Consider the following 56,211-nt stretch of genomic DNA (forward strand, 5'->3'; position numbering starts at 1 on the left):
GAGCCTCATCGGCGCCGTCCACCAGAACCGAGCGACGGTACTTCGGGCACCATACAACGTGGTACTTGCACGAGAAAACGACGTTACTATTGGATCGGTAGTTACTGGACACAAAATCAGTATACAGCAAGATACTAAATACTGCCATAGCAAATACCGGCCGCTCACCCCATGGCTAAAGCGAGGGGCTTGCGCGGCTTATTTGGTCAATGATGCACTTGGCCTGAATCAGCCCGTTTTGGCAGGTCATGACTGGGGTGCGCGATCGACGGCAAATGCCTGTGGCTTGCGCTCAGAGGTGGCGTCCCACTTGATCATGATATCTGTCGTGGGATACCTGGTCCGCAGCCGGCTGGTTTACTGAAGAAGAGTTTGATGAAACAGCGCGAGCATTCAACAACCCTGATTGGGCCGAAGTAGTTTTTCCTCAGCGTGAAGCAGGGGTTCAAGTTGGCCGCGAAATCGTCAACTTTTGTGCAGCCTAGCGCTTCTTGTGTCTCAAGATCAGGGTGAGTCGTCCAACGCCATTTCAAGGATACGAGCGACATGCAGCGCGTGCACACTGGCGCCATCCTGAATTTGGTGACGGCAACTTGTGCCGTCAGCGATGACAAGGGCGCCCGCGGTTTTGGTTCGGATAGCGGGCAATAGCGACAGTTCGGCCATCGCCATTGAAGCTTGGTAGTGCTCGGCTTCATAACCGAAACTGCCCGCCATCCCACAACACGAGGATTCAATGGTGTTGACTGACAAACCCGGTATCCAACTCAGCACGGTTTGCACCGGCGTCAAGGCATCAAACGCCTTCTGATGACAATGACCGTGCAACAGCGCTTGAGTAGTTGAAGCGATGGGTTTGAGCTTCAGGGTCAATTGCCCGGCGCTTTTTTCACGCACCAAAAACTCTTCAAGTAGAAAGGCATGGTCTGCCAGCCGCTTTGCTTCGTCACCGTAACCGTATTGCAAGAACTCGTCGCGTAGTGACAGCAGGCAAGAAGGCTCAAGCCCAACGATGGCGATGCCTTGGTCTACAAACGTCTTGAAGGTGTTGAGCAGTCGCCTTGCCTCGTGCTTGGCTTCTTCGACTAACCCAGCGGCGAGAAAGGTTCGTCCGCAACAGACGGGTCGCGCGTCACCGGTTGTTGGTAGATGAACACGATAGCCTGCCGCTTGAAGAACCTTAAGAGCCGCTTTTGCGTTGGCCGGTTCGAGATGGTTATTGAACGTGTCGACGAACAGCACGACCTCACGGGTGGGCTGAGCCGAAGGGTTTGCCCCCCCTGGACTGGCCTGGACAAGCGCGCTGGCGGTTGAGAGAAATGATTGTTTAAAGACGGGCAGCGATCGCTCTGTGGCTAAGCCAAAATAGCGTTTGATCTGAGGGGTAATGATAGGCAACTTGTCGGCCAGCTTCAGCAAGCCCGAGAAGCGTGACGCAACGTGGGCGTAGCGCGGCAGGTAAGCCACCAACTTGTCTCTCAATGGGATGCCGTGCTGATCGGCCCAGGCGGCCCTGGCCTCGATTTTCATCTTGGCCATGTCGACACCGGTAGGACAATCACGTTTGCAACCCTTGCATGACACGCATAGATCGAGAGTTTCTTTCACCACTGGGTCTGCAAGGCCTTGACTACCTAGTTGTCCAGTTAGCGCTAAACGTAAGGTGTTGGCTCGTCCCCGAGTGACGTGTTGCTCGTCGCGCGTCACGCGATAGCTGGGACACATCGTCCCCGCATCGAATTTTCGACAGTGACCATTGTTATTGCACATCTCAACGGCTTTCGCTAATCCATGGCTAGGATCCTCACCGGTGCCTGGTGCTGACTCAACACCGGTCAGCGCATCACGCTGTACATCCCAGTTCGACCAATCCAGTTTGGGGTAAACCGGCAAGGCGCGATGACCGGGCTTAAACCGAAAATTACTCGTGTCATCCATTTTGGGTGGATGAATCATTTTGTCAGGGCTCAAACGATGACCTGGATCAAATAAGGTTTTGATTTCGGCAAATGCTTGATTGATCTTTGGCCCATACTGCCAAGCCACCCATTCGCCTCGGCAAAGACCATCGCCATGCTCACCGGAATAAGCGCCTTTATATTCGCGGACCATCGCAGCCGCCTCTTGTGCGATTTCGCGCATTTTCACCGCCCCGTCGCGGCGCATGTCCAGGATCGGACGCACATGAAGCGTTCCGACGCTGGCATGTGCATACCAAGTGCCCTCGGTGCCATGTCGATGAAACACCTCGGTAAGCCGACTGGTGTAATCGGCTAAATGTTCGAGCGGGACAGCACAGTCTTCAATGAAAGAAACGGGTTTGCCATCGCCCTTCATGCTCATCATAATATTGAGCCCAGCTTTTCTAACATCCCATAATGCTTTTTGAGCACTTGCGTCAGTGATGGCAACGACTGAGTCGGGCAACCCGAGATCGCCCATCAATTCGATCAATCGATTGAGCAAAACAAGTTGCTCATCTTTGTTTTCGCCCGCGAACTCAACGAGCAGAATTGCCTGCGGTTCGCCGGTCAGCGCTCGATCGATAACCGGCTTAAACGCGGGATTGCCGCGCGCCAAATCGATCATGGTGCGATCGACCAGTTCGACAGCACAAGGCTTTAATTTGACGATGTGTTGAGTCATCGCCATCGCTTGGTAAAACGTCGGGAAATTCACGACACCCAGTGCTTTATGTGTTGGCAACGGTGCCAGCTTCAACGTGATCTGACGGCTAAAAGCCAGTGTCCCTTCAGATCCGACCAAAAGATGTGCGAGGTTGGCATATCCATCATCGGTGTACGCCAGTGGGTTCTGGCAATCAAAGAGATCAATGTTGTAGCCAGCCACCCGTCGCAGCACTTTCGGCATCCGTTCGCGAATTTCCTGCGCTTCTCGTTGAGCGATTGCTTTGAGGTCGTGCAGCAAGGTCGTTAACCGAGAGCCAACGGGTGGGTGCTTCAACGAACCGAAGTAAGCCTCCGAGCCATCGGCAAGAATGGCATCGATGCCTAGCACGTTGTGAACCATATTGCCATATTCAATCGAGCGAGAGCCACATGAATTGTTGCCCGTCATCCCACCGATGGTGCACTGTGCCGCTGTTGAAACATCTACCGGAAACCACAGCCCGTAGGGTTTTAGCCAGGCATTCAAGTGATCAAGCACAACGCCTGGCTCGACCGTGATGGTTCTTGCGTGCTCGTCAAAATCAACGATCTGGTTGAGCCACTTGCTGGTGTCGATCACCAGTGCCTGACCGACGGTCTGCCCACATTGACTCGTGCCTGCGCCACGAGCAAGCAAGGGCACGCTTTCCAGGCGCGCGATATCTAGCACCATCCGCAAATCATCCTGATCTCTTGGGATGACGACCCCAAGCGGCTCTATTTGGTAGATCGAGGCATCGGTCGAGTAACGCCCACGACTGGCTCGATCAAACCTGACGTCACCTCGCATTTCAGTGCTGAGGCGTTTGGCGAGTGGCGAATCAAACTGATGGGGGTTCGATGGCTGTACGAAGTGCAGTGGTTTCGCAACAGTCGGCAGGCTAGCGTGTGGCATTTGAAATCTCAGTGGATCAAAGCAGTTTGACAGTCACCGGCGCAAACCCAGGGATTTTGCCGATCGCCAAGCCTAAGTGATTGACGATAAAGACCCCGGTATAAGAGCCCGTGGTGACGATCATATCGGGCGTTACGGTAATGCCACGACTTGCACAATGATTGACAAGCCAAGGCAAGGTGCGACGTGGGTCGCCTGAGGGATTGGCGACCGCCGCTTTAATGACACTTTCACCGTTGAACTCAAAACTGAGCGCCGGCGAGAGAAAGTCGTAGTCAGCATCATAGGGAATGGATTCCCCCACGATCAGGGCGCCGTGGCTTTGCAGATCAGCCAATTGTGTCATCGGCTGCTCGTTGGGCCACTGCGATAAGCGGCTTGAGACGATCTCAATGGTGGCGCACATCGTCCCTATGCTCTGCATGACCGTTGCATCGTCATAGGGTATCGAAGAGGGCTCGAAGCTTCTGTTAAAACGAAAGGCGATTTCCAGTTCGAGGGCCAGCGGTGTAAAGCCTTTGCGTGACAGTTCTGCCCCGGTTTTGTGGATGCCGGTCAGGGGAAGGGGGGCGCCGACTACCGGTGCTGTTGGCGTCTTGCCACCGACCTTCCAGCCCCCAATCTGAGCATGCATAAGCCGCATGGTTTCGTGTTGAACTTCGAACGCAGCTGCGGGATGCGGAGGTACCATTTCAGTGGGGATCGCATCCAAGGTCATGTGATTCTCACGGGCGTAATGCAAACGTGCGCTTAAAGTGTGCAGATTGGTGTGCATATTGTTTTTCTCAGGTATTGAGATGATCTGAAAGTTTGCAGCGAACGACGAGGTAAAACGACTTAAGCTAATAATCCGCCTGGGTGGGCGCAGAGGTAATCCATGGCTGCAGGCAATCCACTGCCGGTTAGTTTGACCCCCGCCAGCTGCATACCCATTTCACAACCCGCCAGCGTCGCCATGAGCGTCAAGTCGTTGCAGTCGCCCAAGTGCCCAATGCGAAACATCTTGCCTTTGACCTTCCCCAGTCCCGTCCCCAAGGATAGATCGAAACGCTCGTAGATGATCTTTCTTACCGCATCGGCATCGATCCCCTCTGGCATCATGACGCCGGTCAGCACTGGGCTGTAGAGTGCGGTATCAGCACATTGAATGTTGAGCCCCCAAGCGTCAACGGCCAGTCGGCAGGCTTGCGCTAAACGCTGATGTCGGTGAAAGACTTGATCCAAGCCCTGCTCAAGCAACATATCTAGACACTCAGAGAGTGCGTAGAGCAAATTCGTGTTGGGGGTTGATGGCCAATAGCCTGTCTTGTTCACTTCAATGATTTCTTTCCAGCCCCAGTAGCTTTTTGGCAGCGTCGAGGTTGCACTCACCGCGAGAGCCTTGGGTGAGACCGCGTTAAAACTGATCCCGGGTGGCAACATCAATCCCTTCTGAGATCCTGAAATCGACACGTCGACGCCCCATTCATCGTGCCGGTAGTCTGCACAAGCCAGCCCTGATATCGTATCCACCATGAGCAGGGCAGGGTGCCCTACGGCATCGATGGCTTGACGCACGGCCAGAATATCCGAAGTAACACCCGTCGACGTCTCATTGTGAACGACACAGACTGCTTTGATCTGATGCGCCGTGTCGGCTCTCAATCGGGCTTCGATCATGTGCGACTGCACGCCGTGACGCCAACCTTCTGCGCCCGGCATCGCTAAAAACTCTGAGTGCAAACCCAGGTTGTCGGCGAGCTTTTTCCAGAGTGTCGCAAAGTGACCCGTTTCGAACATGATCACGTGATCGCCAGCGTTTAACGTATTGACAAGTGCCGCCTCCCAGGCACCCGTACCAGAGGCCGGATAGATGATCACGGGTTGTTCTGTCTTGAATATCTTTTTTATGTCACTGAGGACTTTAAAGCCGAGAATGGCAAATTCGGGGCCGCGATGATCAATGGTCGGGTAGCTCATAGCCCGCAACACCCGATCAGGCGTTGGGCTTGGCCCTGGGATCTGTAAAAAATGTCTACCTGCGGGGTGCTGGTCAAGTTTGATCAAAGCCGATCTCCCAAAATACAGTTGTTCTCGTTGAAAGCCAATGTACCAGATTGCGTCGCCTACCCCAAGACGCAAGTTAGCCGTCGCTTGGCCGCGCCGTCTGCTATCGTCACAGTCTATCCCCTATCGACGATCGACGAGGCTGTTTTGCTGATTTCCCGGGCATTTACGATCCTGATGGTTTACCGGATCGCCATCACCCTCAGTTACCAGATATTTACTGTCTCGGTTGGTTGGCATATTTTCGAATTGACGCGAGATGTCATGTCGCTTGGCCTCATTGGCTTGGCAGAGGTCATCCCCTATTTTTGTTGCGCCTTATTTGCTGGGCACGCCGTTGATGTGTTGCCCAAAAGAAATATTGGTGTCGTTGGTTGCGGTATCTATGCTGTCATGGGAGGGCTCATGCTTTGGGTGGCGACGGGCGACTTTCAACACGCTTGGCTGCAGCCCGCCTGGCTGATGTACTTTTCGATCGGGTTAGCGGGTATCGCCCGAGCCGTGGTGAGGCCAATCTATCAAGTCTTGTTCGCTCAGTCACTTGAGCGCGATGAGTTTTCGCGCGGCTCGGCGATAGGCACCGCACTCTTTCAAATTGCACAGATCGGCGGGCCCGCGTTAGGTGGGGTGTTGATTGCGTGGCTGGGTTTGGTCAGTGCCTACGGCGCTGTGCTTATTTTTGCGTTGCTTGGTGTCGCATCGTTACTCGCGTTTCCTTACAAAGAGGAAGCCGGCAAGTCAACCGCTGACACCATTTGGATGAGCATCGTTGAGGGGGTCAAGTTCGTTTTTAGCCGGCAAGTGATGTTGGCGGCAATGGCCCTTGATATGTTTGCCGTTCTCTTTGGCGGTGCCGTGTCAATGCTGCCAGCCTTTATTTCAGAGATATTGTCGGGTCACCCAGAGAGCTTGGGATTGTTGCGTGCTGCGCCCGCTGTCGGTTCGACCTTGGTGGGTGTCTGGCTTGCGCGGCGTCCGCTCGATCAATACGCGGGTCTTTGGTTGCTCGGCGCTGTGGCCGGATTTGGTCTGAGTGCGATCGCCTTCGGGGTGTCGACCAGCTTTGCGATGGCGGCCTTGTGCTTATTGATGATGGGCGTCTTTGATGGGATCTCAGTGGTGGTTCGTAGCACGATTCTGCAACTGATGACGCCCGATCAGATGCGGGGTCGAGTGTCTGCGATCAACGGGATTTTTATCGGTTCGTCTAACGAAATAGGCGCACTTGAATCTGGCATTGCCGCAAGCATGCTGGGGTTAAGTGCCTCGATTGTGTTTGGCGGGGTGGTGACTCTTTTTGTCGTGATGGTCAGTTGGTTGATGGCCCCCAAGTTACGCCATTTGAATATGCGAGATTTGCAGCGTGACCCTCAGCGCGATTAAAGCCAGCGCTTGAACCTTATGGCCCGTTGTCAGCTTTACCAAAAGTCTGTTCATCGGTGAAGGGAGCTGGTGGCGCTGGTGTTTTGATGCCTTCCCAACCACCCCCTAATGCTTTAACCAGATTGACGTTGGCGACAAATTGCCCGCCATGAATCTGCCATTTGGTTCTGAGGGCGGTTAGCTGATTTTGTTGGATCAAAGCTAATTGAAAAGCGTTGTCCAAACCTTCAGCGTAGCGAACCGCGCTGATCCGGTAGGCCTTGTTTAGGTTGACGACGGCTGCGTCTTGCTTTGTCCGAGCAGCATCTAGCTGCTGTAGTGTGCCCATCGCATCTTGCGTCTCTTGTATGCCAGTCAAGATCGTTTGCCGGTACGTGGCCAACGTCGCCCGGTAACCTGCTTTCGTAAAATTGTAGTTGGCCAGAATAGCGCCCCCATCAAAGATTGATTGAGTGGCCGTCAGGCCAATCGACCATATCAGCGAGGGTACTGACAACAAGCTGGCGAGTGACGTCGACTGGTAGCCGTAAGTGGTGGGCGATAGCGTCAATGAAGGATAAAAAGCGGCTTGAGAAACACCAATCTGTGCGTTGGCAGCGGCCATTGCTCTTTCTGCCGAGGCGATGTCGGGCCGGCGCTCGAGTAACTTTGAAGGAACGCCGGTCGGAAAGCTCGGCATGGTGCTGGGCAAGTGACCCTCTGCGATCGTGAGGCTGCTCGCTGGCACGCCCATTAACGTGGCAATTAAATCGACTTGCAGGTTACGAGTTCCTCGCAAAATATCGATTTGTGCACCACTTGACTCGACCAGGGATTCTTGTTGTGCCAGATCTGAACGGTTGAGCGCACCGGCTTCATAGCGCTTCTGATAAAGTGCAAAGAGTTTTTTCTGTAACGTCAGAAGCGTCTCCATCACCCGAAGTTCTTCATCGTTCTGACGCATCAACAAATACGCTGAGGCGAGCTGGGCAGTCACCAGCAGTTTGACGTTGGCGGTGTCAGCAGTGGCTTGTTCAGAGGTATATTTTGCTGCCTCGACACTGCGCCGGATTTGACCCAGCCAGTCAAGCTGATAGGATAACGTCAGCGCGGGTTGAAAGTTATTCTGGATGGTGCTGTATTGCACTGAATCGTAGTTCGATGACGCCCTGTCAGCGGAATAGGCAACTCTTGCTGCTTGACCACCAATCGCGAGGCTAGGATATAGCGCAGCTGTTTTCGCATCGACCTGCGTCATCGCTTGGTCAAGACGGGCTAATGCCACCTTGAGCGTCTGGTTTTGTTCGAGCGCTTTTGCTTCAAAGTCATTGAGAATGGGATCGTTAAACGCGGTCCACCAATCCCCTTTGGGCATATCATCACTGGGGGTTGCAGGTTTCCACACATCAGCTCTCACCCCTGGCAAGGTCTTCCAGTTATCTGGCAACTGCGTCAAAGGGCGTTCGTAATCCGGGCCGATAGCAGTGCAACCCGCACAGAGCAGTGCGACGAAGCCGAAAACTATCTGATGTTTCATTTGCCTGCTTTAGCGTTTTTAGGTGACGGGGTTTCGATTTCAACCTTCTGGCCAACCGCGATGGAGTCTGGAGGGTTGATAATCACTTGATCTTCTTTGGTGACCCCAGCTTTGACTTGAATCAACGCACCATAATCCACGCCAAGTTTGACAGCTTGCCGGATGACTTTGCCATCCTTTACCGTGGCAATCTGAGGCCCAGAAGGCGTGAACAACAGGGCGTTGGTCGGGATCACCAGTACATTGCCGGGATCAAGGTTGATGACCACCTCGACGTATGTACCTGGCATTAACTGCCGTTTGTCATTGGCGACTTCGATGTCCACTTGCAAGGTACGTGTGCTCGTGTCAATGGCACCCGCCGTGCGGGCCACACGCCCCTTAATAGGCACATCGGGAGCATTCGATTTGAAAAGATCGATCTCGTCGCCTACTTTGATGTCGCCAGCACGGTCTTGTGGCAAGAAAACGTACATGTGCAACTTGTCTACCCGTGCCATCGAAAACAGTGGCAATGATGAGGCACCGCCGTTACCTGCATTGACCAAGTCGCCCTGGTTAACGTTACGTTTAGTGATAATGCCATCAAAAGGCGCTACGACCTGTGCAAAGCCGACTTGCTCTTTCAAGCGGTTTAGCACAGCTTCGGTCTGATGATAGGCACCGGTTTTTTCATCCAGTTCTTGTTGAGAGACGGCGTCCTGGGCGCGTAACTTGGTCCAGCGGGTATAGGCTGCTTTGGCTAGGTTGAAGTTCGCCTGCGCCTCTTCGAGTTGTTTTTCAACTTCGGGGATATCCAAAATTGCTAACGATTCGCCTTGCTTGACGGATTCGCCAATATCCTTGAACCATTTTTTTACATAGCCTGTCGCTCGCGCATAAATCTGAGCTTCGGTAATACCCTGCAGTGTGCTTGGGAATTTGAGTTTGAGAAACTCAGATCCTATTTTTGCAGCGGATTCCGCGTGAACGACACGCACATGTAGGATGGCGTTTTCTTCAGATCTGGCGGCTAACACGTTTTTTAAAGCCAGACGATCAAACAAGGTTTTGCCTAGCCCTAAGCCCATCAATAACAGAATGATCAATAACGCCCAGCGAGCCCGAGCCATGACGCTGTTTCGTCGACGAATTTGCTCACGTCGATCTTGGCCGTGACCGCGTGATTTGGCTGGTGTTTGTGACTTATCCGTCATGTCAGAGCATTCCTCTTTGCAGCCCGTTGTTCAGTCCAGCGATGTAGCGAGCCAAACAATACTGGTACAAATAATACGGTTGAAACTGTGCCGAAAAGTAGACCACCAATCACCGCTCGGCCAAGTGGTGCATTTTGTTCAGATCCTTCGCCCAAACCCAAGGCCATCGGTATCATCCCTAGGATCATGGCTAGCGCCGTCATCAAGACGGGACGCAACCGGGTGGCGCCCGCATCAAGTGCTGCCGTCATGGCTGTTGCGCCCTCTTGTATCCTCTGACGTGCAAATGACACCACGAGAATACTATTGGCGGTCGCCACGCCCATGGTCATGATGGCCCCGGTCAACGCAGGCACACTCAGGTTGGTTTTCGTCAAAATCAGCATCCACGCGATACCGGCCAGGGCAGCAATCAAACCGGCAATGATAATAAAGGGATCGAGCCAAGACTGAAAGTTCACGACGATCAGTAAGTAAACCAGCACGATCGCACCAATCAGACCAACGCCTAAGCCAACGTATGAATTCAACATCGTATCGACCTGGCCGCGCAAGTTGATTCTGCTACCACGCGGCAGATCAGCTTGGGATGCATCAATGATTTGCTGAATCTCAGTTGCAACCCCCGCTAAATCTCTACCTCTGACATTTGCATAAATATCGATCGAGGGCAAGATGTTGAAACGCGTCAAGATCCCGAATTCTGTCCCAGGGTCAGCTTTGACCAGATTCCCTAAGATTTGATTGGGTCGTGCGTTCGCCGATGACCCGGTAGCCGCCGCAGCCGCGCTGGCTGCGCTTGATGAGCCGACCGGCAGTCGAAGCAGATCATCGAGTGACTCAAGTTTCACTTCAGGTGCACGGGTCTGAACGTTATAGCTGATGCTGTTGAACGGGTTTAACCAGAAATTGGGTGACGTTTGCGCACTGCCTGACAACGGCAGCAACAAATTCTGCGCGACGTCAGAGGGGTTTAAGCCAAGGCCCTGCAGTCTCGCGCGATCCATGGTCAGCTTAATGGTGGGTGCGTCCAGTCGTTGATGGACGTGTACGTCGGCAGCGCCTCTGATGGCGGCTATCTTTGCATTGAGTTTGCCGGCCAAAATCTGGTTGGCCGGGTAGTTAGGGCCGAGAATCTGTACATCGATCGCGGCGGGGATCCCGAAGTTCAGAATCTGCGTCACGATATCGGCAGGCTGAAAGAAAAACTCAATACCCGGAAAGTTCTTCCTGAGCGCTGGGAGCAAGGCTTCGATGTAGTCGTCGGTGGGCTGGTGGTCACCCTTGAGAGAAATCAAAATATCCCCATCAAGGGATCCGATGGTGCCTGAGTTGCTATAAGACAAATTAATACCGCTGTTTGGAACCCCCAAATTATCAAGAATGGTATCCAATTCGTGTGCTGGGATGACCTCGCGGATAACTTTTTCAACCTGATCAGCGATTTCGGCTGTTCTCTCGATCCGCGTACCCGTCGGCGCACGCATATGCAATTTGAGTTGTCCAGTATCGACGGCGGGGAATAAATCTCGACCAAGCAGCCCGTAGATGCCAAGCGATAAGACACAGAAAGTCAGAAAGCCGAACATGAAGGCTTTGCGGTTAATCAGTATCTGACTCAACAGCAAGACATAGCTTCGACGCATATTTTCAAAATGATGATTGAAGCCTTGATGAATGACATCAATCCAGCGCGAGACAAGCCCAGGTTTGGCGATTGGCCCCAACATCAGTAGCGCAAGGGTTGGTACCAAGGTTCGCGACAAAATGTAGGAGGCCAGCATCGCGAAGATGACCGCTTCAGCGAGCGGTACGAACAGAAACTTGGCGACACCACCCAAGAAAAACATCGGCACGAAAACGATACAGATACACAGCGTGGAAACAAATGCGGGGATTGCAATTTCACCGGCGCCGTCCAGAATCGCTTCATAGAGCGGCTTGCCCATGTGTAGATGCCGTTCGATGTTCTCAATCGTCACCGTGGCATCGTCAACCAAGATGCCCACCGCAAGCGACAAACCGCCCAAAGTCATCACGTTGATGGTCTCGCCCAGCAAATGCAAAATAATCAGCGAGGTGAAAATGGAGAGCGGGATGGACACAGCAATAATGGCCGTCGTTCGCCAATTGCCAAGAAATAACAGCAGCATGACGGCGGTTAATCCCGCGGCAATCAAGGCCTCATGAATGACGCTTGAAATCGCAGCATTGACGAAAATGGATTGATCAAATAACAGCTTGACGTCGATGCCGTCAGGTAACAGGGCACCCAGACTCGGTAATCGCGCTTTAATTTGATTGACAACGTCAAGCGTTGACGCACCCCCGTTTTTTAAGGCCGAGATTAATAACGCTCTTTCGCCATTCTGGCGCACGATATTTGTTTGAGGGCTATAGCCATCACGCACGTGAGCGACTTCGCGCAAATAGGTGGTTGCACCGTTGACCGTTCGGACCGGGATGGAATTCAAGCCGTCAAAACTGTTTGGGGACGAGTTGATGGCAATGTTGAACTCGGTGTCACCAATTTTGGCCGTCCCGGAGGGCAGTATCAGGTTCTGCGTGTTGATCGCATTGATCACATCTGAAGACGTCATGCCTTTGGCGAGCAAGGCTTGTGGATCAAGATCAACCGAAACCACTCGCGGCTTTCCGCCATAGGGATAAGGGACCGCAACGCCGGGGATAGTGATCAGTTGTGGTCTGACTGCGTTCAGCGCTGAGTCAAACAGTTCTTTTTCGGAGAGCGTCTGGCTAGACATTCCCAACTGCACCACTGGGATACTGGAGGCCGTGTACTTAATAATCAGGGGGGGGACAGTGCCGGTTGGAAGGGCTCGCAACACGGACTGAGAAACCGCAACGACTTGAGCAATCGCGGTCGATATATTGACCCGAGGCTGAAAAAATATCTTGATAATTGAGATGCCCGACAGCGATTGTGACTCTATGTGCTCAATATCGTTGACGGTGGTGGTTAAGATGCGCTCGTGGTTCTGCGTAATGCGGTTGCCCATTTGCTCAGCTGACAAACCGTTATACGTCCAAATCACGCTGATGACTGGGATATCGATATCCGGCAGTGCATCAACGGGTGTTCGCATCAGCGAGAGCGGCGTGGCAAGCAGTATAAGAATTGCCATCACGATGAACGTGTAGGGTCTATCGAGTGCAGTCCTAACAATCCACATGCTTGGGTAACCTGGCTTGAGTCAAAAAGTCGCTGACAATCGGTTCAATGTTTAATTGGTCGTCTGCGTCGTGCAGCCAACAAACCTTGTACAACAGAAACTTTCCGTAACGTAGTTATTTTCATCAAATGAAAAACAATTGCAGTATAAATGTTTCACTCGACGAATACGGGGTAAAAACCTCGATAAGAACTACATTGAGTTACAAAACCCACAGATTTTGTAACGTTTTGCTAGAAAGGGCTGCTGAATATCGGCATTCATTCGTTTTGATGGAAAACGTCGGCTGAGCGCGACAGGTTGACGCGGGATGAAAACGACGTGCATTAAACTCGTCCGGTGAGGCGTCATGTGAGAGAGTCCCCCCCATCATGAAAAACGAGAAACTATTAGCTTTTGTGCACAGTTTTAGTGCGTTACTGGAAAGCCATCCCGCTGAACCCGACCTTTTGCGGGACGGTGGCAACTTGCTGCGGCAGTTGGTGGCGCAAGACGACTGGTTACCGGCTCAATTCGCGACGCCTGACCCGAGTTTTTATCAGCAGTACTTGCTCTATGCCGATCCTTTGGATAGTTTTTCCATGGTCAGCTTCGTTTGGGGACCGGGCCAGAAAACCCCAGTGCACGATCACCTGACATGGGGCTTGATCGGTATGTTGCGAGGACGCGAGCTTGACACGCCTTTCTACCGTCAACCAGACGGTAGTCTGCAACCCGGAGCACCGAAAACCTTGCTGCCTGGTCAGGTCGCTCACGTCTCGCCTGCCACGCACGATGTCCACCAAGTCGCGAATTATTATGCGGATCAGACTTCTGTCAGTATTCATGTGTACGGTGGCAATATTGGCCGTATCAGTCGCCATGTGTTTGATCCCGCGACAGGCACCTCAAAAACCTTTATTTCGGGCTACGGTAATGATGTTGTGCCCAATCTCTGGAGATAGTTGAAAATGTCACTTTTGCATGCCGACATGCCAATGGCCGTACATTTCGATTTTGTTCGGTCGAAATTGCTGGCGCGAGAAGAAATTGCGTTTCTTGACGTAAGAGAAGAGCATCCGCATGCACTCGGGCACCCGCTTTTTGCGGCCAACTTACCTTTGGCACGCATTGAGGCAGACGCTTTCTCTAAATTGCCCCGTCGCGATGTCACCATTGTCACGTTTGACGAGGGGGGTGAGGATACGACCGCGCAACGGGCGGCAATGTGCCTCATTGGGTTGGGCTACTCAAACGTGCATGTGTTTGACCAAGGATTGATCGGCTGGCGCCAAGCCGGTGGGGAAGTCTTCATCGATGTCAATGTACCCAGTAAATCGTTCGGCGAGTTGGTTGAATCAGAAGTGCATACGCCGTCTCTGTCGGCACAAGAAGTCAAAGCATTGATCGATCAGCAGGCCGATGTTGTCATTGTTGATGCACGCCGGTTTGATGAGTATCAGACCATGAGCATCCCGAATGCGATTAGTTGCCCAGGGGCTGAATTGGTCTTGCGCGTACCTGCACTGGCGCCCAATCCTCAGACCCGAGTTATTGTTAATTGCGCTGGCCGCACGCGCAGCATCATTGGCACACAGTCCTTAATCAATGCTGGCATTCCGAACCCAGTGAGTGCATTGCGAAACGGGACAATCGGTTGGGTGTTAGCCGATCAGACCTTGGATAAGGGGGCCGCTAAGCGCTTTACGCAGGTGTCTGTTGAGTCGCAAACTTCCTCTTCTCACCAGGCCAGGCATGTGGCAGATCGCGCCGGGGTCAAGCGTACGACGCTGCAAGAGGTGACGCAGTGGCAGTTACAGCAAACCCGCAGCACCTATTGTTTCGATACAAGAACCCCGGAGGAGTTTGCCGCGGCGCATCTCGACGGCTTTAGATCAACACCGGGCGGGCAACTGGTGCAAGAGACCGAGATGGTTGCCCCGGTTCGAGGTGGGCGGATTGTGCTGTGCGATACGGATGGTGTGCGTGCCAATATGACGGCATCGTGGCTAGCGCAAATGGCGTGGGATGTTTACGTGCTCGATGGGCTTGACGCTACGGCAATGCAAGCGACAGGCCCTTGGGTGGCAACGACCCCCGCGTTGCCTGCTGTCAAACTAGTACAGGTTGGCGACTTAGCTGATGCAATGCATGATGCAGATGACATCGTGATCGTCGATATGGGCAAACAAGCCGCCTTTATCAAAGGCCATATCCCCGGCGCATGGCATCTGTTGCGATCACGCATCGGTGATGATGCAACGCATTTGCCCGCGGCGAAACGCTACGTCTTGGTCTGTGCCGATGGCGTTGTGTCTGCTTTTGCAGCAGCTGAACTTGAGCGTGAACTTCAAGCCAATGTCGAAGTGCTCGAAGGTGGGGTGGCTGCTTGGATAGACGCGGGCTTTCCACTCGATTCAGGCGCCGACCAACGCCTCTCACCAACCCTGGATAGGTACAAGCGACCTTACGAAGGGACCGATAATCGTAAAGAGGCGATGCAGGCTTATCTTGATTGGGAGTTCGGCCTGATCGAGCAACTCAGACGAGACGGTACCCACCATTTCTGGGTGCTTCGGCCGACGGCCTGAATGGGCTCAGGTTGTTAATTCAGGACGGCGCTGTCTCGCGCTTGCTGGATTAAGGTTTTCGCATCTTCAGGCAACAAGAAACCTTCTTTCATTGCTCGCGCAGCAGCCTGAGTTACCGCCGTGACATAGCCGTCATGATCTCGATATCGAGCCTGTAAGGATTTGCGTGGATCGTGGTTGGCTAGCCGTGCTTGTTCTGTCTCTGCAAACGGGATCATGCCCCCAACGTAGTTGCAGATCTGACCTTTGTGAAACGGTTTAGCACCGTCGGCCGTGACATTCCAGCCAAGATAGGTACCCAGCGGGGCATCGAGTAGCACCACGGGGACGCCGCCTAACTCGTTGCCATCGGCATCGACTTTCGGTGCGTACATGGGCAAAATTTGTTTGATATGCGGCGGGACATTGGTCGCAATGCCCTTGGCATCTATCGCGTCGAACGTGGGGCCGAACACGTAATCGATCACTGGCATGATGAAGTCTTTTTCAGGGATCGTTGGTCTCAGACCCGGTAAGGTCGGAAAGCCAATCGCAGACTTTTCTGCCAGTGCCAGAGTTCCTGAAGTCGCCCCCGGGGCGGCTGCCAACGTCGGGTAGCGACTGGCCGGCGGTTCAATGCCTTTCATCACCCAGTTTCGAAAGTGCAGACGAATGGCGTTGACGGTTTCTCGGTGCGGTACCGGATTGGCGGGCAACACACCAACACCGAAATTGTTGCCGGGGCACTGGGCACCGTCGGTTGGCAATCCAACGTCTGGCAGACTGCTATTGAAGCCGCCGGCCCCGCCACCGTGGGTGCTACTGGCAATGTAATAGCGCCTTACGTTGGCGGGCAGTGGCAAATCGGCTTTTGCGTCAGTGCCTATCCATTCGGGTGTGAGTTTTAAGGCCCAGACTTCGGCTGAACCGAAGTGTTCAACAATCTTTGGGCAGGTGTCGGTCGCGGTGCAACGATCCAGAATCCCCGCAGCAGGCAAGTGCCGAACGGGATCGTCCTTTGGCAACCACCATTGAGGTCCTTCGCTGCCCGCTTGGTAGAGCTCAAGCACCCCGTCCGGTTGTGCCCACCGCGTATTCAGCGAGATACGTCGTCCAGCAATGATCGGCCAGGCGCCATCGTGAACTCGGTTGCCTTGTTCGTCTTGATTAAATCCCAGATGCAGCCAGCCGCGGACAAAGTTACCTGACTGAGAGACGCCTCTGGTGATGCTATGAGTCACGATGCGAGCAAGCGGGTTGACGGTGCCGGCTTCGTCGTGCTGCGCGGTTTTGAAGAATTGACCTACGTCGCGAAAAGCGGCAAAACCAATGCCGAGAACGTAAGCATCTGCCGAGGTAAACACCACTTGATACAGTCTCTGCGGATCAAACCCCTGCTTTAAGCAAATCTGCGTCGGATCTGGTTGTCCAGGGAAGGGATGTGCCGCGTCGCATTTTGCCCAGGCCCAGTCAGCAGAGGCAATCTCGCGTTCGTCGCTCACGTCGCCCTGGGTCGTCTCGCCCGCCCGCGAGGTCAATTGCGCTTTCTTGGTGTCTAACGAGACGGGTTTGTAGGGCACGGGATTGGTCTGCACAATGAGTGGCTGCGATGCCTTTCCCGAACGATTGACAATGCGGCCCATGATAAGACCTGTCACCGCAGTGCCATCAGGGTGCTTTGCGACGGGGACGCGCAAAAATTGCATACCTGCCGCGGTTGCTGTGGGCCGCACGGTCGTTGCCCCCGCGTTATCGCCCTGCCACGCACTGGCGAGATAAATGTCACCTGCCGCTTGCTCTTCTGGGGCAAACGCATAAACACGACCGCGATTGGGGACTTCATGCCACATCAGACCGCTGGACTGTTGATTGTCAACGGGTTTGTAGATAACGAAAGAGGCTTCATAGCGGACTTTGCCGTCAGCATCTTTAGCTAGCTCAATATCTTGAATGATGGCATTTTGGGCCAGACTGGGGTCAAGCTCGCCGAATGCGCGGCCGGCCACCATTTGATAAGGGATCTTGCTGTCTTTGTTGAGCGAGGTAACGGGCAGAGGCAAGGTCTCATCGATCACAATTTTGGTGACGCGCGCTTGAACGTGCGCGCTGTAGAGAGTCAAACCGAGCGTACTGATAGCTAGCAGATTGAACACCAGCGTCCCAAGCGCTCGGCGGTGTAAGGGCAGTGCATGAACAGACGAGGGATGAATGACTGAGCGGCTATCCTGTTTCATGGGTGTCTCTGCCTCTAAGTACGGATTGGTTGTTATTTTGTCGGTAATGTCTGTAGAAAAGCGGCGAGTTCGTTCTCCCACCACTTTGCCTGACCGGTAGTGCCATGACCAGAGGTTTTTGCACTGGCGGGGATCAGATGTAGTTTGACACTTCGCAAACGTTTGAGTTGGTCGGCAAGCCCTAGCTCGGGGGGATTGCGTTCGTCATCGGCGGAGTTGATCACGAGGATCGGCGCCGTAATTTTTTCGAGATCGGCAGACGGGTTGTAGTCGCGCGACGAATCCCATTGATACAGCAGATCATTGGCATCCCCCGTGAACGGGGCTCGCATCCGATCCTCAATCAATTTGTCTGCCGCCGCACGGGTTGATGCGATTGAATAGAGCCCCTGATTGCCGCCGCTGGTGGCAAATTGAAAATAAATACTGGCAAATTTTGCGCTTGGTGGCTGCGTTGTATAGTTGCCGTTCAACCAAAGGGGATCTTGTCGGATCGAATCGGTGAGCATTCGTCTCAAGATCCAGTTACGACCCGACATCTCGATGGGTAGTGATGCCATTGGCGCCAAAGCATCCATGAAGTTCGGATATTTGATCCCCCAGAGCCACGTTTGCATGCCCCCCATCGAGTTGCCCATCACCAGGCGCAAGTGCTTGATGCCAAGACCTTCAGTGATGAGCCGATATTGACCGAGCACCATGTCGTCATAGTTGTAGAGCGGGAACTTTGCCCGCAATCCATCAGAGGGCTTGGTTGATTTACCTGTGCCAATCGCATCGGGCATGATGACGAAGTATTTGCTGGCGTCCAGTGCCTGCCTTGGTCCAAAAAGCTCGTCAGCGAAACCGGCTTTGATCAGCCCCGATCCTGACCCTGCCGTGCCATGTAGAAACAAGACAGGTATCCCTTGCGGGTCACCGATTGTCGTGTAGGCCAGCTTGATATTTTCGAGTGTTTCACCGCCATGAAACGTGAATGATTTAGCGACCCAGATTGCCTCTTTGGGTGTGGGGTAGGCCGTCACCCTGTCAGCTGCCTGAGCACTCATGATGGATAGGGATAGAAGGGCTAAACCAGCGCGGAGTTTCGTCATCAGTGACATGGCGGTTAGGTCTCACTTGTGTGTTGATCGATGTTAAAACAGACCGGTGATCCGACCATTGTCATCGACGTCGATCGCGTTTGCGGCGGGGGTGACAGGCAAGCCTGGCATCGTCATGATGTCGCCACAGACCATGACAACGAACTCTGCACCAGCGGATAAGCGAACTTCTCTGATGTTAACGACGTGATCGCTTGGGGCACCACGCAACGTTGCATCGGTCGAGAACGAATATTGCGTCTTCGCCACGCAAACCGGCAAATGCCCATATCCGCTTTGTTCGAGCTGTTCGATTTGAGCACGGACTTTGGTATCGGCAGAAATATCAGCTGCCCCGTAGGTCTTTGTGGCAATGGCCTTGACTTTATCCCACAGCGAATCACTGTCTTGATACAGAAACTTGAACTGATTAGGCTGCTCACACAAATCGACCACCACACGAGCGAGATCTGCAGCGCCAGCGCCGCCCTCAGCCCAGTGCCGAGCAAGTACCACATTGACGCCATCGGCAGCCAGAGTGGCTGTCAATCGATTCACTTCTGCATCGGTATCTTCGGTGCGATGATTGATGGCGACAACACAAGGTAGACCGAAATTCTCTCTGATGTTATGCACATGTCGTGTCAGATTGACCAAGCCCGCATCGAGCGCAACGAGATCTTCTTTGGACGTATCTTTGACAGCGACACCACCGTGATATTTCAAGGCTCTCAGCGTGGCGACAATCACAACAGCCGAGGGGGTGAGCCCCGATTTGCGGCACTTAATATCAAAAAACTTTTCAGCCCCCAAATCTGCACCAAAACCCGCCTCTGTGACCACGTAGTCAGCAAGCTTCAAGGCAGTGGTCGTGGCCAAAACGCTGTTGCATCCGTGGGCAATATTGGCAAAAGGACCACCATGTACCAAGGCGAGGTTATTTTCAAGTGTCTGGACAACATTCGGGGCCAGCGCATCTTTGAGCAAGGCTGTCATGGCGCCTTGCGCCTTTAAGTCTTTGGCGAGAATGGGTTTCTTATCGGTGGTGTAACCCACGACAATTCTGCTGAGCCTGTCTTTCAAGTCTGCAAGGCCAGTGGCGAGACAGAAAATGGCCATCACCTCTGAGGCAACCACAATGTCAAAGTGATCTTCTCTCGGGTAACCGTTAGCCGGCCCGCCAAGACCCACGACCATTTGACGAAGTGCTCGATCATTAATATCCATCACTCTTCGCCAAGTGATCCGACGAAGATCGAAGCCCAAGGCATTGCCATGGTGGATATGGTTATCGATCAGCGCAGCGAGCAAGTTGTTCGCGAGGGCGATAGCATTGAAATCGCCCGTAAAGTGGAGGTTGATGTCCTCCATCGGGATTACTTGAGCCATGCCACCTCCGGCAGCACCGCCTTTCATGCCAAATACCGGACCAAGCGATGGTTCGCGCAGACAAATAATGCTGTTTTTGCCGATGTGATTTAAGCCATCCCCTAAACCGACCGTGGTGGTTGTTTTGCCTTCACCCGCTGGCGTGGGTGATATCGCCGTCACTAAAATCAGTTTGCCATTCGGACGATCGGCGAGAGAATTGATGTACTCGAGCGAGATCTTCGCCTTGAAGCGGCCATAAGGTTCTAGTTGATCTTCAGGTATGCCCGCTTGTTGGTGAGCTAGTTCAATGATGGGCTTTTTGATTGCTTTTTGTGCAATTTCGATATCGCTGAGCATGGGATGTCTCGACTAACTAAGTAATTGGTTATGGCTCGAATGATACCTGTTAGCGGTCATGTACTTTTTTTGGGCCAGAGAATCATTTGAGTGCAACGAAACAAGGCAATTTTTTTGCCACTTTGTTCGTCACTGACGACGGCATCCCAGACGTGCGTGTTGTTACCCAAGTGCTGAGCCGTCGCCACGCAGGTTGCTGCCCCCTCGCGGAGGGTCCCCAGGTGGTTGCTTTTTAGCTCGATGGTGGTGAATGATTGGGCGCCCTCTGGTAGGTGCGCCATGGTCGCAAATCCACAGGTCGTATCCGCGAGAGCGACGACACTGGCAGCGTGCAAATAGCCATTAGGCGCCATATGCAAGGGTTGAATCGGCATTCTGCCATTTGCTTGCCCTTGGGCCAGAGCGATGATCTGTATCCCCATCATGCCGGGCAAATTGCCAGCAGCTCGTTGTGTGAATTTTTCAAGCGTTTGATCGGCTCTGAGTTTGCTCATCTGGGATCCTAGTCAGTCACTGTTCATGTTTGGCAGAAATAGTAATACCAAAAGCATGCACAGGTGACTGACACAGTGCCAAAGAAGCGGGATTCAACGTTCAGTGATGAGTGGCCAGATATTTAGCACGCATAGGTTTGAGTACAAAGAAGGCAAGGATAGCTGCAGTTGCGTCAAGCACGATCATGACGGTGAACACGGGCACCCAACTACCACTCGAGCCGTAAATCATCGCTGCAATGGGGCCACCTAGGATGGATCCAATCCCCTGTGCCATGTAGAGAAACCCGTAATTGGTGGTTGCATGCTTGACGCCGAACGTATCGGTCAGTGTTGAGGGGAACAGCGAAAAGATTTCGCCCCAACCGAAGAAAACAACGCCTGAGAGCAACACAAACAGTACGGGATCCTGACGAAAATTCAACCACGCAAACATCGCCAAGGCTTCCAGGCCGAAGGCAATAAACATGGTGTTTTCACGTCCGATACGATCAGAGATAAATCCAAACAGGGGTCGGGTCAGGCCGTTGGTGAATCGATCAATGGTGAGCGCCAACGGTAACGCTGCCATCCCCCACACCATGGCATTGGCCACGCCGAAGTCTTTGGCAAAAGCACCCATCTGCGAGATCACCATCAACCCAGAGGTTGACATCATCGTCATCATGCCAAACATCAACCAAAAAACAGGTGTTTTGAGCATGGTCATTGGTTTGACAGACTCGACTTGAGTGGCTGCGTCAGTGGTCGGCAACTGAACCTGAGCCACGAAGGTTGGCATGCGTAAGCCTTGCGCTGCGAGCATGCCAACGATACCCATCAAGGCCCCGTAGGTCATCAACGTCTGCTGATAACCATATTGAGCGAGACTGGCCGAAATCGGGAAAGTCGTCATGATCGCACCCATGCCGTACCCTGCCGCAACCATGCCGACTGCGAAGCCTCTTGAGGTCGGAAACCAGCGCACCATCAGGCCCACCACACCCACGTAGACGATGCCTGTGCCCAGTCCGCCCAATAGGCCGTAAGTCAGGTAAAGACCCCACACGGTCGATACCTGCGCGGATAGTATCCAGCTGATACCGGTGAGAAGTGCACCTAAAGTCAGTAGCGCACGCGCGCCGAATCGATCGACCAGGTAGCCCTGGAAGGGCGAGAAGAACGTCTGTAACACGATCAATATTGAAAACGTCACCTGAAGCGCAGCGAGTTCGACTTTTAGCTCGGCTAGAAATGGTTTGGTAAACAGTGCCCAGACATATTGCGGACTGGAAATGGCCATCATACAAATCAAGCCCAGCAGCAGCTGGATCCATTTTGAGTTCAATAGACTCGGCGCGGCCTGAACGGGTGTAGGTACGGTTGTGCTAGCAGTCATGATCGATCCTTTAGAGCCTCAGTGAAGAGGCTCTCTGGCAAGCAATAACTATGCCATCGCAGACTAGTCTGGATTTCAAAAGGGTTTTCCTGCCAAAACGGCGCTGTTGCATTGTGCGTAAACGTTGTTGAGTCATCCGCAGGTACGACTGACGGCTGCCGTTCACCGACCGAGCGTTCGAATTGGAGCGTAAAAAACGCGAATTTGTGGTTTATACGTAACGAAAAAGTAACGACACCCCTTGACTTAGTTGAAAACGCTAAAGTCGCAGCTATATAAAGGGTAAGCCAGCGCTAAAATCGAGATCGTCAGTTTGGATTTCATTCAACGCACCGCTTGCTATCGCCCAACACATGGACTCACCTTTAGAGAAAGACGCCTCAGCTGTCACGTTTGGTGCTTTGCTTGTGCGGCATAGGACTGAGTTGGGCTTGAGTTTGCAGGATGTGTCAAACCGCCTGCTTTTGTCGACCAATCAAGTACGCGGGCTAGAGGCTGATAATCGCCAGGCTTTTTACAACGACTGGTTCTATGTGCAGGCGACCAAGAAATATGCCAGCTTTTTAAATCTGCCGCTACCCGCAGAAATTGTCGCCAGTCTCGATCAGGCGGCGCTCACCAATAAGCAAGCAACAGGCCGTATCGGGTTAGAACAACATCCTCAGAATCGCCAGGCTCTCGGTAAGTTTCAACTCCATGAGTCGAGTGACCGCAGGCTAAGCACGATGATTGCGGCGAGTTTTGTGGTGGTCGGCGTGATTGTCGGGTTTGTGACGTTTAACGAACTCAGAACGAAAGACGCAGACTTAGCGCAAAACGAGACGGTAGAAAACATTCAGCAGGTTGACAAGACGGCTGTGGCGTCAACCGCGGCGAGCGACAAGAACACGGATCTTGCCGATGCCCAACCAAGTGCGGCAGAGTCGACTCGCCCAGAATTAACCCCAACCAGCGAAACGACCGCAAGCCAAACCGTGGCTTCTCACCAAAATCTGGCGACGCAGGCGCTCAATGACGTCGTGCAGGCACCCGCACACACGGTTTCAGAATTAACGTTGACGTTCACGGGGGATTGCTGGGTTCAGGCAACCTCGACCGATGGTAACCGCATCGAGAAAATCTATAAGCAAGGTGACACGCTGCAACTGAACTTGACTAACCTCAAGTCACTGGTGTTAGGTAACGCGACAGCGACTTCCATGTCGGCTGGGCCAGTTGACGTCCCGTTAACGGATTTCACTATCCGAGGCGGGGTGGTGGCTCGTATTCTGGCGACTGACCTGCTCACGCATATCGACCGAACCAATTAATCGCGGGTTGCTTGAGTCAAAGCAAAGCTCACCAGCGCTTGTTGCACCGCCTCGTTTTCGCCTGCAGCTTCTCCTACCCGGATACAAACGCCCTCATGATGTTTGCCGGCTTCTGCAAGCAACAGTGGCAGATCTTTGCGCAAGTGCCCACCCACCGCCAAGAATAGCGGAATGACCTCAATGTGCGTGGCACCGGCGCGCGCCATGTCGCCAATCGCCTCAGCCAGCGAGGGTTGCATGTTTTCAAGAAAAGCCAGCGTACTAAGCCCAGCGTGCCGCGCTTTTAAATCCGCGAGCATCGATTCAAACGGTCTTCGCCAGTTGGGATCTCTAGATCCATGTGCGAACAAGACGAGGGCTTTGACTGGTGATTGGTTTGTCATGTCGCCATGTTAGCTCAGGGTGTTGAATGCTTGTTGAATCACCTGAATTTGCTTGAGCAAGGTCAAGGGGGCGGTATTGGACTTTGCCAGCAATGCCCCATAGTGACGAACCGTCTCATTTAGTGCAATTGAATCAAGGGCGCCGGTATCTTCTTCAATGATCACAGGCTCGGTGTCAAGACAAACAGTCGAACGGTTCAGCTTGATGTGCAGGCTGGGTAATCGTCGTGGACTGGCGACAGGCTCACCCTCGTGCCCCCGCATCAAGATGACGTTAGCAGGATGCAGGGTAAAAAATTCGTCGAGAATCGTCGGATAAGCCGGATGCGTGTAATTGCAAAGTTGTAAGGTCAGGGTATCAAAGGGATTGAGCAACTTGGCCAGAATATGGCCGCTGTTACGCAGACCAATGGTCTGCCGGACATCGAGCAGTTGGGACAAGGCAGGGCACAACACAGACAGCGGACAGTAAACCAGTCGCGATTTATCCAGATGCAGGCTGATGTCAGCGTGGGTGTTTGCAATGGGCCATTGCAGCGCTTTGAATACGTCGTCAGACCCGGTACGGGCGGCTTCTTCATGCGCGCCGTGAACGAGAACGGTGTAGCCGAGGTCAGCCAGCATTTTCGCCAGCAAAGGCGTCAACAACATGGTTTTTCTGGCACCGTTGTAGGAGGGCAGCAAAATGGTGGGCTTGTCGCACGACAAACGAGGCATCAGGTCAAGGGTTGCGTCATAGAAACCCGCCAGTTCGTTGGCAGTTTCACCTTTGATTCGCATGGCGAGGCAAAACGCACCTATTTCAAGATCGGAGACAGTCTTAGTCAAGATTCGAGCAAAAAGGTCTCGGGACTGCTCTCTGGTCAAATCGCTCGCGCCTTTGCTGCCACGACCAATTTGTTTGAGATATGCACTAATGCTCATGTATTGCCATCATTTGCTTGATTTCGGGGATGCATGATCCGCAGGCAGTACCACAGGCAAGTTCGCTTTGTAAGGCGGCCATCACCTGCTTGGGGTCCGTCATTTGGATCTTCTGTAGACATTCTACGATGCTACTCTGCGCCACGTTTAAGCAGTTGCAAATTACCCGTCCACGAGCCTTTAACACCATGGGTGGCGCGTCACTCGGGGCCAACAGTAATCGACCTAAGGACGATACTTCTGTTGATTGCTCTAAAAATCCCATTAACCAGTTTGCTGAGGCGATATCTTTCAACCCCCCGCAGGCAAATACCTTATTAATTTGCCGACCCTTCTGCGAGTGCAAGATATGCACTTGCCTTCTGATGCCTCGTCGCTGATCTTTGTAACTCAGGGCAGACTCTCGCTCGGTGCAAGCGCTGAGATTGAACAGATCCAACACTGTGTGGATCAGTTCGTCTTCAAAAGAGGTCGTCGCTGCCATCGTGAGATGAACACCGGTCCGACGGTGCTCATCGTCGCGGCCAAATAGCACGCAACTTGCATAGGTGACCTCAGGCAATAGCGTGCGAACCCTGCTCTGCACCGTCAAAGCGAGATCCTCATCGAACCAAGCAAACGCACGCAAATGCCAAGGTAGGTTGGCCTTGGTCATCTTCACGGCAGAAAACTTCAATTCGGGCTGCTCGGATACAGGGTCATACGCTGAGTTGGTCAAACCGTTGACGCCTAAACTCATTGACTTGCCAGCATGCCCTGCGACGTATTCGGGACCCCAATGCATAGCAATGAATGCCTGAGACGGACGCACACTTTGAGAAATTGACACAGGTAATACTTGAACCCCGCGGGCAGAGGTTACGTAAACCAGTTCATCTTCCCTCAAGTCCAGTCGCTGTGCATCCGCGGCGTTGATTTCAACGGTTGGTTTGGGCGCGTGGGCGAACAACCTAGCAATGGTGCCGGTGCGACTCATGCCGTGCCATTGGTCTCTTAAGCGCCCTGTCGTGAGGGCGATGGGATAGCGCGCAGTCGTGGATTCAGCTGTCGCTTTAAAGTCTTCGACCATAAACCGCGCTTTGCCGTTGACCGTGGGGAAGCGACCATCTTCGTATAAGCGAGATGTTCCCGTGGTGGCTCCCTCTGGATAGGGCCACTGGGCGGGGCCCTCTGTCGCTAGTATTTGGTAGCTTAAGCCGCTGATGTCGAGATCTCGTCCCTTGGTCAATGCCCGATGCTCTAACCAGATCGCCTCTGTGGTCTCATAGTCAAACATGGATGCTTGGCGCTTGCGACGCGCCCGCGAGAGCTTTTTCTCGAGAAGTCGCGCAATATCCACGGCTATCTGCCAATCGTTTTTACACTCACCAAACGCCGGTAAGACTGCGTTGACGCGAGAAATCCGTCGTTCAGAATTGGTGACTGTCCCGTCTTTTTCAGCCCAGGTGGTTGCTGGTAATAAAACATCGGCGTACGCTGCGGTTGCCGTACCGGCATAAGCCTCTTGCAGCACAACGAATTCAGCAGCCTCTAGCGCTTGATGGACTAACGTCTGATCGGGGAGCGATTGTGCTGGATTCGTACAAACAATCCAAATGGCTTTTAACCGGCCTGAGCGAAGTGCCTCAAACATGGGAACCGCGGTCAGGCCAGGTGTCGGCGAAACCTCAGTGACGCCCCAGAAATCCGCGACTTCTTGCCGGTGGGTGGGGTTGTTCAAGTCACGATGGGCAGCGAGCTGATTAGCCAATCCACCAACCTCTCGCCCTCCCATGGCATTGGGTTGACCAGTCAGTGAAAACGGCCCCGCACCGGCTTTGCCAATTTGCCCGGTTGCCAGGTGCAGGTTGATTAAAGCGCTGTTTTTTGCTGTGCCCGAGGTAGATTGGTTAAGACCTTGGCAATACAAGGAGAGTGTCGCGGTTGAGGTGGCGAACAGTCTTGCTGCTTCAAAGAGGTCCGCTTCCGAGATACCGCAAAGCTGCGCGACGGTTTTGGGTGGATAGTTTTTGACCAGCGCTTTTAAATCACTGAATCCCTCGGTGTGTGCCTCGATATACTCCTGATCAAGCCATCCTTCCCAGAGCATCAGGTGCAACATGCCATGGTAAAGCGCCATGTCCGTGCCGGGTAAAATCTGCAAAAACAGATCGGCCGCTTGAGCGGTATCTGTTCGCCGTGGATCCACCACGACGATTTTCAGATCTGGATTTTTCTCTTTCGCTGCTTCGATTCGTCGAAATAAGATCGGATGGGCGTAGGCGGCATTAGAGCCCGTGATGAACAAGACAGTTGCATGATCGATGTCTTCGTAGGTGCAAGGAGGCGCATCTGCGCCGAGGCTGCGTTTATACCCAGCCACAGCACTTGACATGCACAGGCGCGAATTGGTGTCGATGTTATTCGTGCCAATCAGGCCTTTAGCCAACTTGTTAAAGATGTAATAGTCTTCCGTCAGGATTTGACCTGACACGTAGAAGGCAACGGCGTCTGGGCCATGCTCATGAATGATTTCAGCAAAGCGGCTCGCGACGAGTTCATTCGCTTGATCCCACTGGATTGCGCTGCGTGGTGATGATTTACTCTGTCGCCACTCGGGATGTCGCGCGCGCGTTTGTTCATAAACATGGGGTTGTGCTGTCAGGTGAAGCGTGGCCCCTTTGCTGCAAAGGCGACCCCAATTAGCAGGGTGATCAGGATCACCTTCGACGTGCTTGATTCTCAGTTTTCCAGCGATACTTTCGGTTTCGACCAGCATGCCGCAACCGACCCCACAATAGCAACAGGTCGTTTTGACGAGCGAGTTCCTTGTCTCGTCGGCTGGCATTAATCGCTCGCGAGTTCTGCGCGTGAGAGGAAGATATCTCCTGACTCGCAGCGCGTCGCGTACGAGCGAGTACAACCCTGATCCGGGGCGTGGGCGCAACCGTCTGAGAGCTTAATGTTCCAGGCGTGCAAGGGGCAAGTCACCGTGTGGCCGTGAACGATGCCCTGCGACAGTGGTCCACCTTTGTGGGGGCAGCGATCGAGCAGCGCGAACACCACGTCATCCAAGGATCGAAAAATGGCGATAGGGCCAGCTGCAGCACCTTCAATCACGCGTGCGCCCGCGACGGGGATGTCGTCCCGCTTCACCACGAATACCCAGTCTGTTGTTTCCATTGCCATCAACCCGTTATGCCTTCGGTGTAGAGATTTATGTCGTCGTGAGTGTGATCGGCTTGAACTGCCGAGCGTCGACACCTGCTCGCTCAAAGTCTTGCCAAGGATCGGGTGCGTCTTTCAACGCAAAGAGCAGGCGGTCATACAGATCTGCACGGGCTTTGGCATCTCCGAGTATGCGAGCCTTGATGTAATCAAGACCGACGCGTTGTACATAGTGAACCGTCCGCTCAAGGTACCAGCCTTCTTCGCGATACAGTTGGATAAAAGCCCCTGAATATTCTCGAACTTCTTCATCGGTTTTTACTTTGCAGAGAAATTCGGCAACCTCGGTCTTGATGCCCCCATTTCCCGCGACATAGATCTCCCAACCCGAGTCAACCCCGATGACGCCGACATCCTTGATCCCTGCCTCGGCGCAGTTTCTGGGGCAGCCTGAGACGGCGAGTTTCACTTTGTGGGGAGAGTACATCCCGAATAGCATGCGTTCGAGAGAGACCCCCATGTTCATCGACAGCTGGGTGCCAAAGCGGCAGTGCTCAGAGCCGACGCAGGTCTTGACGGTTCGGATTGATTTGCCATAGGCATGCCCAGAAGGCATCCCCAAGTCTTTCCAGACCGCCGGCAGATCCTCCTTTTTGATGCCAAGCAAGTCGATTCGTTGCCCCCCTGTGACCTTGACAGTCGGGACGTTGTACTTGTCCGCAACGTCGGCAATGCGCCTTAACTCGCTCGCGTTGGTGAGACCGCCCCACATGCGTGGGACAACCGAATACGTGCCATCTTTTTGAATGTTGGCGTGGGCGCGTTCATTGATGAAGCGCGATTGTGGATCGTCGATTGCTTCATGTGGCCAGGTTGAAATCAGGTAGTAGTTCAGCGCCGGCCGGCAGCTCGCACAACCTGACGGGGTACGCCAGCCGAGATTTTCTCTAATCTGTTGTTGCGTTAAATATTTGTGAGTCCGAATGGCGACGCGAACATCTTCGTGCGAACTATCGGTACAAGCGCACATGGCTTTCTTGGCGGGTGTTTCAGAGTAATTGGTCCCCAGGCAGTTCATCAGAATTTGTTCGACCAAGCCTGTACAAGAGCCGCAGGAGGCACTGGCTTTCGTGCATTTGCGCACTTCGTCAAGCGTGAAGAGACCTTCGTCCTTGATGGCTTTGACGATCCGACCTTTGCTTACACCATTACAGCCGCAGACCTCATCACTATCAGCCATGGCGGCCGCTTTGTTATGGCCTTCGTGGCCCACGTCGCCGATATTCGTTTCACCGAAAATTAATGAGTCTCTGATGCTCGCAATGTTTTTTTCTTCACGCAAAAGTTTGAAGTACCAGGTACTGTCTGCGGTATCCCCGTAGACACAAGCGCCAACGAGTTTGTCGTCTTTAATGACCAGCTTCTTGTAGACATTTGAACCGGGGTCGGCAAGCGTGATTTCGTCACATCCCTCGCCACCCATAAAATTGCCTGCCGAGAACAAATCGATACCCGTGACCTTTAATTTGGTCGACGTAAATGAGCCGACATAGCGTGCAATCCCATACTCGGCGAGATGATTTGCGCAAACTTTCGCTTGCTCGAAGAGGGGGGCGACGAGCCCATAAACAGAGCCCCGATGGTTCACGCATTCGCCGACGGCATACACCAGTGGATCGAAAGTTTGCATCGTGTCGTTGACGATAATGCCGCGCGAGCAATGGATACGAGCCGACTCCGCCAGCGCGGTATTGGGTTTAATACCTGCCGCCATGACGACTAGATCAGCCCTGATCACGTGACCATCCTTGAGCCTGACACTGGCGACCCGGGTGCCCTCAGCATTTGGTAATAAGGCTTCTGTCTGAGCTTTGAGTTGAAACGCGATCCCGCGACTCTCCAGGCTGGTTTGCAATAAGTTAGCCGCGACTGAGTCAAGCTGTCTTTCCATGAGCCACGGGGCTAAATGCACGACCGTCACCTTCATGCCCCTCGTTCTCAGGCCGTTGGCTGCTTCGAGCCCTAAGAGCCCGCCGCCAATGACGACCGCGTGCTCATGGTGTTGAGCGGCCGTGATCATTTCGTTGGTGTCCTTGATATCTCGATAGGCGATCACGCCCGGTAAGTCTTTGCCCGGCACTGGCAAAATGAAGGGCAACGAGCCGGTGGCAAGTAGCAGCCGGTCATAGGTCTCGACCGTACCGTCGTCGGCAATCACCGTGCGAGCTTTTCGGTCAATTTTGACGACCTGTTTACCCAGATGCAGTCGAATTTGGTTCGCTGAGTACCAATCCAAGTCATTGAGAATGATTTGCTCAAGCCGTTGTTCACCCGCGAGAACCGGTGAGAGCAAGATACGGTTGTAGTTTGGGTAAGGTTCGGCACCAAACACGGTGATTTCGTAGAGATCAGGTGCAATTTTCAACAGTTCTTCGAGCGTCCGTACCCCCGCCATGCCGTTGCCAATGAGGACTAGTTTCATTTTCTTCATCGTCATCTGCCTTATGCCGCGGCAAGCGCGGGGTTACCTTGTTTGCGATACAAGAAATCAATCACTGCCGTGCGGTAGGCTTGATAATTGACGTCGTTGGCCAGTTCAACTCTGTCGCGAGGCCGGTCGAGTTCAATCCTCAATATCTCGCCAATGGTTGCTGCAGGCCCATTGGTCATCATGACGATTCGATCCGACAGCAAGACCGCTTCGTCAACATCGTGGGTAACCATGACAGCAGTACTTTGTTTGGCGGCCATGATGCGCATCAGTTCATCTTGAAGATTTGCTCGAGTCAGTGCATCGAGAGCCCCAAAGGGTTCGTCGAGCAAGAGCACCTGCGGCTCCATGGCTAAAGCTCGGGCAATGCCAACGCGTTGCTTCATCCCTCCGGAAACTTCATGAGGCAACTTATGTTGCGCATGTGTCAAACCAACCAGCGCCATGGCCTCAGCAGTTCGATCTTGCAATTGAGCTTTCGACTCGGATACTGCAAACACCCGCTCAACGCCCAGGTAAACATTGTCGAAACAAGTCAACCACGGCAGCAATGAATGATTTTGAAACACCACGGCCCGGCTCGGGCCTGGCCCCGCAATTTCGCGACCGGCACAAATCAAGCGGCCCTGTGTGGGCATTGTGAGGCCTGCGATCAAATTGAGCAGGGTCGATTTGCCACATCCGGAGTGCCCGATCAGGGTAATGAATTCGCCTTTTTTCACCGTCAAGTCGATGTCTTTAAGTGCGACGAAGGGACCTTTTTTTGTCTTGAAAGTCTGCTGTACTGATTCGATCAGCAAGTAGCGGTCTAGATGAGCAGTCGACATCGTTTTGAATCCTGAGGTTACTCGTAGGAAAAGCGCTTGGCGATGGAAATCAGGCAGTACTCGAGCAACAGGCCTACGATACCGATCACGAAGATGGCGATAATGATGTTCTCTACTTTGAGGTTATTCCATTCATCCCACAACCAGAATCCCACGCCAACACCGCCCGTGAGCATCTCGGCTGCGACGATTACCAGCCAAGCGGTACCAATCGATAAGCGCACACCCGTCAACATGTACGGTAGGGTGGCGGGTAGCAAAATCTTGGTGAAAACTTTCCACTCCGACAGATTCAATACCCGGGCAATATTCATGTAATCAGCGGGAATTCGCTCGACCCCAATGGCGGTGTTAATGATCATGGGCCAAATTGAGCAAATGAAAATGCACCAGATCGCCGCTGGATTGGCTGACTTAAACAGCAACAAGCCAATCGGCAACCAAGCCAATGGGGAAACGGGACGCAACAGGCTGATAATCGGTGAGGTCATTGCACCAAATACCTTGAAACGGCCGATGGCAAAACCCGTCGGGATGCCGATCAAGGCGGCAAACCCAAAGCCCAAAGCGACTCGTCGCAAAGACGATAAGATATTCCAACCAATGCCTTGATCGTTTGGCCCGTTCGAGTAAAAAGGATGCGAGAACAGTTCGACCGCTGCGTTAAAGGTGAAGCCAGGCGAAGGGATCTCAGCAATGGCACCGTGGATCATTTGCCAGATCGCGAGAAACAGCAAAAAGCCAAGACTGCCTAACAGGGCCGGGGCAACAGGCTCAAGTACAGAAAGCAGTTTGTCACGAATCGCAAGGCGTCGAACCTCACGCGCCATCAGTGTGGTGCGTTCGTCCTCCTCGTCGATAGACAGGACTTCGTGAGGTTTGGTCTGGGCCAGCATCTTTCGGTCAGCCTTTGATACTGAAACTGTCTGCATAGGCAACCGGATCTTTGCCAGACCACACTTTGCCATCCATCAACGTCGAGGTGCGCATGTCAGAGGCGGGCACAGCAACGCCGGCGGCACGGGCGGCATCTTTGTAAATGTCGACGCGATTGATTTTTGATGCAACCGCGAGATAGTCGGGATGCTCTTTGAGCAGACCCCAGCGCTTGTGTTGCGTTAAAAACCACATGCCATCCGAGAGATAGGGGAAATTGACGTGCCCGTCGTTGAAGAACTTCATGGCGTCAGGGTCGTCCCAGGTTTTACCCATGCCATCGGTGTAACGGCCCAGCATGCGATCCACGATGACATCCATGTCCGTGTTCACATAGGACTTCGTGGCGATCACTTCTGCGGTCTTTCTTCGATTGGCCACAGAGGCATCAATAAACTTCGAGGCATCGAGAATCGCTGCTGCCATTGCTCGCGACGTATTAGGATATTTGCTGGTGAACTCAGCCGTACAACCCAGTACTTTTTCTGGATGATCCTTCCAGATTGCTTGAGTGGTCGTGGCGGTGAAACCGATTTTGTCGGCGACAGCTCTTGCGTTCCACGGTTCGCCAACGCAGAAACCGTCCATATTACCCACCCGCATATTGGCGACCATCTGTGGTGGGGGCACGGTGATGACTTTCGCGTCCTTGAGTGGATTGATGCTGTTGGCGGCCAACCAGTAATAGAGCCACATCGCGTGAGTTCCCGTCGGAAAAGTCTGGGCAAAGGTGTACTCGCGAGGCTCTTTGGTCATCAGCGCGCGAAGCGACCCACCGTCTTTGACCCCCTTTTCCGCAAGCTTCTGCGACAAACTGATCGCTTGACCATTGTTGCTCAGGGTCATCAATACGGACATATCCTTTTTAGGGCCACCAATGCCAAGCTGCACCCCATAGATGAGACCGTATAAAGCGTGAGCTGCATCGAGCTCGCCGCTGACTAGTTTGTCGCGAACGCCAGCCCAAGAGGCTTCTTTAGACGGAACGATTTTTATCCCGTACTTCTTATCGAAATCCATGACTGAAGCCATCACCACCGAGGCACAATCAGTCAGCGGGATGAAGCCGATTTTGACTTCCGTCTTTTCAGGCGCGTCGCTGCCAGCTGCCCAAGCACCCGCTCTGATCATGGGGTCAACGAGCGACATGAGTCCCGCGGCGCCGAGTGTTTTGGCCGTGCTCAGCGCAAGTTGCCGGCGCTTTAGATTGGCTGGTTGAACAAGAGGTTGCTTGAGGCGCATGTCAGAGCTCCGGACGAGTGTGTCTTTCTGCTCAAGCAACTATCATGCCAAGGCATTGGTCAAATCAACCATCATCGCATTGTTGGTGCATCGCCTGCGCACCATTTGCGCCAAATCAGTGCGTCTTAGAACAATTCACCGATCTGGTGCGGTTCTTGCGATGCGGGCATCGCATTTGCTTCAGATTATTCATTGATGACAATGTTGGCCGCTTTACCAATGGCCTGCGACGCATGAAAATCTTTGTCAACGTAGGCTTGAAACGCAGCGCGGTCAAGCGTAATGATGTCGACCCCTAAGTTGTCAAACCGAGCTTTCACTAAGGTCGTCGTTAAGGCTTGTTGCAACGCTGCAGTCAGTTTATCCAGCACGTTGGGGGGCATGCCGACTGGCCCAAAAATACCGGTATACGTCACCATATCGAAGTCTTTGACGCCCAGTTCTTCGAACGTGGGCACATCGGGCAACAGAGCGGATCGGACTTTTGCACTCTGCGCGATGGCAATCAAGCTACCGCTGCGAATGTGGCCGATCGAGGCAGTCAACTGATCCATCATTGAGTCGATCTGGTTACCTAACAAGTCATTAATGGCCGGGCCACTCCCTTTGTAGGGGATGTGATTGAGTTTGATCCCTAACCGAAACGCCAACAGCTCAAGCGCTAAATGTTGGCTAGACCCATTACCTGCTGAACCAATGGAGACCGAGTTACCCGGCTGCTTGGCATACGCGACGTAATCGGCAAAGCTTTTGATATTGCTCTTGGATGACACGGTCAACACCATCGGCACCGAGTGAATTGGGCCAACAGCAACCAATTCTTTCGTTGGATCGTACGGCGGGTTGCGCGCCAAGGCAGGGCCGACCGAAATCGAACCACTGGAACCGAGCATCAGGGTATATCCATCGGGAGCCGATCTGACCACGCCCACTGTGCCGATAAAGCCGCCCGCCCCAGGTTTGTTTTCAACCACGACTTGCTGCCCAAGGATGTCACTCAAGGCAGGGGCGACCGCTCGAGCAGTGATATCTACGTTGCCGCCTGGTGCCCAGGGCACAACAAGCTTGATCGGTTGCTTCGGAAAGTCTTGAGCGGTGGCTGACAGACTCAGCCCGAGCAACGAGGCGAGCAACACAAACGGTGAACAGTATCTTGCAGCAAGCAGTCTCAATGATGTCTCCCATGCGGTGTTCTAATCGCTTAGGCTATTGCGTCTGGCTGCAATGAGCAAGTTATTTTACTTGCTTGGCGGATACTGCTCTCGGATGATTTTGGATGCAAGGCTCAACAAGGTAATCGCTATCACCGTCAGCCCTAAGGCTTGATAGCCATGATTAGTATCAAAATCCAGCACAGTGGTGGACAGAAGGTAAGCATCTAAAATGGCACCGATCATGAACACCCAATGTACCCACGAACGGCGATTGAACGACCGATCTGAGGCCTTGTTGCAAACTGAAGCGCCCACTAAGCCGCTGAAGATGCCGATCGCTGCCCCAGCAAACACGTCAGCCGGCCAGTGCGCACCGACCGCGACTCTGGCGACGGCCGTGCCTGTGGCGATCAGAAATAAGATCCAAAGAGGCTTTCTTTTGTTTGTGGTCGCGGCAAAATAGAAGGCGGTCGCAACAGAGAACGCAGTTAGCGTATGGCCAGACGGGAAAGAGAGGTGGAGTAGTGGATTTCCAACAATATGAAAGGTACTCGGATCCAGCACACTAGCCGGCCTCGGATGGTCAAACCAAAGCTTGAGCGAACGCGATAGTAATCCTGCGATCAAACCACTGAGTGCGCCAGCAGCGAGTAAGCGGGGCGCGAACAGCGTTAAGGGGAAGACTAACGAATATAAGCCCCATCCATTGCCTAAAAAAACAAAAAAACCCCAAAAAACATCAGGCAGCGCTTGTGCCTGATGATTAATGAAATAAAACAGGGATGGCTCTGGCACGCTGAAATGAACCAATGCCCACAATAGAAGCGGCAGGCCGATCAATAACCAGGAAGCCTTGCTAAAGGATCTGTTCGTGACGTCGCTCAACGGCTCGATCGTCTGGGTCACCGTCGTCTCGTTGTTGTTCAGACTCATCAGTTCACCAACACAGACGGATGAAAGGCTTGATGCGTGACCGCGGCTTGATATTGAATGATGACCTTTTCCATGACTTGATTCACCGAGATCGCTTTCATGCAAACGTTGTCCTGACAGGGCGTTTTGCGGTGGTTAGCGGCACTGACACAAGGCGAGCAAGCCAACGCGGCAGTAATCGGGATTGATTTGCCCAAAGACCCGTAAAGCGCAGGCGTTTCTGGGCCAAACAGGACGACCGTGTGTAGATCGGTAACAGAAGAAAAATGCCCCGGACCGGAGTCGTTCGTCACCATGACATCGGCAAGGGTGTAAAGCGCCGGCAACTCATTGAATTTGACTTCGCCAGCGAAGTTCAGGGCGTTGGGGACATTCGCCCCAAGTCTGACGTTTTCTGCGTAAGCGATCTCTTGCGGCGAACCGGTGATCAAAATCAGGCTATCTGGCCATTCATGTTCGATCTGTACGATCAAGGCCGAGAAGCTTTCGGGCGCCCACCTGCGCTGAACCAGTAACTCGCTGGCATTGGGGTTAATCAAAAACAAGGGATGTGTGCCGTGGCGGTATTCAAGACCGTTTTCGTTGGCTAGTCGCTCGATGCGGCCAATGACCTCGTGGTAGCACGTCGACTCAATTGGCGCTTTTGCAATCTCAATCGCAGAGTCCGGAAAATAAACCTTGCTGTAAGGGACTTCTTTTTGAGAGGTAAACGCGGCATAAACCAGCGCGAGAAAGTTCTTGGCGATGTGCTGATGCGGGTTGTAGTGAACTCGATGCGTCAACATGTTGCCGCGCCATAAGCCTTCGCCATGAAAAATGTCGTAGCCAATGCGTCGACTAGCGCCACTGAGGCCAGTCAATAAAGCCGTGAATCGAGAAAAGAGCTCTAGGTCGATCACGGTGTCGATCTTGTGTCGTCTCGCATCAATCAAGAATTTCAGCGTATCCCGAATCAGGGTGAAAAGTCCTGAAGCGTCAATCGTGAGTATGTTCTCAGGCCTCACCGTATTGAGTAAGGTCAGACTGGCGCGGTTACTTTTAAAAATGAGAAAAAATATTTCAGCCCCTTTTGCTTGCGCGTCTCGCATCGCCGGGTCCACAATGATTGCGCTTCCCATTTCTGACAGCTCGATAAAAAGCAACTTCTGGGGTGTGGTTGGGGCAGGGGCAACAAGATTTCTTAACCAGTCTGCGAGGCGAACAAACGGGCTTACCAATGCGCAGAGCGGCACCCCGACGCGTCGGTCGATGGTTCGCATGGTGTCAACGCTGATGCTCATAATTTATTAAGCTTGTTCTGTCGAGTTGATGGGATGCTTGACCCGTTGAAGCAATGTCCAAGCACCGGGAAGGCTGGTGGTTAAATTGACGAGTCCGAAGGTGACTGAACTGATGAGCGTGATAGTAGGGTCAATTGCCCAAAGCGTCAGCACCGTTGCAAAGGTGCTTTCGCGCAGTCCCCAGCCTGAAATGCTGATAGGTAACAAGCTCAAGAGGCCAAGCGCAGGCAAGGCGACCATCAGCGCCTCAAGCGGTGCCTCGGCACCATAGGCTCTCAGACAAAATCCGAACCCTGAAATCGCACACAGATGAATAGCAACTGCGATGATCAATTGGCCTAGTACCATCGGTGAACCAAAGGCCACGTCAAGGGGAGGCAGCCCATCAGACAGATGCAGCTTTTTCAGTCCAACAACGACCATTGAGCGCGATTTCGACCAAGCAAGCATCGCCGTACAAAACGCCATACCACCCAGCATGGCTGCCAAGACGATGATCCCCAGGTTCTCCGCCCAGGGGGTGATCATGGCACCGGCAAACATGAGACCAGCTGCGCCGACCAGATTATTGCCAATAAAACCTAATCCGCGATCGAGCAACACCACAAAGAATCCTGTGCGTAGCTTCGTTGTTGGTTTCGCATCATCGACCAAGGCAGCGAGCCGATGAGCCTCAATCACTCGATAGCTGTCGCCACCAATCATGGTCGGCAACCCTTGATTGATTAGCATGCCCGCAAAGTATAGATTGATAAAACGAGTGATCGATAAATCGATCCCAGCTGAGCGCGCGAGCCAAGCCCAACGAAGCGCTGCAAGCACCGTGGCAACTAGCATGATGCCGATGGCAAGTATTAACCACTTTGCAGACACGTCGATGTTGGCTTGTCTTAATGTTTGCCAGTCAACGCCTCGAAACGCCAGCCAGAGCAGCAGGATCGAAAAACCGGTTCGTAAGAACGGCGCGATCGCTTTGAGTCGAGTCTTCAAGGGCGATTGCCCCAGTGTTTGCAATAGAAGAACTCAAACTCGGCAATCTCTCGGTTTAGACGGCGAATAGAAAGGTTGGTCAGCCGTTCGCATGACTTGAACTGCCCAGGACCGGTAGGTAAGTCGTATTTCATTTGTGACCAGTTAACGAATATCGCATTGCTATTGTCGGGGATTTGCCCAAACCAGATGTCGAACTGATCAAATCGATCGTCAAGGACATAGACTGGAACAGGCTGTGAGTACCACGTCATCCGGCTGGCTAACGTCCAATTACTCACGGTAATCGCCGGTGCTTCTAGTTTAACCGCTAGATCCCGAGCCACCGATCCCGCTTTATCCCAACCCCAAAGATCCGCAAACGGATTCTGTTTACCGAGACGGTCATTGCGTTCGATAGTCGGCAAACCACCGAAAAAGAGCAGCACGAAAGCAAAGGTGCACACCACGACTTGAAATACTGCCAGGATGCTAATCAGCCAACGGCGTCCGTTGAGCCAATCCTGCACAATGAGTCTTGCGGCAAAGGGAGTAACCGCCAGCCACGCGGGTGCTGTCCAGTGAGGCAAGCCACCGCCACCCGAGAGCGCAGCGGTAATGCCGAATGGGATCAAAAAAAACAACAAAATCGTGAGAGCTGGCGTGTTTTTTTGCTTGACCCCAAGCCATAGAACGACGGCACTCGTCCCGACCAATAACGGGCCAAAAGCACCGAGCTGGATCACAAAAAACAGCAGAAATCGCTTCACCTGCCACTCGCCGCCTGAGCCATGATTGAGCTGATATTTGAACGATATCCAATCGTGGGAGATGTTCCAGTAAAGCACGGGGCTGATGAGGATCACAGCAACGCTGGCCGCCAGCCATAACCCGACATTGCTAAACAGGACCAAACCGAAACGTGAAAGCAAAATGACGGCGACCGCCAGAGCGCTGAAAACAGCGGTGTACTTCGATAAACCTGCGAGGCCAAGCAACACCCCCAACAAGAGCCACTGGGTGACACGAATGCTTTTTGGGGTTTCATGCTGACAGATGGATAGGGTCAGCTTCATTAAACCGAGCGCCAGCGCCATGAGCAGTGTGTCAGGCAATAAGCCCACCGCGAGCACATGCATGAGCGGCGCCAGCAAGACTAAACCCACGGCACATAAACCGGCAAGTTCTCTAGGCTGTGTTTGATCGAATAAGTGCTTTTGCGCCGCGCTGTCTGAGTCGCGTGCCAGAGGCAGGCGGATCAATACAGGCAGAGATGGATCTCGCGCCAGCTGCCAGGCGATGACGCAAGAGACGAACCATAAGGCTTGCGGGATCAGGCGCAATATGCCGACGGGCGCCTGCAGCGTCACGAGCGGCCACTGCAACCAGCCCACTAAGGGGGGATGGTCGAAATAGCTCCAGTCGAGCTTGACGGCGTAAAACGCATAGTGCGCCTCGTCAACAGAAAATCCCAGCAGAAAGCCGAAACCCACATGAATCAGCAGACCGAGCGCCAGTAGCCCCCAAAGGTGTCCCTTAAATGCCCGAGGCAGCCTTGTCTTGCTGTGATTTGATTTTGAGGCCGTGCTTTGCATCAATGGTTCCACTGACAAGGGTTGACGCTATTCGCTCACTGGTGCTGCTGAGTTGGTTGATGGCTGCTTTTTTGCTGCCTCCAGCGTCGTTTTTAATTCGTCTAACTCGGTTTGTAGTCTCTGGCGTTCGATGTTGCTGCTCGTTAATTCATCGGTCAATTTCTGTGCATCGGTGGAGGATAACCGCTTGGGGCCGTAACTCGTTTGTAAAAACAGGACGCCCGAGCCACCCAGTAGGATACCGACGACCAAGATAATCATCCAGGCTGGGATGGTGCGTCTGTGATTGGTTCGCTGGTAAGGGATTGGTTTGAAGCTTGTTCGTTGGGGTTGCACTCGAATGACCATTCATACGTCCTGTTTCTGCTACGTTGGATAAGGGCGCAAGGATAACCTTTTATCAAATCGCGCAGATTTTCCTCGCTTTAAGAAGAAGGGTCAATCAGACCGCCATCGCTATGTCTCTTTGCGAGGGCGTGGAGCGGCTGCGACATTCAAGGACTCTCCTGGCTTGCGGCTGGGTCGGGCATCGTCAGTTGAGCGGTTCGTAAGGCGAGATCAAGTTCGTTGAGCCTGTCTGGCGTCCCAATATCCATCCATGGGCCGTCATAGCGTTCGCCGCCCACCTGCCGGTGCCTCATCGCTAACCTCAGCAAGGGCGCTAATTTTGCCGGCTGACCGCGTGGTGTCCTTGCAAAAAGCGCGGGCTGATAGACGCCGATGCCAGAGAAAGTCAACTGGCGCGCTTGATCGGTGTGGTCTGTTAAGTGATCGTCCAAACCCAAGGTGAAGTCGCCAAGCGGGTGATGCAGCGGGTTGGGCACCATGACAAGCCAGGCAAGGGCATCGCTTTGTTGCAACCGGCTGGCTGCCCGAGCCGCCAATCCTAGATCCCAGTCACACCAGATGTCACCATTGAGGACCAAAAACGGCTCATTGCCAAGCTTGGGCAACGCGGTGGCGATACCGCCCGCGGTCTCGAGGGCCGTTGATTCAGCTGAGTACTGAATGCTCACCCCAAACTGACTTCCGTTTCCTAGTGTTGTCTCTATTTTTTCACCAAGCCAGGCATGGTTGATCACGATCTCGTGAATCCCAGCGTTCGCTAGCCTAATCAAATGCCAGACGATTAATGGCTTACCGCCAACTTCAAGCAGAGGTTTGGGCAAAGCGTCCGTGAGTGGCCGCATTCTTTCACCCCGGCCTGCGGCCAAAATCATCGCCTTCATCAGAAAGTATAGCCAACCGAGGTTTGGACGTGATCGAGTTGATCGATGAGCTTGATGAGGGGGCGAAACGCGAGGTAGCGTCCAGCTACCTGCCGCACATATTGGTTGACGCGGGGGATGTGAGCCAAGTAATGCGCCTTCTGATCGCGATAGTTAAGCCGTGCAAAGACCCCAAGAATGCGCAGATTGCGTTGCAAGGCCATCCACTCATAGTCCCGATGAAAATCGGCAAAATCGGTCGGCACGGGCAATCCAGCGCTTCGGGCTTGCTCCCAGTACCTGATTGCCCAATCGAGTTGTTGAGGCTCTTCCCAAGTCGTGCGCGCATCCATGACGATCGACGCAAGGTCGTATGTAATGGGGCCAGCCACCGCATCTTGATAATCGAGGATGCCAGGATTTGCGCCATACTGAGCCTCTGTACAGTACATCAAGTTCGGTGAGTGAAAATCACGATGCACCAACACGCGCGGTTGACTGGCATTGTGTTGTACCAAGATGTCGAACACTTGATTCAGGGCAGCGCTTTGCGTGGCCTCAAGTGCCACCTTGCAGTGCACGGCTAGGTACCATTCGCTAAATAGGCCTAGTTCAGCTTTCAATTTTGATGCGTCATAGACCGAGAGGCCTTGAGTCTGTGCTGCTTGCATCTGCACCAGTGCCCCGACTGCCTCTCGATACATTTTCTGAAGGCTGGCGTCATCCACGCCTTGCTGGATTTTGTCGTAATACGTCGTTGGGCCCAAATCAGTCAGCAGCAAGAAACCTTCATCAAGGTTTTCCCTAATCACCTGAGGGACGTTAAGCCCCACGGCAGCCAGCCTCGAGGTGACGTCGACAAAGGGTCGACAGTCTTCGTTCGGCGGGGGGGCATCCATGATCACCAGCGTTCGTTGACCTGAGGAAACCCTGAAATAGCGCCGGAAACTGGCGTCGCTAGAGGCGGGCGCTAAGCTATCGGGATCGATCCCCAGTTCAGCGGAAAATGTGGATAACCACTGTCTTAAACGGGTGAGTCGAAGATCTTGGGCGTTTAAAGTCATGAGTAATTGCACAGAAAGAGGTACGATTTGAGGCAAAATGCCAGGTTGTAAACACGTAATAGTTTGCTTCTCTATAATACTGTCCGGCTACCCCTATTTTGCGCTGATAAAAAAGCCTGAGGGTGTTCTCGACGCCTAACGCTTGTCACAAGGTTAAACCGCGCACGTGTACTTTTTTCGCCGGATCATTTTGTTGTTTGGATTGGGGCTTTGTGCCATGCATGCGCATGGGCAATCGTTGGTCGACCCCCTGGCCCCTAAGCCCGTTGATAAAGCGTGGGTTGGGCCAGGCTTGCGCCTGTCACCAGCACTGGCCCGACCGCCAGAGTCTGACAAGCAAATGCCCTCCTTCATCGAGAGTGACGAATTTCGGTCAGATGCCGATGAGAACGTCTTGCTCACGGGCAGTGCATCGACACGTCGACAAGATGCCATCCTGAAAGCGGATGTCATTAACTACAACAAAGTGTCCTCAACGATGGACGCGCGCGGTCACGGACGCTTGATTCGCAGCGGCAGCACGATCACTGGCCCTGAGATCCATTACGACACTGAAAATGGGACGGGTACGGTTAATCAGCCCAATTTCTGGCTAGAGAATGGCGGTTCGGGCATCGGTTCGTGGGCCGATATTTTTAGCCGCAATCAAATGTCCTTCACGGATGTCACTTATTCAGGTTGCCCATGTCCTAATCCCGCTTGGTACATGCAGATGGATAAGCTTGATCTGGACTTTGACAATAATGAAGGTGTGGCTCATAACGGTGTGCTCTACTTCAAAGAAGTCCCTATTCTGGCGTCGCCTTATTTGACGTTTCCCATCAAGAAAGAGCGTAAATCGGGGTTTTTGATCCCAACTTTTGCGTCGACGTCTACCACCGGTTTCGATTACACGCAGCCCTATTACTTCAACTTGGCACCGAATTACGACGCGACCCTGGTGAGTCGCGCGATGACAAAACGTGGCGAGCAGATTGGGGGTGAGTTTCGCTGGATGGATGCTTTTGACGGCACGTCCATTTATGCGCCGGGCACCTACATCAACGGAAAGCGCAAAACGCAGTTTGATTCTGTGCTGTACGACCGTTTCGATTTTTCGGGTACCTACCTGAACAATGACACGCTGACTCAGACCAATCGCTGGCTTTATTCGACCAACGGTTTCAAAAGCCTTGATCGAGGTTTTTACGCGGCATGGTCGGCGACTGGCGTTTCAGATCCCAATTACTTCAGTGATTTTTCTATTATTGGTGCCAATCAAATCCCGACGTCGATTTTGCCGCGCATGGCGATGGCAGGGTGGGGCGATGGCTACTGGAACACCTCTGTCCAGTATTTGACCTACCAAACACTTTCGTCAGTCTCTAACCCGGTGGTAGCGCCGTACAACAAAGTCCCCGAAATAGCGTTAACCGGCAATCTATTCAACTGGAACGGCTTTGATTTTCAGACTGAAAATACGGCAACCAAATTTGATTTAACGAATAGCACGGGTGTTGCGAATTACAGTACCTCGCCTGTTGGCGAACGCTATCGGTCGTACAACCAAATTTCTTATCCGATTATTCACCCAGGCTGGTATGTCACGCCTAAATTGAGTCTTTATGGTAGCCAGTACAACACTGACTGGAAAGCCCTCACGGGGACTTATGGTCAGACCTCGAACACGTTGACCTTGCCATTGGCATCGATCGATGCGGGCATGAGATTCGAACGCAATACGACTTTGTTCAATAACGCGGCGATACAAACGATAGAACCTCGGTTGAACTATCTGTACGTGCCTTATCAGAATCAATCTCAAGTGCCCGTCTACGACACGACCTTGGCTGATCTGAGCTATTCACAGCTGTTTCAAGAAAATATTTATTCCGGTGGTTGGGATAGAGTGGCCAACGCGAATCAAGTGACGACCGGTGTTTCGACCCGTTTTCTTGACGCAGACACTGGGTTTGAGCGCTTGACCTTCTCGGTCGCTCAGCAGTACTACATGACAGATCAGTTGGTTACCTTGCCTGGTGGGGTCGCTCGAACAAACAGCACCTCTTCACTGTTGTTTGAAAATACCGTTGGCTGGACCGATAAACTCGGTTCGACGGCTTCATTGCAATACAACCCCTACAACGGTCAATTTGATCGAACACAGCTGTCTGCCCGATGGAAACCACAGCGGCAGTCTCTAATTCTTGCGTCTTGGCGTTATCAAGTGACGCCCACCACGACCTCTGTTTATCAAACGCAGGGCCAAAATCAAATCAGCGTGTCGACGCAATGGCCGTTGGGTAAGAATTGGTACACCGTGGGACGGGTTGATTACTCTTTTGTGAATAACCCGAGCAACTACCAGCTGCCAGGGTTCACGCAAATACTTGGGGGGCTCGAGTACAAGGGTGATTGCTGTTGGGCGGCTAGGGTCGTCTTGCAACGCTATGCGTTAAATCCCTTGTTGAACACCACCACCACGACAGCCACGACGCTCGCCACTGCCAATAGTTACAACACAGCTGTGTTTTTACAGCTTGAGCTGTCTGGTTTAGGTTCTTTAGGCAGTAACCCCATGGGCTTGATTGCGAAGAGTGTGGTTGGTTACGAGAATCCAGTGCCTCTGGTGCCTAATGTTTCGAAATTTGAAAGGTACGAATAATGACTCAATCGAGGATGACCTCCAAACTCGCTCAGGTGTTGTGCTGGATGGTGTTGGTATTGCCATGTACAGTCATGGCTCAGTCAGCGAACACTGGGGCAGCAAAGAAAAAAACGACGGCAACAACGACTGACACCACCGCCGCTAAGACGACTCAATCATCTGGCACAGCCGCTGACGCTAAAGCAAAGCAAAGTGTCGCCAGCCCCGAGCAAAACGCCGACCAAATCATCGCTGTTGTCAATAAAGATGTCATTACCCAGAGCGAGCTGGATGTTTCTGTCAAAAAGGCAAAGCAAGAACTGGCCGCCCAAAAAATTCAACTACCTCCCGATGATTTGATTGGGGCTCAAGTTTTGCAGCGTTTGATCACTGAAAAGTTGATTGGCCAAGAGGCAGCTCGCTTAAAGATATCTGTCAACGATCAAAACGCACAGTTAGCGGCCGAATCTATCGCCGAGCGAAATAAATTGTCGTTGCCGCAGTTCCGCAAACAGGTCGAGGCGACCGGCCTGACATGGGCGGATTATTTGGTGACGTTGAAAAAAGAAATCATTCTGGATCGTTTGCGCCAGCGCGTGGTTGAGTCTAATGCCATTGTCTCTGACGCGGATGTGGATGCATTTTTGCGTGAGCAGACCGCTAGACAAGCAGGCGGCTTAGCACCGCTCGGGCGTCCTTCTGCGGCAGCTGAACCCGCCTCGGTTGAAGCACCGCAGCAGCCACCAGCGACTGTCCCTTCTAATCAACCGCTTGCGCTCGCACTCGCCCAGATTCTCGTGAAAGTCCCGGATGGCGCATCGCAAGATGAAATTGCAACCAAACGCAAAAAGATAGAGGAAATCCTTGCCCGCCTGAAGGCAGGACAGAGTTTTGAAACGCTGGCGGCTGGTATGTCTGAGGGGCCAGAAGCCATGCGCGGTGGGCAATTGGGTGCTCGTCCAATCGAAGGCTGGCCCGATTTGTTTGCTAATGCGGTGATTAAGTTGGGTAATGGCCAAATCACGGGCATCATCCAAAGTGGTAATGGTTTTCATATTTTGAAAGTGCTGGCGCGGTCAGATATGGCACCTCCTCAGCCGCAAGCTGCTGGGAAACCCGCGAAAGGCAATAAAGGTGCTAAAGAGGGTGGCCCTGCACAACCACCACCTCAGCAGGCTGCTCAGCAGGGGCGTGGTCCTCAACCGCCGGTGATCATCGGCGAAAGTAAAGGCCCAATGCCCGTACAGCAGACGAAAACGCGTCACATCTTGATTAAGACCAGTCCTGTGATGAGTGATGAGTTAGCCGTGCAGCGACTCAAAGACATCCGAGATCGTGCCACTGTGGGTAAAGAGTCTTTTACCGATTTGGCTAAACGCTTCTCTGCCGATGCTTCTGCGCCGCAAGGGGGAGACCTCGGTTGGCTTAATCCAGGTGACACTGTCCCACCCTTTGAGCGGGCGATGAACCAGCTGCAAATCGGTGAAATTAGTCAACCGATACAGTCACAGTTTGGATGGCACTTGATTTTGGTAGAAGATCGTCGTGTTGAAGATATGGCGGATCAGTTCCGGCGTAATCAAGTCAGACAGTACCTTTATCAAAAACGAGCTGATGTCGCTTTCGATGACTGGGTGACTCAACTCAGAAATCAAAGCTATGTCGATAACCGCCTTGAGAAGCGCCTCAAGCAAGCAACTGAGTAATCTGTGGCATCGCATCAGGCACGTAAACGGTTTGGTCAAAACTTTCTAGTCGACCAAGCCGTGATTGATGCGATTGTCAACGCGATTGACCCAGCATCTCATGAGCGTGTCATCGAAATTGGGCCGGGTTTATCTGCGCTGACTGAGCCGTTGTTAGACCGGCTATCCAAGCTCACCGCCATCGAAATTGACCGAGATTTGGCGGGGCGGTTGCGCTCTCGGTTTTCGGATGGCAAGCTTGACGTCATTGAGGCCGATGCGCTTCAGGTAGATTTTTCAAGCTTTGGATCGTCTCTACGGATTGTCGGCAACCTGCCGTACAACATTTCGACCCCTTTGCTCTTTGCGCTCACTCAGTACGCCGACTGCATCGTTGATCAGCATTTTATGTTGCAGCGCGAGGTCGTTGACCGGATGGTGGCGCTTGCCGGCACCGCAGACTTTAGCCGTTTGTCCGTGATGCTGCAGTATCGCTACAAGATGACAAAGCTCTTTGATGTCGACCCCAGTGCTTTTGATCCACCACCACGGGTGGTGTCATCCATCGTTCGGATGGTGCCGCTGGGGCCTGGGCGAGTGCGAGCGGCTAACGAAAGGTTGTTTGCTGAAATTGTGGCGCGCGCTTTCTCGCAACGACGCAAAATGCTCAGAGGTGTTTTGTCCGAGTGGGTATCGATGATTCCTTGGTCAGATCTGGGTATTGAACCAACGTTAAGAGCCGAGGCTGTGCCCGTATCAGCTTATGTTGGCATGGCAGATGCCTTGCATGGGCTAGGCATCACAAGTCTTGCTCAGCGGTGATCGTTCTACCTCAAATGCCGTGTTTTCGAGATGAGTTGTTCGTCTGTGCGGCGACCCAAACCCGGATAATATCCTCTGCTCTGTCTTCGAGCAGGGTTGCGCAATCCTGGCAAGCTTGCGCAAGCGTCATGGGCCCGTTGGTTAAGCTGAACGCGGCGTGAATACCGACAGGGTATAACTCCTTATATCCTTCACCCAACGATCCGGCAATGGCGATGACGGGCACCTTCAGTTGCTTGGCGATCTTGGCGACGCCCATCGGCGTTTTGCCGTGCAAGGTCTGAGCGTCCATACGACCCTCACCCGTCATGACCAGACTCGATCCGCGGATAGCTTGCTCGAGCGCACCGAGTTCTGCTACGACCTCAACGCCTGGCCTAAAGACGGCATTCATGAAGCTATGAGCCGCGAAGCCCAGACCACCTGCCGCACCCGAGCCCTTGCTATTGCGAAAGTCTTTGCCTTTGAACTGCGCAACGCAATCGGCAAAATGACTCAAGGCAAGATCAAGCTGCTGGACTTGTTCAGGGGTAGCCCCTTTTTGAGGCCCAAACGTGGCTGACGCGCCCTCAGGTCCGCACAAGGGGTTGTCGACATCAGAGGCGATGGTGACCTGAACCGATGTCAGTCTGCTATCGAGAGCGCTGGCGTCAATGTGAGTCAGCGTCGCGAGCGCAGCCCCCCCGGGTTTTAACGCTTGACCATGTGCATCTGTCAGCCGCAGACCCAGCGCTTGCAACATACCCGCACCAGCGTCGTTCGTGGCTGATCCGCCTAGCCCCAGCACAATATGTTCTGCGCCTTCGTCGAGCGCAGCACGAATCAGTTCGCCAACACCGTAGCTACTGGCCTGCAGGGCATTACGGCGCGCTAAAGGGATGAGTTCTAAACCCGCAGCGGTGGCCATTTCAATCACGGCGGTACGTGGCGCTAACCAAGCCCATGCGGCCTCTAGGGGTTGACCAAGCGAATCTTGTGTCAGCGTGTATCGGCGCTCACCGTGCGCAGCGGCAAGAACTGCATCCACGGTGCCTTCACCACCATCAGCCATGGGAATGCAGTAAACGAGGGCATCCGGTAATACCCGTTTGATGCCTCGTTCAATGGCCTGCGCCACCTTTTCTGCCGACAAGCTCTCTTTGAACGAGTCGGGTGCGATCACTATCTTTATCATAGGGTCCGTGCAGTCGCGAGCGACTATTTGCGTTGAATCAGTTCAATCTTGTAACCGTCAGGGTCTTCGACAAAGGCAATGACCGTCGTGCCGTGTTTCATAGGCCCAGCTTCACGGGTCACTTTGCCCCCGCGTTCACGAATTTTGTCACAAGCTTGGTAGGCGTCCTCGACGGCGAGCGCAATATGCCCATAGCCGCTGCCCAAATCGTAGTGATCGGTGTCCCAGTTGTAGGTCAGCTCAAGCACGGCACCCTGACTTTCGTCGCCGTAACCGACGAAGGTATTCGTGAAGCGACCCGTCGGGTATTCGGTGCTGCGGATAACCTGCATCCCGAGAACATTGGTATAGAAGTCAATCGAACGCTCGAGGTTGCCGACGCGCAGCATGGTGTGCAGGATTCGCATGGTAGCTCCTTGATTAAAGTTCCGGTACGCCGTCTGGCGAAAACCGCTTAAGAATCTTTTTGGCAGACAGATAATCTGGATAGAGTAATTCGACCTCATGCCAGAAGTCTCGACTATGGTTCATTTCTCTGAGATGGGCAAGTTCGTGGGCAATCACGTAATCAATGATCATCGGAGAAAAGTGTATCAGTCGCCAATTAAGCATAATGTGACCGTCGCTCGTGCAAGACCCCCAACGCGTGCTGGCAGAAGAGAGTCTCCATTTGGTGATGCAGAGGCCGGTTTGATCCAGAAAGTGCTTGAGCCTGCCGTCAAACCAAGACTTGGCTTGACCCTGCAACCAGGATTGCGCCATTTCCCTGACACGAGAGTTATCAGCATCAGCGGGCAACGGTAGCCACAAATGCTGTCCTGGCAACGGGGCACGGTGATCTCCCTCAAAATGTGCTCGACCGCGAGGGGCATCATGGCTCGGCGTCCCAACTCGCAATACGATTGAACAACCGAGATAGGGCAACTCTCCGCCGGATTGCCAGCGTGTATGCGCCATGGCCATGCTGTCTTTGCGCCGCTGCCACTCTTGAAGCTTGCTTAAGATCCAGGGCATTTTTTCGACAACGGCATGGTCTACTTGTGTCAGTGTTACCCAATTGGGGGCAGTCACTCGCAGACCTTCGTCACCGATCACAAACCCGATGCTGCGTCGTTTGGATCGCACCAGCACGAACCCCACCGCGTCAGCCCCCGTTTGAACAACTCGCCAACGAGCACCAGCCGGCATGCTTTGTGGTGGCTGGATCCAGCTTGGCTGTGAACCTTGTGACTCGGTCAGAAGGAGTTCAAGCTGGCTCATGATCAGGAAGGATAACGCTCGGGGTTAAGTTGACGCATTTCGGCTTCGATCCAGGCGAACACTTTGGCATTCAGTTGCGTGGGGGTTAGCCCTGCAGAAGGAATCGGTGCACCGATCGACACCGTAATCAAACCGGGCTTTTTGAAGAACGCGTTGCGCGGCCAACATTCGCCAGCATTATGGGCGATCGGAATCACGGGAACGCCTGTTTTGCATGCTAACAACGCACCGCCAGATTTGAATTTGCCCATTGCACCAGGGGCGATACGTGTCCCTTCGGGAAACAAAATGGGCCATCGACCTTGATCTAGCTTTTCTTGCCCGATCTTAACGACCTGATCGAAAGCATCGCGCACCTTGCCTCGGTCAATGGCTATCATGTTCAGCAGGGCAATCCCCCAGCCGAAGAACGGGACGCGATGCAATTCGCGTTTGTAAACGAAACACAATTCGCGCGGCATGTGCGACGGCAGAAAGAGCGTCTCCCAGGCTGATTGGTGTTTGCACAGCACGACCGCCGGCGCATCCGGCAGATTATCCAAACCAATGACGCGCCATTGGACGCCACAGATCGCTTTTGCACCCCACACGGTCAGCGCTGTCCATCCCATCGTGAGCTTATAGCGCCAGCGCAACGGCAGGGGAGCCCAAAGAATGCAGCCAAAGGCAAACGGGATGACTGTGACGATCTGGAAGATAGCAAAGAGTGTGCTGCGCAACAGAGTGATCAATTTAATGTCGCATCCAAAATTTGGTCGACGGCATCGGCCAGATCAACGGCGATTCTTGTGCCTTCGGGGAGACCACCCTTCGCGAGAGTATGGCCTCCATTGCCAGTTTGCACGAGCCAAGGTGAACAACCTGCGGCATGAGAGGCTTGCAGATCCCGCAAAGAGTCTCCCACGGCCGGCACGTCTGCTAGAGAGACGTCATAGCGGCGACCAATCTCGTTAAACATACCGGGCAACGGTTTGCGACAATCGCAGCCATCATCCGGACCATGCGGACAGACAAAGAAAGCGTCAATCGTACCGCCGAGTTGAGCGAGCTCTTTGCGTAATTTTTGATGGATGGCGGAGAGCGTCTTTGTATCAAAATAGCCTCGCGCCAGACCAGACTGATTCGACGCGACCGCGACCGTCCAACCTGCCTGGTTCAATCTCGCAATCGCTGACAAACTACCGGGCAACGCATGCCATTCATCCGGGCTTTTGATATATTCGTCGCTATCTTGATTGATCACGCCATCACGATCAAGGATGATAAGTTTCATGTGGCTAACCTTGAGATATCCGCGACTTGATTCATCAGGCCGTGCAGGTTTGCCAGCAGGGCCAGCCGATTGTTTCGGATAGAGACATCGTCGGCCATGACCATTACCTCGGTAAAAAATGCATCGACAGGGGTGCGGGCTTGAGCAAGCGTCTGCATCGCCGCTTCATAGTCGCCATTCAAGACTTGTTGAGTGGCGATGGGTTGCAGCTCGCCAACAATCGTCGCCAGGCTGATTTCTGCTGCATCGGTCAGTAACGCAGGATTGATCGCCGTGGTCGTTTCTTCAGCCTTTTTAAGTAAGTTGCTGATGCGCTTATTGGCCGCCGCCAAGCTGCTCGCGGCTGGCAATTGCATGAAGGCGGTGACGGCTTTGACGCGCGCATGGATCTGATGCAGAGGGGGCGATAATGCGAGTACCGCCTCAACCGCGTTACGGTCATATTGCTGGATCAGTGTGTTTCGCAAACGCTCGATAATAAAGGCGTTGACCTCAGTGACGGTGTCTGTTGCAAGCGTGTCGGCTGCAAACGACTGAGCCGCTGCTTGCAATAAGCCTTCAAGCGTGATGGGCCCAGCTTCTTTGATACGCAGCAGACCACCCGCAGTTAATTGTTCGAACACACTGAGGATACCCAGTGCAGCGCGTCTCAGGCCAAACGGATCGCGCTCACCGGTTGGGGCAAGTCCTATCCCCCAAATGCCCACCAAGGTCTCGGCGCGATCGGCCATAAACAAGATGGCAGCGGTCAATTGCTGGCGTTGGATAGCCGTATCAAAGCGAATTCTGTACTGGGTTTGCAAGGCATCGACAACATCTTGGGATTCACCATCCCCAAGGGCATAGTACGCGCCCATGATCCCTTGTAATTCAGGGAATTCACCCACCATATTGGTTGTGAGATCAGCCTTTGCCAGCATGGCTGCGCGATCCGGGGTCGTTGGGTCCACATTCAGTGCATGCGCAATCCAGGCAGATATTTGACGCACGCGGTCGACACGCTGCAGCTGTGAGCCTAGTTTATTGTGATAAACGATAGATCCAAGAGCGGCGACACGCGCTGAAAGCGGCAATTTACGATCGGTCTGGTAAAAGAATTCGGCATCAGCAAGCCGAGGCCTGACCACACGCTCGTTACCTTGAATGATTGCTTCAGGGTGATCGGTCGGCATATTGCTGACAATGAGAAACTGATGCGTCAATTTGCCGCTGCTACGATCAAACAGCGGGAAGTATTTTTGATTCAAGCGCATCGTCAAGATCAGACACTCTTGCGGTACAGCGAGAAAACGCGCTTCGAACGCACCGACATAGACTTTGGGTGATTCGACTAAAGCGGTCACTTCGTTGAGTAGTTCAGCGACGGCTGGGTCAGTAGATAGCGTCGTCCCCAAACGGTCGGATTCGATCTTCAACTGCCGCGCAATCTCGTCGCGCCGAGCGTCGAACGAGGCAAGCACGTGACCCTCAGCCGCTAACTGGTGCTCATAAGAGGTGGCATCGGTGATCACGATGGCGCCGGGATGTAGAAAACGATGCCCATGCGTGACTCGGCCGGCCTGTAATCCCAAGATGGTTGCGGGGATAATGTCTTGACCAAATAACACGATCAGTGCGTGCGCTGGGCGAACAAATTTGACCGACGTGATGCCATCAGCCAGCTGATATTTCATCATTTTGGGGATGGGTAAACCAGCCAGACTTGACTCGATGACCGACTCGAGGACATCGGTCAACGTCGCGCCCGGTGCGTCACCGCGCATCACCAGGTAATCCTGCTTGCCATCTGATTCGCGAGCTAACGTGTTGACGTCTATGCCTTCCCAGCCCTTGGACGCTAGCTTTTTCACGAGTGCAGGGGTAGCACCACCGTTCGCATCCAAACCAATCTTGACTGGCATCAGCTTTTCAACAAAGGCCTGTTGCGGCGCCTGCGACATGACGCGAGTGAGTCTGACAGCCAGTCGGCGAGGTGTTGCAAAGGTGACCACTTCACATTGGCTGGCTAACAAGCCGTACGTCGCCAAGCCGTCGTGCATGCCTTTTGAAAAGGCAAGGCCTAGTTTCTGCAGGGCTTTGGGTGGCAGCTCTTCAGTAAACAGTTCAACTAAAAGTGGCCTGACAGTGGCATTCATCGTGTCATTTGATATGTCGTGATTTAGCGTTGACTCGTTCATTGACCAACCCCTTGCGCTTGTTTCAGCATCGGGAAGCCGAGTTGCTCGCGAGAATCAAAATAGGCTTGAGCGACTGCTCGCGAAAGATTGCGGATACGCCCGATATAGGCGGCACGTTCGGTCACGCTGATGGCGCCGCGAGCGTCTAGCATGTTGAACGTATGTGCAGCCTTCAAGGTTGCTTCGTACGCGGGCAGGGCGAGCGGTACTGCAATCAATGCTTGAGCTGACGCTTCGTAATCGCTGAAATGTCTGAATAGCATCTCAGCGTTCGCGTGTTCGAAGTTGTAGGTCGATTGTTCGACCTCGTTCTGGTGAAACACATCGCGATACAGCACTTTGCCGCGCGAGCTTTTTGTCCAGACCAAATCGTAGACACTCTCGACACCTTGCAAATACATGGCCAGGCGCTCAAGCCCGTAGGTGATCTCGCCCGTGGCCGGGGTGCAATCCAGACCGCCAACTTGCTGGAAGTAAGTGAACTGCGTGACTTCCATGCCATTGAGCCAGACCTCCCAGCCAAGACCCCACGCACCCAAGGTGGGATTTTCCCAGTCGTCTTCAACAAAGCGGATGTCGTGTTTCAGAGGATCAATCCCCAGCGCTTTGAGCGACCCGATGTACAGATCGAGAATGTCTGTTGGCGCAGGTTTCAGCACCACCTGGTATTGGTAATAGTGCTGCAGACGATTTGGATTTTCACCATAGCGCCCATCTTTTGGGCGTCTGGACGGCTGTACATAAGCCGCACGCCACGGCTCTGGGCCAATCGCGCGAAGAAATGTCGCGGTGTGAGAGGTGCCGGCGCCGACCTCCATATCATAGGGCTGTAACAACGCACAGCCTTGGTGATCCCAGTATTCTTGCAAGCGAAGGATAATTTGCTGAAAGGTAAGCATGAATCTTTGGTAAAAAGTCGTTTCTGACGAGCGAGACGGGCATTTTACAGCGGGTAACGACTTAGACAGCAGGCTACCCCTGAATCGCCTATGATTTAGCAAAAATCCGCCTTGGTGACCCATCACGGCGCTCACGGGAGTCATGCAATGCCTCAGTTCATCGATGTTGAAGTTAGCGACGGTATCCAGATTATTACCATCAATCGGCCACAGGCAAAAAATGCCATTACGATCGACACTGCGGTGGAGATGGCAGCGGCTTTTGAAGAGATGGATGCACGCGACGATGTCAGAATAGGCATACTGACCGGTTCGGGGGCCACCTTCAGCTCAGGCATGGATTTGAAAGATTTCGCCCGCACGGGTAAACGCTCTGTGGTTGAAGGCAAGGGGTTTGCCGGCTTTGTTGAGGCACCTCCCAAAAAACCGCTCATTGCAGCTGTTGAGGGGTATGCCTTAGCGGGGGGCTGTGAAATGGTGCTTGCCTGCGATCTCGTCGTGGCAGCCAGTGATGCCAGTTTTGGCTTGCCTGAGCTCAAACGCGGATTGGTGCCAGGTTCTGGCGGCATGATGCGTTTGCCAAGAAGAATCCCCTATCACATCGCCATGGAAGTGGTTCTCACTGGCGACATGTTTGCGGCCCAGCGCGCCCACCAGTTCGGGTTGGTGAACGTGCTGACTGAGCCCGGTTTTGCGCTTGCCGGTGCAATCACGCTGGCGCGACGGATTTGCGAGAATGGTCCGCTGGCGATTCAAACCGCCAAGCGTTTGATTAACGAAGGGCTTGATTGGCCTTCAGATCAGATGTTTGATTTACAGCGCCCTCGGATGGCTCATATTTTTACCTCGCTCGATGCGCGCGAGGGCGCTACAGCTTTCGCTGAGAAGCGCAAACCGGTCTGGCAAGGCAAATAATTTTTGTTATTCATTTTCAACCTTTAACCATTGGGCAATCACATGTCTGTCACGATTCAAGAAGAAGACTTGGTTCAGTCAATTGCTGACGCGATCCAGTTCATCAGTTATTACCATCCAGCCGACTACATCAAGCATCTGGCTCGCGCCTATGAGCGTGAAGAAAGCCCGGCTGCGAAAGATGCGATGGCTCAAATCCTGACGAATTCAAGGATGAGCGCTGAGGGGCGTCGGCCGCTGTGCCAAGACACAGGCATCGTCAACGTATTTCTTAAAGTTGGCATGAATGTTCGGTTTAACAGTACCAAGAGCCTGCAAGAGCTCTGTGATGAGGGCGTTCGCCGCGGCTATTTGAACCCGGATAATCCCTTGCGGGCTTCGATTCTGGACGACCCCATTTTTGCGCGCAAAAACACCAAAGACAACACGCCCTGTGTGGTGAGTGTTGAGTTGGTACCAGGTGACAAAGTAGACGTGCAGTTAGCGTCGAAAGGGGGCGGTTCAGAGAATAAATCCAAGCTGGCGATGCTTAACCCCAACGATTCGATTGTCGATTGGGTCGTCAAAACGGTGCCCACCATGGGCGCTGGCTGGTGCCCGCCTGGCATGCTGGGGATTGGCGTGGGGGGGACCGCTGAGAAAGCGGTCTTGATGGCCAAGCAGTCGCTGATGGAAGACCTCGACATGTATGAACTGCTTGAGCGCGGTCCAGCGAACAAGCTTGAAGAGCTGCGCATCGAGCTATATCGCAAAGTGAATGCCTTAGGGATTGGTGCGCAAGGTCTCGGTGGTTTGACGACGGTGTTGGATGTCAAGATCAAGACGTTTGCGACCCATGCCGCTTCGTTTCCGGTCGCGATGATCCCGAATTGTGCGGCAACACGCCATGCTCATTTTGTGTTGGATGGTTCAGGGCCAGCTCACTTGCATACGCCATCGCTGTCTGATTGGCCAACCGTGACGTGGGCGCCTGATTACAAGGCATCCAAGCGGGTTGATTTGAATACCTTGACCAAAGCCGAGATTGCCACCTGGAAGCGTGGCGACACGTTGCTATTGAACGGTAAAATGTTGACAGGTCGCGATGCGGCGCACAAACGAATTCAAGATATGTTGGCCAGAGGCGAGCCACTGCCTGTCTCGTTTAAAGATCGCGCGATTTATTACGTGGGGCCAGTGGATCCCGTTCGTGATGAAGTGGTCGGCCCCGCCGGCCCGACGACAGCCACGCGCATGGATAAATTTACTGATTTGATGCTTGATCAGACGGGGCTCACCGTCATGATCGGTAAGTCTGAGCGTGGCCCCGCGACCATTGAGTCGATTCGCAAACATAAGGTCGCGTACCTGATGGCAGTCGGTGGCGCTGCCTATCTGGTTTCTAAGGCGATTAAATCTTCCAAAGTTCTGGCGTTTGAAGATCTGGGGATGGAGGCAATCTATGAGTTTGACGTTGAAGATATGCCCGTGACTGTTGCAGTCGATGCTGAAGGCGTGTCGGTGCATACGACAGGGCCTAAAGAATGGTCGGCGAAGATCGCGGGGATACCGGT

44 protein-coding genes and 1 pseudogene are annotated in these 56,211 nt (G+C 53.3%); 10 read left to right on the forward strand and 35 right to left on the reverse strand.

Going from position 1 to position 56,211, the window contains the following annotated elements; translation table 11 throughout:
- The coding region (locus tag AC1W8Y_RS13420) for a transposase (protein ID WP_482014540.1) at window positions 1-148 on the reverse strand (148 nt) is incomplete at its 3' end.
- A gap of 63 nt (window positions 149-211) precedes the next feature.
- On the opposite strand from AC1W8Y_RS13420, the pseudogene AC1W8Y_RS13425 reads away from it, so the two are divergent.
- Window positions 212-422 (forward strand): annotated as a pseudogene (locus tag AC1W8Y_RS13425) (alpha/beta fold hydrolase); the annotation flags it as partial.
- Between the two features lie 82 nt (window positions 423-504).
- Here AC1W8Y_RS13425 and AC1W8Y_RS13430 read toward each other — a convergent pair.
- The 3 genes from AC1W8Y_RS13430 to AC1W8Y_RS13440 all read right to left on the reverse strand — a co-directional run bounded on the left by AC1W8Y_RS13430 (window position 505) and on the right by AC1W8Y_RS13440 (window position 5,610).
- The gene (locus tag AC1W8Y_RS13430; RefSeq protein ID WP_482014999.1) at window positions 505-3,564 is read right to left on the reverse strand and encodes an FAD-binding and (Fe-S)-binding domain-containing protein; all 3,060 of its coding nucleotides are present in this window, start codon (window positions 3,562-3,564) and stop codon (window positions 505-507) included.
- A gap of 16 nt (window positions 3,565-3,580) precedes the next feature.
- Window positions 3,581-4,339: a fumarylacetoacetate hydrolase family protein gene (locus AC1W8Y_RS13435; protein WP_482015000.1), complete on the reverse strand. Its 759-nt coding sequence runs from the start codon at window positions 4,337-4,339 to the stop codon at window positions 3,581-3,583.
- A 62-nt stretch (window positions 4,340-4,401) separates the two neighbouring features.
- Entirely contained in the window at window positions 4,402-5,610 is a 1,209-nt protein-coding gene (locus AC1W8Y_RS13440; RefSeq protein WP_482015001.1) for a pyridoxal-phosphate-dependent aminotransferase family protein, read from the reverse strand.
- Here AC1W8Y_RS13440 and AC1W8Y_RS13445 point away from each other — a divergent pair.
- The gene (locus AC1W8Y_RS13445; protein ID WP_482015002.1) at window positions 5,575-6,993 is read left to right on the forward strand and encodes an MFS transporter; all 1,419 of its coding nucleotides are present in this window, start codon (window positions 5,575-5,577) and stop codon (window positions 6,991-6,993) included. The two genes, AC1W8Y_RS13440 and AC1W8Y_RS13445, sit on opposite strands and share 36 nt — an antisense overlap.
- Window positions 6,994-7,009: 16 nt before the next feature.
- On the opposite strand, the gene AC1W8Y_RS13450 is transcribed toward AC1W8Y_RS13445, so the two are convergent.
- The 3 genes from AC1W8Y_RS13450 to AC1W8Y_RS13460 are packed head-to-tail and all read right to left on the reverse strand — an operon-like array spanning window position 7,010 to window position 12,899.
- Window positions 7,010-8,509, reverse strand: a complete 1,500-nt coding sequence (locus AC1W8Y_RS13450; protein ID WP_482015003.1) for an efflux transporter outer membrane subunit — start codon at window positions 8,507-8,509, stop codon at window positions 7,010-7,012.
- Entirely contained in the window at window positions 8,506-9,705 is a 1,200-nt protein-coding gene (locus tag AC1W8Y_RS13455; RefSeq protein ID WP_482015004.1) for an efflux RND transporter periplasmic adaptor subunit, read from the reverse strand. Before AC1W8Y_RS13455 ends, AC1W8Y_RS13450 begins: the two co-directional genes overlap by 4 nt.
- The gene (locus tag AC1W8Y_RS13460; RefSeq protein ID WP_482015005.1) at window positions 9,702-12,899 is read right to left on the reverse strand and encodes an efflux RND transporter permease subunit; all 3,198 of its coding nucleotides are present in this window, start codon (window positions 12,897-12,899) and stop codon (window positions 9,702-9,704) included. Before AC1W8Y_RS13460 ends, AC1W8Y_RS13455 begins: the two co-directional genes overlap by 4 nt.
- Window positions 12,900-13,270: 371 nt before the next feature.
- Between AC1W8Y_RS13460 and AC1W8Y_RS13465 the strand changes: the two genes are divergently transcribed.
- Together AC1W8Y_RS13465 and AC1W8Y_RS13470 are read left to right on the forward strand one after the other, a co-directional pair.
- Entirely contained in the window at window positions 13,271-13,843 is a 573-nt protein-coding gene (locus AC1W8Y_RS13465; RefSeq protein ID WP_482015006.1) for a cysteine dioxygenase family protein, read from the forward strand.
- A gap of 6 nt (window positions 13,844-13,849) precedes the next feature.
- On the forward strand, window positions 13,850-15,469 hold the full coding sequence (locus tag AC1W8Y_RS13470) for a rhodanese homology domain-containing protein (protein WP_482015007.1): 1,620 nt from the start codon (window positions 13,850-13,852) through the stop codon (window positions 15,467-15,469).
- A 14-nt stretch (window positions 15,470-15,483) separates the two neighbouring features.
- On the opposite strand, the gene AC1W8Y_RS13475 is transcribed toward AC1W8Y_RS13470, so the two are convergent.
- From AC1W8Y_RS13475 to oxlT, 5 genes are all read right to left on the reverse strand, one after another.
- Window positions 15,484-17,682 carry an alpha/beta hydrolase domain-containing protein gene (locus AC1W8Y_RS13475; RefSeq protein WP_482015008.1) on the reverse strand — a complete coding sequence of 733 codons (2,199 nt, stop codon included), beginning with the start codon at window positions 17,680-17,682 and terminating at the stop codon, window positions 15,484-15,486.
- Window positions 17,683-17,714: 32 nt separating this feature from the next.
- On the reverse strand, window positions 17,715-18,785 hold the full coding sequence (locus tag AC1W8Y_RS13480; protein ID WP_482015009.1) for an alpha/beta fold hydrolase: 1,071 nt from the start codon (window positions 18,783-18,785) through the stop codon (window positions 17,715-17,717).
- Window positions 18,786-18,818: 33 nt separating this feature from the next.
- Entirely contained in the window at window positions 18,819-20,492 is a 1,674-nt protein-coding gene (locus tag AC1W8Y_RS13485; protein ID WP_482015010.1) for a formate--tetrahydrofolate ligase, read from the reverse strand.
- Between the two features lie 56 nt (window positions 20,493-20,548).
- A complete protein-coding gene (locus tag AC1W8Y_RS13490; protein WP_482015011.1) occupies window positions 20,549-20,986 on the reverse strand; it encodes a PaaI family thioesterase in 438 nt (145 codons plus the stop codon).
- Window positions 20,987-21,086: 100 nt separating this feature from the next.
- A complete protein-coding gene (oxlT, locus tag AC1W8Y_RS13495; RefSeq protein ID WP_482015012.1) occupies window positions 21,087-22,364 on the reverse strand; it encodes an oxalate/formate MFS antiporter in 1,278 nt (425 codons plus the stop codon).
- A 353-nt stretch (window positions 22,365-22,717) separates the two neighbouring features.
- Between oxlT and AC1W8Y_RS13500 the strand changes: the two genes are divergently transcribed.
- Window positions 22,718-23,674, forward strand: a complete 957-nt coding sequence (locus AC1W8Y_RS13500; RefSeq protein WP_482015013.1) for a helix-turn-helix domain-containing protein — start codon at window positions 22,718-22,720, stop codon at window positions 23,672-23,674.
- On the opposite strand, the gene AC1W8Y_RS13505 is transcribed toward AC1W8Y_RS13500, so the two are convergent.
- The 16 genes from AC1W8Y_RS13505 to AC1W8Y_RS13580 all read right to left on the reverse strand — a co-directional run bounded on the left by AC1W8Y_RS13505 (window position 23,671) and on the right by AC1W8Y_RS13580 (window position 41,827).
- Complete coding sequence (locus AC1W8Y_RS13505) at window positions 23,671-24,057, reverse strand: sirohydrochlorin chelatase (protein WP_482015014.1); 387 nt, start codon at window positions 24,055-24,057, stop codon at window positions 23,671-23,673. The two genes, AC1W8Y_RS13500 and AC1W8Y_RS13505, sit on opposite strands and share 4 nt — an antisense overlap.
- Before the next feature lie 9 nt (window positions 24,058-24,066).
- Window positions 24,067-24,981 carry a DNA-binding protein YbiB gene (gene ybiB / locus AC1W8Y_RS13510; RefSeq protein WP_482015015.1) on the reverse strand — a complete coding sequence of 305 codons (915 nt, stop codon included), beginning with the start codon at window positions 24,979-24,981 and terminating at the stop codon, window positions 24,067-24,069.
- Entirely contained in the window at window positions 24,971-27,808 is a 2,838-nt protein-coding gene (locus AC1W8Y_RS13515; protein WP_482015016.1) for a nitrate reductase, read from the reverse strand. The genes ybiB and AC1W8Y_RS13515 overlap by 11 nt, the downstream gene beginning before the upstream one ends.
- Window positions 27,808-28,149, reverse strand: a complete 342-nt coding sequence (gene nirD, locus AC1W8Y_RS13520; protein WP_482015017.1) for a nitrite reductase small subunit NirD — start codon at window positions 28,147-28,149, stop codon at window positions 27,808-27,810. The genes AC1W8Y_RS13515 and nirD overlap by 1 nt, the downstream gene beginning before the upstream one ends.
- Window positions 28,150-28,177: 28 nt before the next feature.
- Window positions 28,178-30,619, reverse strand: coding sequence for a nitrite reductase large subunit NirB (nirB, locus tag AC1W8Y_RS13525; protein ID WP_482015018.1), 2,442 nt, complete (start codon window positions 30,617-30,619; stop codon window positions 28,178-28,180).
- A gap of 11 nt (window positions 30,620-30,630) precedes the next feature.
- Complete coding sequence (locus tag AC1W8Y_RS13530; RefSeq protein ID WP_482015019.1) at window positions 30,631-31,446, reverse strand: ABC transporter ATP-binding protein; 816 nt, start codon at window positions 31,444-31,446, stop codon at window positions 30,631-30,633.
- A 17-nt stretch (window positions 31,447-31,463) separates the two neighbouring features.
- Window positions 31,464-32,276 (reverse strand): nitrate ABC transporter permease, encoded by an 813-nt coding sequence (ntrB, locus tag AC1W8Y_RS13535; protein WP_482015037.1) that lies wholly within the window; start codon window positions 32,274-32,276, stop codon window positions 31,464-31,466.
- A 73-nt stretch (window positions 32,277-32,349) separates the two neighbouring features.
- Entirely contained in the window at window positions 32,350-33,624 is a 1,275-nt protein-coding gene (locus AC1W8Y_RS13540; protein ID WP_482015020.1) for a CmpA/NrtA family ABC transporter substrate-binding protein, read from the reverse strand.
- A gap of 185 nt (window positions 33,625-33,809) precedes the next feature.
- Window positions 33,810-34,796: a Bug family tripartite tricarboxylate transporter substrate binding protein gene (locus AC1W8Y_RS13545; protein ID WP_482015021.1), complete on the reverse strand. Its 987-nt coding sequence runs from the start codon at window positions 34,794-34,796 to the stop codon at window positions 33,810-33,812.
- A 66-nt stretch (window positions 34,797-34,862) separates the two neighbouring features.
- A complete protein-coding gene (locus tag AC1W8Y_RS13550) occupies window positions 34,863-35,711 on the reverse strand; it encodes a phosphatase PAP2 family protein (protein ID WP_482015022.1) in 849 nt (282 codons plus the stop codon).
- The gene (locus tag AC1W8Y_RS13555) at window positions 35,711-36,991 is read right to left on the reverse strand and encodes a glycosyltransferase family 9 protein (protein WP_482015023.1); all 1,281 of its coding nucleotides are present in this window, start codon (window positions 36,989-36,991) and stop codon (window positions 35,711-35,713) included. Before AC1W8Y_RS13555 ends, AC1W8Y_RS13550 begins: the two co-directional genes overlap by 1 nt.
- Before the next feature lie 6 nt (window positions 36,992-36,997).
- Window positions 36,998-37,981 carry a lysylphosphatidylglycerol synthase transmembrane domain-containing protein gene (locus tag AC1W8Y_RS13560; protein WP_482015024.1) on the reverse strand — a complete coding sequence of 328 codons (984 nt, stop codon included), beginning with the start codon at window positions 37,979-37,981 and terminating at the stop codon, window positions 36,998-37,000.
- Window positions 37,978-39,555, reverse strand: coding sequence for a glycosyltransferase family 39 protein (locus AC1W8Y_RS13565; protein ID WP_482015025.1), 1,578 nt, complete (start codon window positions 39,553-39,555; stop codon window positions 37,978-37,980). Before AC1W8Y_RS13565 ends, AC1W8Y_RS13560 begins: the two co-directional genes overlap by 4 nt.
- Before the next feature lie 27 nt (window positions 39,556-39,582).
- Window positions 39,583-39,903 (reverse strand): hypothetical protein, encoded by a 321-nt coding sequence (locus tag AC1W8Y_RS13570; protein ID WP_482015026.1) that lies wholly within the window; start codon window positions 39,901-39,903, stop codon window positions 39,583-39,585.
- A gap of 146 nt (window positions 39,904-40,049) precedes the next feature.
- A complete protein-coding gene (gene murU, locus AC1W8Y_RS13575) occupies window positions 40,050-40,784 on the reverse strand; it encodes an N-acetylmuramate alpha-1-phosphate uridylyltransferase MurU (RefSeq protein ID WP_482015027.1) in 735 nt (244 codons plus the stop codon).
- The gene (locus tag AC1W8Y_RS13580) at window positions 40,784-41,827 is read right to left on the reverse strand and encodes an aminoglycoside phosphotransferase family protein (protein WP_482015028.1); all 1,044 of its coding nucleotides are present in this window, start codon (window positions 41,825-41,827) and stop codon (window positions 40,784-40,786) included. Before AC1W8Y_RS13580 ends, murU begins: the two co-directional genes overlap by 1 nt.
- A gap of 166 nt (window positions 41,828-41,993) precedes the next feature.
- Here AC1W8Y_RS13580 and AC1W8Y_RS13585 point away from each other — a divergent pair, with 166 nt between their 5' ends.
- The 3 genes from AC1W8Y_RS13585 to rsmA are packed head-to-tail and all read left to right on the forward strand — an operon-like array spanning window position 41,994 to window position 46,960.
- Window positions 41,994-44,471, forward strand: coding sequence for an LPS-assembly protein LptD (locus tag AC1W8Y_RS13585; RefSeq protein WP_482015029.1), 2,478 nt, complete (start codon window positions 41,994-41,996; stop codon window positions 44,469-44,471).
- A 14-nt stretch (window positions 44,472-44,485) separates the two neighbouring features.
- Complete coding sequence (locus AC1W8Y_RS13590) at window positions 44,486-46,159, forward strand: peptidylprolyl isomerase (protein ID WP_482015030.1); 1,674 nt, start codon at window positions 44,486-44,488, stop codon at window positions 46,157-46,159.
- A gap of 3 nt (window positions 46,160-46,162) precedes the next feature.
- On the forward strand, window positions 46,163-46,960 hold the full coding sequence (gene rsmA / locus AC1W8Y_RS13595) for a 16S rRNA (adenine(1518)-N(6)/adenine(1519)-N(6))-dimethyltransferase RsmA (RefSeq protein WP_482015031.1): 798 nt from the start codon (window positions 46,163-46,165) through the stop codon (window positions 46,958-46,960).
- Between the two features lie 10 nt (window positions 46,961-46,970).
- On the opposite strand, the gene AC1W8Y_RS13600 is transcribed toward rsmA, so the two are convergent.
- The 7 genes from AC1W8Y_RS13600 to glyQ all read right to left on the reverse strand — a co-directional run bounded on the left by AC1W8Y_RS13600 (window position 46,971) and on the right by glyQ (window position 53,743).
- Complete coding sequence (locus AC1W8Y_RS13600; RefSeq protein WP_482015038.1) at window positions 46,971-48,131, reverse strand: glycerate kinase; 1,161 nt, start codon at window positions 48,129-48,131, stop codon at window positions 46,971-46,973.
- A gap of 26 nt (window positions 48,132-48,157) precedes the next feature.
- Window positions 48,158-48,541 (reverse strand): lactoylglutathione lyase, encoded by a 384-nt coding sequence (gloA, locus tag AC1W8Y_RS13605; protein WP_482015032.1) that lies wholly within the window; start codon window positions 48,539-48,541, stop codon window positions 48,158-48,160.
- 13 nt (window positions 48,542-48,554) lie between these two features.
- Window positions 48,555-49,322: a M48 family metallopeptidase gene (locus AC1W8Y_RS13610; RefSeq protein ID WP_482015039.1), complete on the reverse strand. Its 768-nt coding sequence runs from the start codon at window positions 49,320-49,322 to the stop codon at window positions 48,555-48,557.
- 74 nt (window positions 49,323-49,396) lie between these two features.
- Entirely contained in the window at window positions 49,397-50,122 is a 726-nt protein-coding gene (locus AC1W8Y_RS13615) for a lysophospholipid acyltransferase family protein (RefSeq protein WP_482015040.1), read from the reverse strand.
- Window positions 50,122-50,667, reverse strand: coding sequence for a D-glycero-beta-D-manno-heptose 1,7-bisphosphate 7-phosphatase (gene gmhB / locus AC1W8Y_RS13620; protein ID WP_482015033.1), 546 nt, complete (start codon window positions 50,665-50,667; stop codon window positions 50,122-50,124). The genes AC1W8Y_RS13615 and gmhB overlap by 1 nt, the downstream gene beginning before the upstream one ends.
- Window positions 50,664-52,802 carry a glycine--tRNA ligase subunit beta gene (glyS, locus tag AC1W8Y_RS13625; protein ID WP_482015041.1) on the reverse strand — a complete coding sequence of 713 codons (2,139 nt, stop codon included), beginning with the start codon at window positions 52,800-52,802 and terminating at the stop codon, window positions 50,664-50,666. Before glyS ends, gmhB begins: the two co-directional genes overlap by 4 nt.
- Window positions 52,803-52,840: 38 nt before the next feature.
- Window positions 52,841-53,743 (reverse strand): glycine--tRNA ligase subunit alpha, encoded by a 903-nt coding sequence (gene glyQ, locus AC1W8Y_RS13630; RefSeq protein WP_482015034.1) that lies wholly within the window; start codon window positions 53,741-53,743, stop codon window positions 52,841-52,843.
- Window positions 53,744-53,890: 147 nt separating this feature from the next.
- Here glyQ and AC1W8Y_RS13635 point away from each other — a divergent pair, with 147 nt between their 5' ends.
- Window positions 53,891-54,658, forward strand: a complete 768-nt coding sequence (locus AC1W8Y_RS13635; RefSeq protein ID WP_482015035.1) for a crotonase/enoyl-CoA hydratase family protein — start codon at window positions 53,891-53,893, stop codon at window positions 54,656-54,658.
- Between the two features lie 42 nt (window positions 54,659-54,700).
- A partial coding sequence (locus AC1W8Y_RS13640) for a fumarate hydratase (RefSeq protein ID WP_482015036.1) occupies window positions 54,701-56,211 on the forward strand: 1,511 nt, incomplete at its 3' end.

The organism is Jezberella sp. (assembly GCF_964834465.1).

What these genes read in the sequence shown, in the direction of transcription:
- AC1W8Y_RS13500 (WP_482015013.1), top strand. Translation starts at nt 22,718, where the DNA reads ATGGACTCACCTTTAGAGAAAGACGCCTCAGCTGTCACGTTTGGTGCT.
- AC1W8Y_RS13530 (WP_482015019.1), bottom strand. Translation starts at nt 31,446, where the DNA reads ATGTCGACTGCTCATCTAGACCGCTACTTGCTGATCGAATCAGTACAG.
- AC1W8Y_RS13485 (WP_482015010.1), bottom strand. Translation starts at nt 20,492, where the DNA reads ATGCTCAGCGATATCGAAATTGCACAAAAAGCAATCAAAAAGCCCATC.
- gmhB (WP_482015033.1), bottom strand. Translation starts at nt 50,667, where the DNA reads ATGAAACTTATCATCCTTGATCGTGATGGCGTGATCAATCAAGATAGC.
- nirB (WP_482015018.1), bottom strand. Translation starts at nt 30,619, where the DNA reads ATGAAGAAAATGAAACTAGTCCTCATTGGCAACGGCATGGCGGGGGTA.
- AC1W8Y_RS13610 (WP_482015039.1), bottom strand. Translation starts at nt 49,322, where the DNA reads ATGCCGGCTGGTGCTCGTTGGCGAGTTGTTCAAACGGGGGCTGACGCG.
- AC1W8Y_RS13590 (WP_482015030.1), top strand. Translation starts at nt 44,486, where the DNA reads ATGACCTCCAAACTCGCTCAGGTGTTGTGCTGGATGGTGTTGGTATTG.
- AC1W8Y_RS13565 (WP_482015025.1), bottom strand. Translation starts at nt 39,555, where the DNA reads ATGCAAAGCACGGCCTCAAAATCAAATCACAGCAAGACAAGGCTGCCT.
- AC1W8Y_RS13490 (WP_482015011.1), bottom strand. Translation starts at nt 20,986, where the DNA reads ATGAGCAAACTCAGAGCCGATCAAACGCTTGAAAAATTCACACAACGA.
- AC1W8Y_RS13465 (WP_482015006.1), top strand. Translation starts at nt 13,271, where the DNA reads ATGAAAAACGAGAAACTATTAGCTTTTGTGCACAGTTTTAGTGCGTTA.
- AC1W8Y_RS13635 (WP_482015035.1), top strand. Translation starts at nt 53,891, where the DNA reads ATGCCTCAGTTCATCGATGTTGAAGTTAGCGACGGTATCCAGATTATT.
- oxlT (WP_482015012.1), bottom strand. Translation starts at nt 22,364, where the DNA reads ATGACTGCTAGCACAACCGTACCTACACCCGTTCAGGCCGCGCCGAGT.
- ntrB (WP_482015037.1), bottom strand. Translation starts at nt 32,276, where the DNA reads ATGGCGCGTGAGGTTCGACGCCTTGCGATTCGTGACAAACTGCTTTCT.
- AC1W8Y_RS13580 (WP_482015028.1), bottom strand. Translation starts at nt 41,827, where the DNA reads ATGACTTTAAACGCCCAAGATCTTCGACTCACCCGTTTAAGACAGTGG.
- AC1W8Y_RS13480 (WP_482015009.1), bottom strand. Translation starts at nt 18,785, where the DNA reads ATGTCACTGATGACGAAACTCCGCGCTGGTTTAGCCCTTCTATCCCTA.
- AC1W8Y_RS13455 (WP_482015004.1), bottom strand. Translation starts at nt 9,705, where the DNA reads ATGACGGATAAGTCACAAACACCAGCCAAATCACGCGGTCACGGCCAA.
- AC1W8Y_RS13460 (WP_482015005.1), bottom strand. Translation starts at nt 12,899, where the DNA reads ATGTGGATTGTTAGGACTGCACTCGATAGACCCTACACGTTCATCGTG.
- AC1W8Y_RS13570 (WP_482015026.1), bottom strand. Translation starts at nt 39,903, where the DNA reads ATGGTCATTCGAGTGCAACCCCAACGAACAAGCTTCAAACCAATCCCT.
- glyS (WP_482015041.1), bottom strand. Translation starts at nt 52,802, where the DNA reads ATGAATGCCACTGTCAGGCCACTTTTAGTTGAACTGTTTACTGAAGAG.
- AC1W8Y_RS13470 (WP_482015007.1), top strand. Translation starts at nt 13,850, where the DNA reads ATGTCACTTTTGCATGCCGACATGCCAATGGCCGTACATTTCGATTTT.
- AC1W8Y_RS13435 (WP_482015000.1), bottom strand. Translation starts at nt 4,339, where the DNA reads ATGCACACCAATCTGCACACTTTAAGCGCACGTTTGCATTACGCCCGT.
- AC1W8Y_RS13445 (WP_482015002.1), top strand. Translation starts at nt 5,575, where the DNA reads ATGTCTACCTGCGGGGTGCTGGTCAAGTTTGATCAAAGCCGATCTCCC.
- AC1W8Y_RS13430 (WP_482014999.1), bottom strand. Translation starts at nt 3,564, where the DNA reads ATGCCACACGCTAGCCTGCCGACTGTTGCGAAACCACTGCACTTCGTA.
- AC1W8Y_RS13555 (WP_482015023.1), bottom strand. Translation starts at nt 36,991, where the DNA reads ATGAGCATCAGCGTTGACACCATGCGAACCATCGACCGACGCGTCGGG.
- murU (WP_482015027.1), bottom strand. Translation starts at nt 40,784, where the DNA reads ATGAAGGCGATGATTTTGGCCGCAGGCCGGGGTGAAAGAATGCGGCCA.
- AC1W8Y_RS13475 (WP_482015008.1), bottom strand. Translation starts at nt 17,682, where the DNA reads ATGAAACAGGATAGCCGCTCAGTCATTCATCCCTCGTCTGTTCATGCA.
- nirD (WP_482015017.1), bottom strand. Translation starts at nt 28,149, where the DNA reads ATGGCAATGGAAACAACAGACTGGGTATTCGTGGTGAAGCGGGACGAC.
- AC1W8Y_RS13515 (WP_482015016.1), bottom strand. Translation starts at nt 27,808, where the DNA reads ATGCCAGCCGACGAGACAAGGAACTCGCTCGTCAAAACGACCTGTTGC.
- gloA (WP_482015032.1), bottom strand. Translation starts at nt 48,541, where the DNA reads ATGCGAATCCTGCACACCATGCTGCGCGTCGGCAACCTCGAGCGTTCG.
- AC1W8Y_RS13540 (WP_482015020.1), bottom strand. Translation starts at nt 33,624, where the DNA reads ATGCGCCTCAAGCAACCTCTTGTTCAACCAGCCAATCTAAAGCGCCGG.
- glyQ (WP_482015034.1), bottom strand. Translation starts at nt 53,743, where the DNA reads ATGCTTACCTTTCAGCAAATTATCCTTCGCTTGCAAGAATACTGGGAT.
- AC1W8Y_RS13550 (WP_482015022.1), bottom strand. Translation starts at nt 35,711, where the DNA reads ATGAGTCTGAACAACAACGAGACGACGGTGACCCAGACGATCGAGCCG.
- AC1W8Y_RS13450 (WP_482015003.1), bottom strand. Translation starts at nt 8,509, where the DNA reads ATGAAACATCAGATAGTTTTCGGCTTCGTCGCACTGCTCTGTGCGGGT.
- ybiB (WP_482015015.1), bottom strand. Translation starts at nt 24,981, where the DNA reads ATGAGCATTAGTGCATATCTCAAACAAATTGGTCGTGGCAGCAAAGGC.
- AC1W8Y_RS13505 (WP_482015014.1), bottom strand. Translation starts at nt 24,057, where the DNA reads ATGACAAACCAATCACCAGTCAAAGCCCTCGTCTTGTTCGCACATGGA.